Raw genomic sequence first — 56,036 nt, 5'->3', positions numbered from 1 at the left:
GGTCTCGCCGGTGATCTGGATCGGCATGCGCAACTCGACGGCGGCGCCGAGATCGGCCATCGCCCGCGCCAGGCCCGCATCCTCGCAGACGAAATCGCGCGGCGCCGCGACGGCCGGGGGGCGGGCGTGGCTCGCCCGGCGGCCGCCCGGCATGGTCCCGCGCTGGCCGATCTGCCGGCAGATCATGAACACCCCGCTGCCGGCCCGGTCGCGGATGGTGATCAGGCCGCCGCTCAGCAGTTCGTCCAGCGCCATGCCGAAGCCGGTCTCGAACAGCTGGCCGAAATGGCTGCCGGCGGCGGCGGGCAGGCCGGCCAGAAGCGCGGAGCCGGGCCGATTGAGCGACAGCACCTCGCCCTCGCGCGACACGGCGACCAGACCCGCCGACAGCGTGTCGAGGTACTCCGCGCGCGGATGGAAGGCGAGGATGAAGCACTCCGGGCGCTCCTGGAAGATCAGGCTGTTCTCGATCTGGGCGGCAGCCATGCGGACCAGGGCGTGGGTGTGCTGCTGGCGCGCCTCGTTGGAGCACGAGGCGTCCAGCAGGCCGAGGATGCGGCCGTGCGAATCGAGAATCGGCGCCGTCATGCAGCTCAGGTGGCCGTGGCAGGTGAAGTAATGCTCGCGCCCGTAGATGGCGACCGCCTCTCCGGCGGCCGCCGCCAGCCCCAGGGCGTTGGTGCCGTGCGCGCTCTCGCTCCAGGCGCTGCCCGGAATGATCGACCGGCCGACGGCGCTCTCGGCGAAATGATGGTCGCTGATGGTGTCGAGCACGATGCCCTGGGCGTCGCCGAGCGCGATCATGAAGTTCGAGCCGGCGATCTGCGAATGCAGCAGCTTCATCTCGGCCAGCGCCAGCCGGCGCAGCACGGCGATCTCCTCGCGCCGGCGGCCGACCTCCGGGAACGGCACCACGTCGCCGCGCGGCGTCGCGCGCGGGTCGAGGCCGAGGGCGCGGCATCGCTGCCAGCTTTCCGCCACGGTCGGCGGCAGGGCGCCGGCCGGCAGCCGCTCGCCGCGCTCCAGCGCCTGGCGGGCGCGGTCAATGCCGGACAGGTGCAGCATGGAGCCTCCATGGCTGACGTGTGACACGGGCGACGGGCGCGCACCCCTCTCCCCGCTTCAACGCAAGTCGGGTCCACCCGACTTGCGCACTCAAGGGCCTGAAGAATGCGGCGAGCCGCATTCTTCTTGGAGAGGGCAGGGTGAGGGGGCGTGCCGCGTGATTCAATTCGGTCGAGCCCCTCCTGAGGGCCCCCTCGCCCGGCTCGCGCTGCGCGCGATCCGACCTCTCCCCGCAAGCGGCGCGAGGTGCGCGGCTGCGCCGGCTCAGCCTCTCCGGTGCGCTTGTACGGAAACTGGACAGGTGTCGACCCGGCCTGTTCAGCCCCTGAACGCCGCGGCATTGCCCCGCCACGGCCAAGCCTTTGCACCTCCCCGGTTTCCGGCCCTGGCACGGCGGTTGCGCTGATGCGTCCCGAACACTGGCGCAACGCCCAGGCCGACGGAGGAAACGATGAAAGCTCAGGTCCTCACCACGTACGACGACAGCCTGACCGGCAAAGAGTGGGTCGTGCAGCAGGAATTGCCCGATCCGACCATCACCAAGTCGACGGACGTGATCGTGCGTATCGGCGGCGCCGGCGTGTGTCGGACCGATCTCCACATCATCGAAGGCGTCTGGCGGCCGTTCATGGATCCGAACGGCAACGCGCTGCTGCCGCTGGTCATGGGCCACGAGAATGCCGGCTGGGTGGAGGAGGTGGGCAAGGAGGTCGAGGGCATCAAGGTCGGCGACCCCGTCATCGTCCACCCCAAGATCTCCGGCGGCACCTGCCTCGCCTGCCGGCGCGGCTTCGACATGCACGGACCGGGTTCGTTTCCCGGTCTCGACTGCAACGGCGGCTACGCGGAGTTCCTGTGCACGGCGGAGCGCAACATCGTGCCGCTGCCTAAGACGCTGGCGCCGAAGGACGTGGCGCCCTACGCCGACGCGGGCCTCACCGCCTACCGCGCCGTCAAGAAGGCCACCCGCCACCTGCTGCCCGGCGAGAGCTGCGTCGTCATCGGCGCCGGCGGCCTCGGCCATATCGGCATCCAGTGCCTCAAGGCCATGTGCGCCGCCGACGTGATCGTCGTCGATAAGTCCGACGCGTCGCTGGAGCTCGCCGGGCGCATCGGCGCCGACAAGCTGGTGAAGGCGGACGGCAACGAGGTGGAGGCGGTGCTGGAGCTGACGGATGGGCAGGGCGCCGAGGCGGTGATCGACTTCGTCGGCGAAAAGGGCACCACAGCCAAGGGGCTCGCCATGACGCGGCCGATGGGCAGCTACTACGTCGTCGGCTACGGCGAGGACATCCGGGTGCCCACCGTCGAGATGGTCATTACCGAGAAGAACATCATCGGCAATCTGGTCGGCACCTGGGCGGAGCTGGTCGAGCTCATGGCGCTTGCCGACCGCGGCCTGGTGGAGCTGGCGACGGCGGAGTACCGCCTCGCCGATGCCAACAAGGCGTTGCACGACCTGCACACGGGCAAGATCCACGGCCGGGCCGTGCTCATCCCCTGACGGCTGCCGCCGCGCCGGGCCCGCGTTGACGGCCCGGCTGCCGGCCGGGCAGACTGCATGCGTGGCGCGGCCCGACGCTCGAGCATGATCCCAAGGCTCGGCATCCGAAGGCTTGGCATCCGAAGGCTTGGCATCCGAAGGCTTGGCATCCGAAGACTTGGCATCCGAAGACTTGGCATCCGAAGACTTGGCACCGCAAGGCTCGGCACCGCAAGGCTTGGCCGCCGGCTTTTGGAGACGATCAGGCTCAAAAGAAGGACTTGGAGCGGGATGAGGATTCGGTGAAGAATCAGTCCGCTCTGGCGCGCCTCGCGATCGGGCGGACTCGCCCGATCGCCAAAAAAGCGTGCCAGATTCAAGAGATTGTGAGCACCTAATGCCGACCGGGTCGCGCCATCTGATCGGCAAGAGCTTCAGCGTGGGCGAGCTGCATCCCGCTGCCGCCCCGCGCAACGCCAGGAGGCGGTCATGCCATCTGTCGGCAGCCACGTAAGCTCGGCCGACGCGGGGCGCTTCTGGCCGGCCCGTATCGGGCGCGACGGAGCCCGCCGCAAGATACCGGGAGGTGACATGTGCAAGCTCCTGGCCGGGCAGGACCCGGAACGCTTCAGGCAGACCAGCCGATCGCTGCGGATCTCGGGCCAGTCGACGAGCATCCGGCTGGAGGCCGCATTCTGGGACATTCTGGCCGTCATCGCCGCACGCGAGGGCATGTCCGTGTCGAGGCTCGTGGCGTCGCTCCACGACGAGGCTGTCGAATCGCATGGCGACGTGACGAACTTTGCCTCGCTGCTGCGCACCACATGCCTGATCTATCAGATCGACCAGGCTGAACGGGCGGCGCCAAGCCGCACGCCGGCCTGAGCGTAGCACCACGGGCGCGCGGCAGCAGGGCGCGATCGGCTCTTGTTCTGAAACCGCAATGAAGCAGTCCAGCTTCTCGATGCTTTCAGACGGAGAGCTTGCGGCGCAAGACGAACCTTTGCTGGATGTGAGCCGCTTCACCTGTCTGGTTCCGTGCTCCGCGACTTGCCGTTCGGGCTTCCGGTGAGCTTGCTTTCGGCGATCCAGCGGGCGGCCAGCACCAGCGCGCCCATGCTGAAATCCTTGCCGTGCTTGTCGGCCATCTCCTCCGACAGTTTCGCCAGCTGGCGAAAGAAGGCGTCCTTGCTCAATTCGTCCTTGCTCAACTCGTTCTGGGTCGGCTGCGCCTGCATGATGTCCTCCAGGTCGTTGCGGTGTCTCACCGGAACAGTTGCGGCGGGAAGGTGATGAGGCTGGCCTCGCCGCTGCGGGTGCCCGCCGCCAGATGCCGGCCGTCGGCGGACCAGGCGAGCGCCGTCACCGATCCGCCGGGCGGCTTGACGAGCAATTCGTCCTGCGCGCCGATCTGGGCGACCACGATCTCGCCGTTCGCGTAGGCTGCCGCGACGAGCGGCTTCACCGGATGTGCCGCCACCGTCTCGACGATGATGAGGCCGCTTCGCCCGGTGATCAGCGCGCCGGCGGCGCGTCCGTCGAGCGGGGGAGCGCGCATCGACCAGCCGGCGATGCGGAAGGCGCCGGACGCCATCAGCGCCTCGGCCGGCCCGCTCCACGACACGGCCTGCACGGCCGCGGGAAAATCTCCGATGACGCCGCTGCGCCGGCCGGCCATGTCGATCAGGCCGAAGCCGCCGCTGACGAGCGGGGCGGCGAGCCACGCGCCATCGGCGCTCCAGCACAAGGACGTGGGCCGGGCGCCGAGGTCGAACGTGTCGAGCAGGGCGGCGTCGGTACCGATCGTCCAGACCGTCGCTCCATCCGCGTGAGCGAGCGCCAGGTGCCGCCCGGAGGGCGAGAATGCGACCGCCGCGATCTCCACGTCGGGCGCCAGCGGCAGCGTCGCAAGCGCGCCGCTCGGGCGCGACAGCAGGACAGAGGTTCCGTCGGTGACGGCCGTCGTGCCGGTGGCCTGGGCATGGTCCAGCGCGGTGACCGCGCCCGCCGCCGCGAGCGTGGTCGGCTGGACGTCGCCGGCCGCGCTCACCTGCACCACCTCGCCGCCGGCGCCGCCGGCGACGAACGCCGATGGCCCGAGGGCGGCGACGGGCGGTGCGCGCCCGCCTAGCGCGGCGGTCACGATGAGCGGCTCGGGCGGTGCCTTGCGCGGCCGGATGACGGTCTGTCCCAGATCGCCGCTGATGCGGATCCGCGCCTCCGGCGCCTCCGCGTCGGCGGTCCGGCCGATGGCCACGGTGCCGTCGGCGTAGACGAACGCCGCGGCCGATCCGTCGGCGCTGAAGCGGATCGCCTCGACGGCGGCCGGCCGGGCCCAGTGGCGGCCGAGCAGATCGTACAGGGTCAGGCTGCGGGCATTCTGGTGGTTCACGGTGAAGCATCCTTCCTCGTTCCGTCACCGGTGGCGGCGAGCAGGCGATCGATTGTCTCCAGCTCGCTCTCGGCCGCTGCGGCGCGCGTCTCGCAGTCCGCCTGCGCCGCGCGGATCGCGTCGGCCTCGGCCTCGACCTCCCGCAGATCATCCGCCGGCGGCTCTGGCCGTCCGTCCCTGGCGGCCCCGAGCTCGAGGCGCTGCCTCTCCATGTCGGCGGCGGCGGAGCGCTGGGTGAGCTTCAGCGCTTCGGCGTTGAGGAGCGAAATGCGTGCCACGAGCGCCAGCCGCCTGTTGAGCAATTCGACCGCCGGCAACGGATGATCCTCCATGGGCTGCTCCTTCGACGACGCGCAGGCTTGCGCCTATCGATCGTCTCCCCGCGCCGGCGCCGCGGGGGCCTCCCAGCCCGAGAGCTGCCCCGGCAGGCCCGGCAGCTGCGACCTGAACTGCGTTTCGGCCATGTCGATGTGGCTCTTGAGCTGATCCCAGATATCGACGCGCAGGAGCGAGGTCTTGTCGCCCATCAGACGTTCGATCTCTTCGATGCGGAGCTGGCGCGACAAGGAGACGCCGGAAAAGACGAAGTCCCGCATCAGCAGCGCATGCCGCTCGATGAACGCGTGGAGCATCGGATATGTCTCCTGCGTCAGTCCGGCGGCCTGCATTTCCCGTTCCATAAAGACCTGGAAATGGCGCTGCAGCAGATGCCGGCTCTCCCCGAGGAAGCGCATGGTGAAGACGAGATCACGCGGCATCAGGCGAACCAGGTCGGCTGCCACATCGGTCTCCCCGCGCATCGGCAATGGCGGCACCGACCGCTCGTTCTCGTCGGACATGGGCGCTTCCGGCCGGATCGTGGCCTCTTGCAAGCTGCAATGGTCGAAAAATAGAATAGCGGGCTGAATCTGTCGACAAATGTTTATGCTGCAAAAGCACATAGTAATGCTGCACTGCGAATACATTTTAATCATTACAATGTGTAAATTGACAATTGTAACGTTACGTTACATCGGCCATGGCGCCGCCGCGTTTGCTTCTCCGCAGATGGCCACATGGACCGGAATCCATCGATGATCGGCGGGAGACGGTTGTTGGCACACCCCTTGCGATGGCGTTTGCTACGAGCGCGTTTTGCTTGAGCGCGTCTTGAGCGCATTGCCTTTCACATAAGAAGCCCATCGCGCTTCGGCGCGATGCCGCAAGAACGAAGGAGCGGAGGAGAACACCCCGGAGCCCATGCGGCACCTTCGACACCAGAGCGTTTCGCGGTCGGGCGCCATAGCCCGGCCGGGCAGAACCGCTCCGGTTTGAAGAGCCGCGAGCATGTCCATGCCATCGACGATCACAGCCGGTGGCGGCATGCTCAGGTGTCGAATACCGTAAAGCTCTGGACCGTACTCTTCGAAATACCTTTGCCGCGATCCATTTGATCGGCCGGCCCGCGAGCCCGCATGGCCAGCGGCAGACCGTGCCGTTCGACCCGCAACTGACGGCGGTGTGCGCCGCTCCCCGCCCGGGTCATGGGACCCGCGGCAAATCCGGTGGAGGCTTATGGCTATGACGTCATTGACACTCAACAAGATCACCTCGCAGCGCGGCATTTCCGTGGGCGAAGCGACCAAGAAGATCTCCGACCTCGGCTGGAATCCGAGCTATGTCCAGGAGGCGATGACCTTCCCGACCGACTACAAGATCACCAAGGCGCCGCGCGATCCGATGAAGCAGGTGCTGCGCTCCTACTTCCCGATGCAGGAGGAGAAGGACAATCGCGTCTACGGCGCGCTCGACGCCGCGCTGCGCGGCGACATGTTCCGCAACGTCGAGCCGCGCTGGGTCGAGTGGATGAAGCTCTTCCTCGCCATCATCCCGTTCCCGGAAATCTCCGCGGCGCGGTCGATGGCGATGGTCGCCCGCCTCGCCCCCGGCGAGGACCTGCGCACCGGCTTCACCATGCAGATGGTCGACGAGTTCCGCCATTCCACCATCCAGATGAATCTGAAGAAGTGGTACATGGAGAACTACATCGATCCCGCCGGCTTCGATATTACCGAAGAGGCCTTCGGCAAGTGCTATGCGACGACGATCGGCCGCCAGTTCGGTGAAGGCTTCATCACCGGCGACACCATGACCGCCGCCTGCATGTACCTGACCGTCGTGGCCGAGACGGCGTTCACCAACACGCTGTTCGTGGCCATGCCGTCGGAAGCCGCCCGCAACGGCGACTATGCGCTGCCCACAGTGTTCCTGTCGGTGCAGTCGGACGAGAGCCGTCACATCGGCAACGGCCACTCGCTGCTGATGGCCGCGCTCAAGGAGCCGGAGAACCACGTGCTGCTGGAGCGCGACCTGCGCTATGCCTTCTGGCAGAACCACGCCATCGTCGATGCGGCGATCGGCACCTTCATCGAGTACGGCACCACCAACCGCGACAAGAACAAGGAATCCTACGCGGAGATGTGGCACCGCTGGATCTTCGAGGATTACTACCGCACCTACATGCTCCCGTTGGAGAAGTACGGCGTCAAGATCCACCACGACGACGTGCAGACGGCGTGGAAGCGGCTCACCGAGAAGTTCTACGTGCACACGGTGGCGCAGTTCTTCGCCGTCGGCTGGCCGGTCAACTTCTGGCGGATCGAGGCCCAGCGCGATAAGGACTTCGAGTGGTTCGAGCAGAAGTATCCGGGCTGGTACGCCAAGTTCGGAGAGTTCTGGAAGTGGTACGACAAGCTGAGCAAGCCCGGCGAGACGGTCATTACCTTCAACTCGGACGTCGGCTACGTCTATCCGCACCGCTGCTGGAGCTGCCTGGTGCCGTGCCTCATCCGCGAGGACATGGTCACGGGTGAGATCGACGGCAAGCTCTACACCTTCGCCCATGAGCTCGACCGCTGGACGGTGCAGCAGGCGTTCGCCGACGAGTACGAGGGGCGCCCGACCCCGGCGATGGGCCGTTTCAGCGGCAAGCGCGAGTGGGAGACGCTCTACCACGGCTGGGATCTCGCCGACGCCATCAAGGACCTGAACTTCGTCCGCTCCGACGGCAAGACGCTGATCCCGCAGCCGCACCTGCGCTTCGACAACAAGGAGATGTGGACGCTGGACGACGTGCGCGGCCATACGCTGCTCTCGCCGCTGACGCTGCTGCGCGAGATGAGCCCGGCAGACCGGGAGAAGCACCTGGCCGAGTATCGCGCCGGCTTCACCATCAACCCCTGCCACTGACAGGCGTTGCGGGCGGAGGCCTCCGGGCCTCCGCCATTGCACCTGGCGTCATGGCCGGGCTTGACCCGGCCATCCATCCACTCAGGACGCGCCGTTTGGGTCAGCCCTGTCGGGCTGGAGTTTCTTCAAGTCGATGGATGGCCGGGTCAAGCCCGGCCATGACGCAGGGTACGATCTGGGAGACGAAACCACATGAGCGACGTGCACAAGGTGCGTCTGGAGCCGGTCGGCGTGGAGTTCGAGGTCGAGCACGGCGAGACCGTGCTGAACGCGGCCTTCCGCCAGGGCATCGCGCTGCCGCATGGCTGCAAGGAAGGGCAATGCTCGGCCTGCAAGTGCGTGCTGCTCGACGGCGAGGTCGACATGCTGCGCTATTCGACCTTCGCGCTCAACGACATGGAGAAGGACAGCGGCCACATCCTGCTGTGTCGCACCCTGGCCTACTCCGATATGGAGGTCGAGCTCCTCAACTACGACGAGGAGGTGCTGTCGAAATCGATCGCGGTGAAGACCTACCAGGGTCGCATCAGTCATATCGAGCGTCTGACGCACGACATCCGCGGCATCGAGATCGACCTGACCTCGCCGATCAAGTTCTGGGCCGGCCAATATGTCGACATCACGGTCACCACGGAAAAAGGGGAGACGATTACGCGCTCGTTCTCCATGGCAAATACGCCGGACCAAACCCAGAAACTCTCCTTCATCATCAAGAAGTATCCCGAAGGAAAGTTCTCCGGCGAGCTCGACGCCGGCGGCATCCGGGTCGGAGCCGACGTCACCGTCGTCGGACCCTACGGAACCTGCTTCCGCCGGGAGGAGCGCGAGGGACCCCTGGTCCTCGTAGGCGCCGGCTCCGGCCTGTCGCCGATCTGGTCGATCCTCAACGATCACCTGATGAGCGGCGAGCAGCGGCCGGTCTACTTCTTCTACGGCGCGCGCACGCGCGACGACCTGTTCCACCTCGACCGCATCGCCAGCCTGGTCGAGCGCCATCCCGAGGTGAGTTTCATCCCGGTGCTGTCGCACGCTAACGGTGACGCCTCGTGGGAGGGCGAGCGCGGCTTCGTCCACGAACTGGTCGACGTCAGGCTCAAGCAGATGGCGGTCGACGGCCAGGGCGACGTCTATGCCTGCGGCCCGCCGCCGATGATCGACGCGCTCCAGCCGGTCCTGTTCATGAACGGCTTCGAAAGCGAGCGGGTCTTCTTCGACAAGTTCACCACCTCGTCCGGCGGCGGATCGCCGGGCCACTGAAGATCGCCAAAGCGCTCCAGGTTCAAGGAGCTGGAGCAAGTCGATCCGGGCAGACGACGTCGTCTGATCCGGACATGCTTCGGCGGGGACGCCAAACAACTGCAACGAAGGGAGTGACAACAATGCCAGCAACGTCGAGTTCAGTCGGGTCGGGCGCCGCGGGCGCCGCCGTCTTCGCCGATTCCGACAGCCGCCGGTACCGCTACTTCGACCCGCGTGGCCAGCGCGCCACGCATTACGAGGACGTCACCGTCGACGTCCAGCCCGATCCCGAGCGCTACCTGATCCAGGACTGGATCATCTCCTTCGCCAACGGCAAGGGCGCCTACGTCAAGGACGCCACGGCGGCGCAGAGCTCGAACTGGCACGCCTTCCGCGCCCCCGACCAGGAGTGGGAGCGCACGCACTATCAGCGCCAGTCGAAGATCGAGACGATGGTGCAGAGCGTCATCGCCAACGGCCGCAGGTCCGGCGCGCCCAAGGGCTTCGACAAGGTCTGGACGAAGATCCTGCAGACGCATCTCGGCGCCTGGAAGCACGCCGAGTTCGGGCTGGGCACGTCGCTGATGCAGGCGCAGCGCTACGGCTATACGCAGATGATCAACAACGCCACGTTGACCAACTCGTCCTACAAGCTGCGGCTGGCGCAGGACATCACGCTCTACCTGGCCGAGATCGGCCTCGACATTCCCGGCTGGAACGACGAGCTCGGCAAGAAGGCCTGGCTCGAGGACGCGACCTGGCAGGGCACGCGCGAGGCGGTGGAGACCATCATGGGCACCGCCGACTATCTCGAGCAGTACTTCGCCGTCAACATCGTCTTCGAGCCGCTCGTCGGCGAGCTCTTCCGCTCGGGCTTCCTGATGCAGGTCGCGGCCGCCAACCACGACTTCATCACGCCGGCGGTGATCTCGGCGGCGGAAGCCGACTACGAGCGCAACTTGGCGAATACCATCGACCTCATGTACCTCCTGGTGAACGACAAGACCTACGCAGCGGCGAACCAGCAACTCTTCCAGTCCTGGCTGACCAAGCATCGCGCGCTGGCGGACAAGGCGGCGCTGGGGCTGCGGCCGATCTGGTCGGCGCCGCATTCCAAGCCGATCTCGTTCGACGACGTGCGGGCCCAGTCCCAGGAGCGCATCGGCCAGATCCTCGGCGAGCTTGGCCTCAAGAGCTGATCTCGAAAGCTGAGCCCAAAGCTGAATCTAAGAGCAGGAGACGAGAACCATGTCAGTAGCAGCGCGCGACGCCACGCAGGCCAATATCTTCAAGTCGATGAAGGATATCACCTTCGAGCAGACGATATCGCACCAGTGCGGCGTCACCATGAACGATTCCGTCGAGGCGCGGGCCATCGCCGAGTTCATGGGCAAGAAGCCCGACGTCGTCGTCACCTATCAGCCGGCGCTGATCCGCATCGACGGCCAGGGCAAGCTGGTGTTCAAGATGGACGAGATCAGCGAGTACCTGGGCCGTGAGATGACCGCGTCCATATTCGAGGTCAATACGTCGACGCACTACGGGCGAATGGTGCGCGTCGACGACAATACCGTCATCCTGTTCGGAAATATGGAAGACGTCTTCGAATACATCTGAGTGAACGGAGCGGGGTCGGCTCCGTCCGGGCCCCGCTTCCATGCCGAGGACAGGGAAACGGGCAATGAGCACCACAGTATTGGCCGGCAAAGCGGCCGGTCGCAAGACAGCCGGCAAGACTGCCAAGATGAAGGCGGCCATCTTCGCCGAGAAAGGCCGCATCGTTCTCGACGACAAGCCGATCCCGGATATCGGGGCTCAGGACGCCCTCGTCCGCGTGACCACCACGACGATCTGCGGCACCGACGTGCATATCCTGAAGGGCGAGTACCCGGTGGCGAAGGGCCTGACGATCGGCCACGAGCCCGTCGGCATCATCGAGAAGCTCGGGTCCGGCGTGACGGGCTTCACCGAGGGACAGCGGGTGATCGCCGGCGCGATCACGCCGTCGGGCTGGTCGAACGCCTGCCTGTGCGGCTTCTGCAGCCAGGATGGCGCCGGCACCAGGCACGGCTGGCAGGCGATCGGCGGCTGGAAGTTCGGCAATACAATCGACGGCTGCCAGGCCGAGTACGTCCGCGTGCCCGACGCGATGGCGAACCTGGCGCCTGTCGACGATCATCTGAGCGACGAGCAGGTGCTGATGTGCCCGGACATCATGTCGACCGGTTTCGCCGGCGCCGAGAATGGCGGGATCAAGATCGGCGACACCGTCGCGGTCTTCGCCCAGGGGCCGATCGGCCTGTGCGCGACCGCGGGGGCGAAGCTGCTGGGGGCGACGCGGATCATCGCGGTCGACACCGTGGCGGCGCGTCTGGCGATGGCGCGCAAGATGGGGGCCGACGACGTGATCGACTTCAAGGCCGTCAACCCGGTCGACGCGATCATGGCGTTGACCGACGGCCGCGGCGTCGACGTGGCGATCGAGGCGCTCGGCATCCAATCGACCTTCGAGGCCGCGCTGCGCGTGCTGCGCCCCGGCGGCACGCTGTCGAGCCTCGGGGTCTATTCGGGCGACCTGACGATCCCGCTCGACGCCTTCTCTGCCGGCCTCGGCGAGAAATCCATCAAGACGGCGCTCTGCCCCGGCGGCAAGGAGCGGATGCGCCGGATGATCTCGGTGATCGCCTCGGGGCGGGTGGATCTCAAGGGCCTCGTCACCCACCGCTACAGCCTCGATCGCATCGAGGACGCCTACGACCTCTTCGCCAACCAGCGGGACGGCGTCCTCAAGGTCGCGATTTCGGTCTGACTTCAACTGGCTCACGATAAGGGGACATGACATGTTCATCACGCCACAAGGGAAGGAAATCTTCGTCGTCGACGGCCACACCCATTTCTGGGACGGCAGCCCGGAGAACCAGCGCAACATTCACGGCAAGCAGTTCATCGAGTGCTTCTATGCCTACCACACGGCGCTGAGCCCGCCCGATCAGCTCTGGCCCAAGGAGAAGTTCGAGAAGTATACCGAGGACGATCTTTATCGCGACCTGTTCATCGACGGTCCCGACGACATCGCCATCGTGCAGTCGACGTACCTCAAGGATTTCTACAAGAACGGCTTCAACACCATCGAGCGCAACCACGAAGTGGCCAAGCGCTATCCGGAGCGCTTCATCGTCAACGGCTCGTTCGATCCGCGCGACGGCGAGAAGGCGCTCGAATACATCCACTTCATGAAGGAGACCTATGACATCAAGGGCGTGAAGATGTACACGGCCGAGTGGAACGGGGCCTCCAAGGGATGGAAGCTCAACGACCCCGAAGCCTACAGATGCTTCGAGCTCTGCGAGAAGCTTGGCATCAAGAACATCCACGTCCACAAAGGCCCGACGATCATCCCGCTGAGCAAGGACGCCTTCGACGTCCATGACGTGGACTATGCGGCGACCGACTTCCAGAACCTCAACTGGATCATCGAGCACTGCGGGCTGCCGCGCCTCGACGACTTCTGCTGGATCGCGGTGCAGGAGACCAACGTCTACGGCGGCCTCGCGGTGGCGCTGCCCTTCATCCACTCGCGCCCGCGCTATTTCGCCGAGATGATCGCCGAGCTTTTGTTCTGGGTCGGGCCGGACAAGATCCTGTTCGGGTCGGACTACGGCATCTGGACGCCGCACTGGCTGGTCGAGCGCTTGTGGAACTTCGAGCTGCCGGACGACGTCAAGAAGGAGCGCGGCGTCGACCTCACCCCCGAGGTCAAGGAGAAGATCCTCGGCCTCAATGCCGCGCGCCTCTACGACATCGACATCGCCGCCAAGAAGGCGGCCTTCGCCAAGGCGCCGCTCAGGCTCGCGGCGGAGTGACGATGATGGCGCAGGGGGCCAGCCTGGCCGACGGCCGGCGGAGCGAGCTCTGGCGGCGCCTCGGCGCCGTCAACGATCCCGAGCTCGACGAGTCCGTCGTGGAGATGGGCTTCGTCGAGCGCGCGGAGGTGCGGCAGGACGGCAGCGTCGAGGTGGACTTCCGGCTGCCGACCTACTGGTGCTCGCCGAACTTCGCCTTCCTGATGCTCGACGGGCTCAGGCAGGCGCTCGAGGCGCTGTCGTGGTCGCCGACCTACCAGGTCCGCCTGCACGACCACATGTTCGCCGACGAGGTCAATCGCGGTGTCGCCGTGGGCAAATCGTTCGGCCAGATCTTCGACGAGCTGGCCGGCGATCAGGACCTCGAGGGCGTGCGTGAGACGTTCGCCAGGAAGGCGTTCCTGCGCCGCCAGGAGGCCATGCTGCTGGCGCTGCGGCAGGCCGGCCTGACCGACGGCGAGATCCTCGCCATGGACCTCGCCGCCTACGATGCCGCCGGGCTCGGGGACGAGGCGGCGAAGGCGCGCTACCGCGAGGCGCTGCTGCGGCGCTGGCCCGGGCGGGCGGTGACGGAGCCCGTCTTCGTCGCCTGGGATGGAACGCCGATCGCTGCCGACGCGCTCGGCACCTATCTCGCCGTGCTGCGCAGCGTCCGCATCAACATGGAGTTCAACGGCGCCCTCTGCCGGGGGCTGAAGAGCACGCGCTACAAGGCGCTGGAGGTGACGGACGGCACGCCGACACTGGTCGACTTCGTCCTCGACCGTGCTGGACGGGCGCCAAGCGAGGCCCCGCGCGCCCCCTCGCCGCATGCGGCTATCGAATGCACACATCGTGAGGAGGCAGGTTCTGCAGGTGTCGAGGCAACACCCCCACCAGTCCCTTCCGCTTCGCACGGGACAGCCTCCCCACAAGGGGGAGGCCGTTCGTCAAGCCGCCTCGCCTACTCTCCACGCTAACAAGCAAGCGCTCCTCCCTCCCCCTTGTGGGGAGGGGTAGGGGTGGGGGTGAACCGCGACGCTTTCAGAACGAGAGCTTAGACCGAGTCCTCAGATGTGCGCATTCGATAGCAGCAGGCGGGGCGAGGTCAGCGGCGGCGCCGTTGCAACGAGACCTGAACGAACGACACCACGGGAAACGCAGCGCCGCCGCGGGCGGAAGGAGCAGTCATGCCCAAACACCTGATCCACAATGCGGACGCCCGGCGTGCCCTGGCCCGGGGGGTGCTCCAGCTGGCGGCGGCGGTGGAGCCGACGCTCGGGCCGAAAGGCATGAACGCCATGATCGACCGGCCGATCGGCACACCGATCGTCACCCGTGACGGCGTCAGCATCGCGCTGGAGATCGAGCTGCGCGACCGCTTCGAGAACATGGGCGCGCAGGTGGTGCGCGAGGTGTCCATGCAGACCAACGAGGTGGTCGGCGACGGCACCACCACGGCGATCGTGCTCGCCAATGCCCTCGTCCAGGATGGGGTGAAGGCGAACGAGCGCGGGGCCAAGTCGGTCGACCTGTGCCGGGGCATCGACCTGGCGGTGGCGAAGGTGGTGGAGGCGCTGAAGGCCTCGGCGAAGCCGGCCAGGTCGAGCCGCCAGCTGGCGGCCGTCGCCACCATCGCTGCGACCGATCCGCAACTGGGTGCGCTCGTGGCCGAAGCCTACGAGCGGGTGGGCCCCGAGGGCGTCATCACCACCGCCTTCAGCGTCACCACCGAGACCATGCTCGAGGTCGTCGAGGGCATGTCGTTCGAGCGCGGCTATCTCTCCCACCACATGGTCACCGATGCGGAGAAGATGGAGGTGGTGCTCGACCGGCCCCTCATCCTCATGACCGACCTGAAGATCCGGGAGCCGCACGTCCTGGACCGCGCCCGCGCCATTGCCGAGAACGCCGGCCGGCCGCTGCTGATCATCGCCGAGGAGATGGCGCCGGAGGTGGTGGTGACGCTGCTCGGCAAGCAGGGGCCCGGCCGGTACCTGGTGGTGCATCCGCCGGAGTACGGCCACTGGCGCAAGGCCATGATGGAGGACCTGGCGATCCTGACGGGCGGCCGCGTCATCGCGCGCGACCTGGGTGGGCGATTGGAGGATATCTCGCCTGAGGATCTCGGCACTGCCGAGCGCGTCCGGACCAGCGCGTCCCATACCGCCGTCATCCGCGGCGGCGGCGATGCGGCGCTCATCGCCGCGCGGCGCGCCCAGGTACAGCGTCAGTACGAGGTGGCACCGCCCAACGTCGAGCAGGACAAGCTGCGCGAGCGGCTGGCGAAGCTCTCGGGCGGTACGGCCGTGCTGTACGCGGGCGGCGTGACGCCGGTGGAGCAGAAGCGCACGATCCAGCTGATCGAGGATGCGCTCGCGGCAGTGCGGGCGGCCTCGGAGGAGGGCGTGGTGGCCGGCGGCGGAGCGGCGCTCGCCCAGATCGCCTCGGTCCTCGATGGACTCCTCGCCGAGACGACGGGCGACGTCGCCGAAGGCGTGCGGCTGGTGAAGGCGGCGCTGGCGCGGCCGCTGTGGCGGATCGTGGCCAACGCCGGCGCCGATGCCGATGTCGTGGTGGCCGAGGTGGCCCGCGTCAACAGCGGCTACGGCTACAACGCGGCCGTGGGAGAATTCCAGAACATGTACGAGGCCGGGATCATCGACCCAGTGCTGGTGACCAGCACGGCGCTGAAGAATGCCGTATCGGTCGCCAAGCTCATACTCACCACGGAGACGCTGATCGGCGATGTCGCCGAGGACGAGGATCCGACCGCAGGCCCGGCGCTCGGCGGCGGGGCCGAGAAGCTCGGGCGGCCGTGAGGGCAGAAGCGGCACATCATGACCGGGCTCGACCCGGCCATGAGGGGGCGCCGGCCGTTCAGACGAAGCCGCGGCGGATGCCGAAATGGTCGAGCTTGCGGTAGAGCGTCGGCCGGGAGATGCCCAGCCGCTGCGCCGCCCGGCTCAGGTTGCCGCCCTCGGCCGCGAGCGCGTCCCTGATCACCTGGCGTTCGGCGTCCTCGATGCTGCGCGCCGGGGTCGGGAGCGGCGGGGCGGTCGGGCTTGCGGCCGCCGCGTTGCCCGCATCGACGGCCGTGATCTCGCCCGGCAGGTCGCCGAGGCCGACCCGGCTGCCGCGATTGAGCAGGTTCAGCCGCTCGACCAGGTTCCTCAGCTCGCGCACGTTGCCGGGCCAGCGATAGGCGGCGAGGGCGTCCAGCGCCTCGGGCGCGAACGCCAGCGTCGCCTGCCCCGTCCGGGCGGCGATCTTGTGATTGAAATGGTCGAGCAGCAGCAGCACGTCGCTGCCCCGTTCGCGCAGGGGCGGCACATGGATCGAGACCGCGCTGATGCGGTAGTAGAGGTCGCGCCGGAAGCGGCCGGCTTCGACTTCGCGCTTCAGGTCACGGTTGGTCGACGCGACGAGGCGCACGTCCACCGGGCGGGCACGGCCGTCGCCGATGCGGTAGACCACGCGCTCCTCCAGCACCCGCAGCAGGAAGGGCTGGATCTCCAGCGGCATCTCGCCGATCTCGTCGAGGCTGAGCACGCCGCCGTTGGCCAGCTCGAACACCCCGGGCTTGCCGTCGCGGGTGGCGCCGGTGAACGCCCCGGCCACGTGGCCGAACAGCTCGCTGCCGAAGAGCTCCTTGGTGATGGCGCCGCAGTTCACCGCGACGAACGGGCTGTTGGGCGTGCTGCGGCTGCCGAGATGGATCAGCCGGGCGAACAGCTCCTTGCCGACGCCGGTCTCGCCCTCGATCAGGACGGATGTGACCTCCTTCGTCTCGGCGACCCGGCAGGTGATGTCGACCGCGGCCAGGAGCGGCTCGCTTTCGCCGACGATGAGCGACGCGGCGGACTCGCACGGGGCCGACCTCGGCCGTCGGCCGTCGGCCGCCGATGTGCGCGCCGATGATGGGAAGACCAGGGCCGCGCCGCGCAGGCCGTCGTCGAACTGGAGCGGCGTGACCCGGCAGGATTGCAGCGCGGCCGGCAACGCCGCGGCGAAATCGGTGCTGGAGCCCAGGTTCGGCAGGCGGATGCGGATGAGCTGGCCGCGGCCCGGCGCGGCTTGCTCGACGGGCAACTGGCGCACCGCGTCCGCGGGCAGGTTGTGGCAGTAGATCGAGCGGCCGCAATGATCGACGATCACCAGCCCGTCGTGGCGATTGTAGTTGGGCGCCGAGGCGATGAAGGCCTCCAGCAGCCGCATGCGGTCCTCGTTCTGCTTGTCGGCCAGCGCCTTCTCGATCTCGCGCGCGGCGGCCGCGACGAACGCCGTGTTGTGCGGACGGAAGATGTCCGGATGGCCGGACAGGTCGACGACGCCGATGATGCGGCCGTCGAGCGGGTCGCGGATCGGCGCACCGGCGCAGGTCCACGACTTGATGCCGGCGCAAAAGTGCTCGGCCGCATGCACGAACACCGGCTCGCCCGCCCACAGGGCGGTGCCGATGCCGTTGGTGCCGACGACGTCCTCGGTCCAGCGGCCGCCGATGGTGAGGTGGATGTCGACGCCGGCGTGGATCGTCCGCCGGTCGCCGATGGCATCGATCAGCATGCCGTCGCCGTCGGCCAGCACCAGCATCGCCCCGGTGCCGTCGAGCAGCCGGCCGATGGTTGCGAACGAGCGCCGCGCCGCAGCCAGGAGCTCGATGTTCTTGCGCTCGAGGTACTCGATCTCGTCCTTGCCGTTCTCCAGCGGCGCCTTGCGCTGCTGCGCGTCGATCCCGTCGGAGGCGCAGCGGCTCCAGGAGTCATGGATGAGCGAGCGGACCGGGTAGCGGCTGCGCGCGACCTCGGCTTCGCCCGACAGCACCGCCTCCCACGCGCGCATGGTCCGGCGCTCATCATAGTCCTGAACGAGCAGCTGTCGGGCCGCCCCCGGCCGCCGGACCGGGGGAATGGTGACCTGGGTGTTGTCTGGGCCGGTATGGTGCTTCATTCAGCTATCGCATCTTCGCCCCGTGAACGCCCGCCACGCGCTTCGTGGCTTCAACCAAGGCCGAGCTTCGTGCCAATGTCGGCGGCGAGCTCATCCTCGCCGTAGCCCTGTCCGAGCGGCTTGCCGTCGAGCTCCAGCAGGGCGGCACCGATGCCGTCGTCGACCGGCGAGAAGAAGCCGTTGGCCGCCGTCGCCACGACGAAGACGTCGGTCCCGTCCCTGCGGCGCAATTCGCCGAGATGATGCAGCTGGCGGCCGCTGTTGTCGTCGACCATGACGACACGGCGGTTCAGGCTGATGCGGACCCTGGCTTCGACCTCGCCGATAGGCCGGGCGCCGCCGTAGGCGTGGATGATGCGGCCTTCCGCCTGCTGCTGCGGCGGCTTGGGCGACTTGGGCGCGCGGCTCGCCGAATAGCTGCCGCCGCTGAGGTGGTCGGCGATGCGCGTGATGGTGGCGCGGTTCTGCTCGACCAGATGCCTGACATAAGCATCCTCGCGCCGCGGACCGTCCCGCTTCGAGATGATATCGACCATTGCTCCTCCCAGAGCCGCTTGGTCTCAAGCCTCGGCTTATGTTCTTCTGTCGCGACGGTAGCGTAGAACCGCCGTCTCTTCCACCACCTCAACATATGATGTCTTTCCCGTATGCTGGTGGTAGTGGAATGCCGCATCCGACAAGACCAGCCCGCCCGTCTCGAGAGCGAGCCATGCAGCTGCTGCGTCCTGTCCTGGCCGAAGCGCTGCTCGGTCTGCGTGCCATGAAGACGGTCGCGGCCGTCGACGGCCCGGCCCGGCGTAGATGGCGCGGCCGGAGCTGCTCAGTTGGTGGTCAGCACGTGGATGGGCCCGCTGCGGTCGAGCACGTCGACGATCACCTGCGAGCCGGAGCGGCGCAGTTCCACATCGGCGGTGCCCGCGTCGATCGACAGCCGGCGCAGCACGACCCGGTCGAGGAAGTTGGGCAGGACCGGTCGATCGAAGGCGATCTGCGCCGCCTCGGGCGAGAAGCCGAGCCCGAGGCAGGATTGGAGGACGTACAGCGGCGCGGCCGCCGCCCAGGCCTGCGGATTGCAGGCGACGGGATAGAAGGTCGGGCCCTGGGCGCGCTGGCGGGCAAAGCCGCACAGCAGCTCCGGCAGCCGCCTCAGGTCGATATAGGTGGAGGCCTCGAACAGCCCTTCGAGGATGCGTGCCGCTTCGCGGCGGTAGCCGTAGCGGGCGAAGCCGGCGGCGATCATGGCGTTGTCGTGCGGCCAGACCGAGCCGTTGTGGTAGCTCATCGGATTGTAGCGGGCTTCGGTGGCGGCTACCGTGCGCACGCCCCAGCCGCAGAAGGACGGGCGCGCCATCAGCGTGTCGACCACGGCCTGGGCGCGCTCGGGCAGCGCCAGGCCGGTGGTGAGCACATGCCCGGCATTGGAGGTGCGCACCCGGCAGGGCCGCTTGTCGCCGTCGAGCGCCAGCACGTAGGTGCCGAGCGCCTCGTCGAAGAACAGGGTGTCGAAGCGGCGCCGCAGCTTTTCAGCCCGCTCGGCCAGGGTGGCCGCGTAGGCGACGTTCCCCAGGCGCACGGCGATGTCGGCGGCGGCGAGCCAGGCCCCGTAGACGTAGGCCTGCACCTCGGCCAGGGCGATCGGGCCGTGCGCCAGCGTGCCGTCCGCATGGAACACGGAATCGTGGCTGTCCTTCCAGCCCTGGTTGACCAGGCCTTCCGCGCTGCGCCGGCCGTACTCGACGAAGCCGTCGCCGTCCCGGTCGCCGGACTGGTCGATCCAGGCGAGCGCCGCCTCGATGTTCGGCCACAGCTCGCGCATGGCGTCGACGTCGCCGGTGCGCTGCACATAGGCGCCGGCCAGCACGACGAACAGCGGCGTGGAATCGATGCTGCCGTAGTAGCGGCGGAACGGCACCTCGCCGAGCTCCGCCATCTCGCCGCGCCGCACCTCGTGCAGGATCTTGCCGGGCTCGGCGTCCGCCGCGTCGTCGAAGGTTGTCGCCTGGTTGGCCGCAAGGTGGCGCAGCACGCCCAGCGCGATCGACGGGTCGAGCCAGAGCATCGACAGCGCCGTGATCAGCGCGTCGCGCCCGAACACCGTGCTGAACCATGGAATGCCGGCGTAGGGGTAGGGGCCCTCCGGCGTGTCGGTGATCAGCATGTTGAGGTCGGACACGCTGCGGCGGAGCGCCTCGTTGAAGATGTCGTTGGAGCTGGAGACGGTGGCGCCGCGCGCCGTCGCTGCGCGCAAGGTGCGCCGCGCATCGCGCAACGCGCTGAAGAAGGCGCGCCGCGGCGGCTGGTTGACGCCTTCCAGGGCGCAGTTGGCTTCGACGAACAGCGAGATCGGCTCGCCCGGCCTCACGTCCAGGATGAACGTCGCCTCGCGGCCGCTCAGCCGCGTGGGCGCCGGCTCGAAGGACAGCGTGGTCGTCCGCCGCTTGCGGTCCAGCCCCGTGTAGCCGAGCACCACCTGCTGGCTGCCCACCTCGGGCCGGTGCAGCTCGCCGCGCCGCTCGCGGTGCGCGCCGCGCACCTCGAACAGGTCGGCGAAGTCGGCGGCGAAGGCGATGGTGATCGTCACCTGCCGCGGCTGCGTATCGAAGTTGCGGATCACCAGCCGCTCGAAGCACGTCCCCTGCCACAGGAAGCGCGACCGGCGCAGGTGGATGAGGTCGTGCTCGAGCGTGAGCTTGCCGTCGCCGTCACCCAGATCGGGATTGGTGAGATCGCAGGTGAGCGCCGCATTGTCGTCGCGCACCGTGGAGCTCAGCAGCATCGGCCGCGTGCCGTCGAGCGTCAGGTAGAGGTGCGAGAGGTGGCGCGTATCGCAGTGGAAGATGCCCTCGGGGCTCCCTGGGCCGGACAGGGCATCGCCGTTGTGGTCGAACAGGGCGAAGGTGTCGCCGTGCTTCAGCGTCAGCGGCTGCCGCTCCTGCAGCGAGACGGACGCGGGGATGAAGAACGGCGCAACGGGTGCCGCGTCGGACATCGCGTCGGTGTCGGCAGATTGCATCGGTCGACTCCGGATTGCCTCGGGACGAGTGTTTTAGCCCCGAAGCGTGATTCGCGGTAACCCCCGCCCGGTGATCGTCGTCCGGCGGCCGAGGTCAGGCGACGACCTGCAGCTCTTCGCCTGCCCGGCGGCGCCCCCGCGTCGATAGCGGGCTCGCCGGCCGCGCCGCGGCCAGCTCCCGGTAGATGGCGAGATAGTCGTTCGCCATGCGCTCGGCCGTGAACCGCTGCTCGAAGGCTGTGCGAACGGCGGCCCGGTCGAGCCCGTCGAGCCGCGCGATGGCGGCGACCGCCGCATCGACGTCGTCGACGATGAAGCCCGAGCGGCCGTGCTCGATCACTTCCGGCACCGAACCGTCGCGGAAGGCGATGACCGGCGTGCCGCAGGCCATGGCTTCGATCATGACGAGGCCGAACGGCTCCGGCCAGTCGATCGGGAACAGCAGCGCGCGGGCGTTGCCGAGGAATTCCGCCTTGCGGTCCTCGCCGACCTCGCCGAGGTACTCCACGTTGGCATGCGCCTCCACCATGGGGGCGATCACCTCGTCCCAATAGGCCTGGTCGGCCCGGTCGACCTTGGCGGCGATCTTCAGGGGCAGGCCGGCGCGGACGGCGATCTCGATCGCCCGGTCCGGGCGCTTTTCCGGTGAGATCCGGCCGAGGAAGGCAAGATAGCCCTCGTTCGCCCGGGACGAGAACGGCAGCAGCTCCCGAGGCAGGCCGTGGTGGACGGTGCCGGCCCATTGCACCGGCGGCATGGGCCGGCGCTGGTCCGTGGAGATCGACACCAGCGGCAGCTCGGGAAAGGCCGGGTAGAGGGGCTGGAGGTCCGGCAGGTCGAGCCGCCCGTGCAGGGTCGTCACCGTGCGCGCGGCCATGTCGCGAAACAGCGGGAAGTGCAGCAGGTCGATGTGGAAGTGCAGCACGTCGAAGGCGTCGGCCCGCCGCCGCACCTCGTCGAGCATCAGCACTTGGTAGGGGATCGAGTCCTTCACTGCCGGATTGAGCCGCAGCGCCGTCTCGCAGCAGGCCACCAGCTCGGCCGCGGTGACGGAGTCGCCGCTGGCGAACAGCGTCACCTCGTGGCCCTGGCGCACAAGCTCCTCGGTCAGATAGGAGACGATGCGCTCGGTGCCGCCGTAGAGGCGCGGCGGGCAACTCTCGAAAAGCGGGGCAATCTGGGCGATCTTCATGGGGGCGAAGGCTCCGGCCTCGGGCGGCGATCGTCAGCGCAGCTTTGCTGCGCCGCGTCATCGCATTTAACGCCACGGTGGCCGGTGAGTTTCGCCCGTATTTCGCGCACGCAGCGGCGAAATTGTCGGCATAGCCCAAGACTAGAACGATGGTCGCCCGGCCATACCGCGGCCGCCGCCGGTCTTAGCCGTGTCCCTGACCGCCGGCGTGGCGGGCGATGAAGGCGGCGGCCGTCTCCAGCGCCCGATCGCCCTTGCGCAGGATCGGCCAGTACAGCTGCCAGACGTGGAACACGCCCTCCCAGACCTCGAGCTCGGTGCTGGCGCCCGTCTGCCGCAGGCGCGCGGCGAAGTCCTCGACGTCGCCGCGGAAGACTTCGTCGGCGCCGACCTGGATCAGCATGGGCGGCAGGCCGGAGAGCTCGCCGTGCAACGGCGAGACGTAGGGGTCGTCGCGGTGCTCGGCCGGGGCGTAATGGTCGGCAAAGAAATCCGCCGTCGCCTTCGACAGCAGGGGGTCGACGTGCGCCAGGCTGTCGAAGGTGCGCCCGTCGGAGCGGAGCGTGACCCAGGGGCTGAAGGCGACGACGCAGCTCGGCAGCGGCAGCCCCCGGTCGCGCGCCGCCAGGGCGAGGGCGAGCGCCAGGCCGCCGCCGGCGGAATCGCCAGCCACGGCGATCGGGCCGGCGGACTGCGCCGCCAGCGCCGTGTAGGCGGCCAGAGCGTCGTCGAGGGCCGCCGGGTAGGGCGCCTCCGGCGCCAGCCGGTAGCCCAGGTTCCAGACCGTGCCGGACAGCAGCACCGCCAGCCGCTCGGCCAGGTGTCGGTGCGACTTGGGCGAGCCGATGGCATAGCCGCCGCCGTGCAGGTAGAGCACGGCGGGCGCCTCGCCGGCCGTCACCCGCTCCGCGGCGACGCCGCCGAGCGAGGCCTCGGTGATCGCTGTGTCGAAGCCGCTGGGAAAAAGCTCCGGGAAGCGGTCCATGCGGCTGCGGAGCTCGGCGAGCTCGGTGGCCTCAGCCGGCGGCCGGTTCGCGAACATGGCGAGCACGCGCGCCAGCTCGGGATCTGTCGTCGTGTCGGTCATGGCGTCCCCCCATCGTTGTCCCACGCCGTTTCACACCGGCTCGGCCAAGCCGTAAGGTTAGACCGCCGCCCGGCAAAAAGCGCCCCTCGAGATACGCAGGGTGCGGCGGCGTCAACGCATGGTAGCGGGACGGGGCGGCGGCATCGGCCCGCCGCCACGGCGGCCAGGGGAGGGAACCGATGAGCCAGGCCAAGGCAGCCCGCTATGCGTCCGGAGCGGCCATCGTCGCCGGCGGCTCGGGCGGCATCGGCCGCGCCATCTGCCGGACGCTGGCGGCCCGCGGCGCCGACATCGTGCTGACCTACAACCGGAACCGCGACAGCGGCGAGGCGGCGGCCGACGAGGTGCGCGCGCTCGGGCGCCGCGCCCTGGCGCTCCAGCTCGATCTGCGCGACGCGGACGCGGTCGCGGCGGCGACGGCGCGGGCCGCCGCCGATATGAGCGGAATCCACACGGCCGTCTATGCCGCCGGCCCCTACATCGACATGCGCCACGTCAGCCGGCTGGAGCCGGCGCTGTTCGAGCGGACCGTGGCGACCGACGTGTTCGGCGCCTACAACTTCATCCACGCCTCCCTCGCCGAGCTGCGCCGCAGCCGGGGCGTGGCGATCGCGCTCGGCACGCCGGCGGTCCGCCGCTACGCCGTGAAGGATGTGCTCTCGGCCGCGCCCAAGGCGGCGATCGAGGCCGTTGTCCGCGCCGTGGCGGCCGAGGAAGGACGCTTCGGCGTGCGCGCCAATTTCGTCGGCGTCGGCGTCATCACCGACGGCATGTACCACCAGCTGGTGGCCACCGGGGATTTCACCGAGGCGTTCTTCGAGGCGACGCGCAAGGCGGTGGCGCTGGGGCGGCTCGGCGCCGCCCAGGACATCGCCAACGCGGTCGATTTCCTGGCCTCCGACGCCGCCGGCTACATCACCGGCCAGAGCCTGATGGTGGACGGCGGCTACGCCCTGTGACGGGGCGCCGGCGGTAGGGCTGCCGGCCGGCCCGGGACACGCTCCGATCGTGCGGGCGTAGCGCCGGGCGGCCGGCAATCCAGGTCAGCGGCAGACCCGAACGCTGCGGCCGGCCCGGCGGACGTATCGGCACACCACCGCCACCTGGGTTGGGCCTGCCGTCACCTGCGGCGAGGCGTAGGCGTCCGGGCTCGCCGCAAGGCGGCCATGGTCGATGCTGATGGCGGCCGAAGCCGTTCCGGCCATCGCAACAATGAACGCGGCGGCCAGCGCGGCGGCGCATGCTCTGATCGTCGTCATCGGAAGCTCCAGGATGTCAGGCGTGGCGGGCGTGGGCCGTCCGGCATCGCATCCGTACTTTAGGCCAAGGCCGAGCCGGCGTTTGACACCGCAGGGCTGAAACTTGACATCCTGAGCCGATCGCCGGTCGCCGGGCGCGGCAGGGTTCAGGCACGGGCAGCTTCGCTGGCGGCAGAAGCTGCCGCCTCCGCCTGGACGCGGCTCAGCATGCTCTGAGCCGCGGCCCCGGCCTGGGCGCCGTCCGGGCCGCCGATCGTCTGTACCGCCACGGTTGCGTTGGCGAACTCGATGCCGCCGGCCGCGAACGCGGCGACCATGCGCCGGATCGCCTGGCGCTGCACGAAGCTCGGCTTGCTCGGCCGCACCGTGAACTTGAAGCGCACGATCATGGCGTTGTCCGCGATATCGGCCAAGCCCTGCATCTTCAGCGGCTCGAGGAACTCGTCCTTCAGCTCCGGATCCTCCAGCATCTCCTGGCCGATCTTCTTGACGATCTTGCGCAGTTTCTCGAGGTCCGTGTCCCGGGCGAAGCGCAGATTGAACTTCACGGTCGTCCAATCACGGCTGAAGTTGGTGATCTGGCCGAGCTGGCCGAACGGGATGGTGTGCACCTGGCCGTTCTGGTGGCGCAGGCGGATGGAGCGCAGGGTGAAGCCCTCCACCGTTCCCTTGGCCTTGCCGCAGTCGATGTACTCGCCCACGCGGAAGGCGTCGTCGGCCAGATAGAAGATGCCCGACACCACGTCGCGCACCAGCGTCTGGCTGCCGAACGACAGGGCGAGGCCGAAGACGGAGGCGCCGGCCAGGAGCGGCGTGATGTTCACGCCGAGCTCGGACAGGGCGACGAGCAATGCGATGGCGCCGATGACGATGGCGCACGCGATGCGCAGCAGCGGCATCATCGTGGCGAGGCGCGACGCGCTCTTGCCGTCGGCGTCCTCGTCGGCGGGCAGACCGCCGGCGCGCGCCACGTGCTTGTCGGAGAAGAACTTGACGACCTCCCAGGCGATGACGGCGGCGACCAGGATCAGCGCAGTCCGCGACCAGGCGCGGCTTGCCGTCGGCCAATGGTCCGCCGTGATCAGGCCGGACACGTCGACCAGCCATACGCGCAGCAGAATGCCGAGGGCGACGAGCAGCATCGCGATGCGGGCGAGCCGGCTCGCCGGCTGCAGCAGGCGTGCGGGCAGGCTGGTGCTGTCGGTTGCGGCGCCCGGATGGCGCATGATGTAACGGATCAGCGTCTCGCCGAGGAGCACGGCCAGCAGCGTGATGACCGTCGTGATGGTGCCGAAGGGGATCTCGGCGCGGCCCGACACCGCCGCATAGATGCGCGTGACGGCAATGATGGCGATGACCGGTAGCGCGATCATCAGCCAGAGCCGGGCATAGGACGGAGCGGCAACGTCTTGGGCTGCGCCCGTCTTTCCAGCGAGACCGGCGAGCCAGGCGCCGAATGCCTGCCGGCAGTGCAACGCCACGGCGAGGTAGCATCCGGGCACGACGAAGGCATTCACCAGCAAGGCGGCCTGGACGACGGTGGACGGCGCCATGATGGCGACCCACGCGCGGCTTGCCGTCACGAGCGCGACGGCGAGCACGATGTCGCGGCGCAGGCGCGCGGCGTCCGCGTCCGCGACCGGGGCGATCCGCGCCGCCGGATCGTTGGGCCGGAGCCAGATGGCGGCGATGCAGGCGGCCGAGGCGACGGCGAGGATCCCGTCGAGTGCCAGGGCGGCGACCATGCTTTGCACGCCCGCCGCCGCAAAGAGCGCGCCGAGCAGGATGCGTGCGATCAGCCACAGCAACGCCAGAGCCAGCAGATCCAGCGCCGCGAGCAGCGCCACGCGCGGCAGCGGCGTCGGAACGCGGTCGGGCGCCAGGATGCGACGCCGGACCAGCCTATCGGCGCTTCGCAGGGCGAGGCCGACAGCCACGAGGCCGGCGCCGGCAAGGCCTAGCCACACGAGGAACGTCGCCGTCGAGCGACCGCCGGCCGCCGTGCGTTCCAGCCGATCCAAGATCCGCAGCGTCTGGGCGGGCAGCGCCGGCAGGGCGCTCACCACCGCCGGCAAGCGGTCGGCCAGCTCAGCCACACGCTCGACCACAATGTCCTTTTCGTCCTCGGCGGCCACCGGCGCCCCGGCGCCGGGTGAGGCCTTGGGGGTCACGCCGCGCGCGGCCAGGGTGCGCGCGACGGCCTCGCTCACCTCGGCCACCAGCTGATCGAACTGCTGCTTCGACAGTCCCGCCGGCGGCTCCGCCGCAGCGGCGGGCAGGATCGGCAGGGCCAGGAGCAGAAGCACGAGGGCCGACCACCGGCCCAGGGCTTGCCGGAAGCGACCCGGTGATGCCGTGCGATATCGGCGCATCGCTGAACCGCTCATCGGTGCTTGATCCCCGGCGTGCCACGCGCTCGCCCCGCGGCGCTCGACAGCGCCACGGCCTCGCTCGTGTTTAGATCAAGCCGCTCGCCGAGGTAAATAGCGTGGACGCGCGGCCGTCAGGCGGTCGTGGTGGCGATCCACCAGGTGTTGCCGGCCGGGTCCTTTACGCCGCCGCGGCGATCGGGATCATCCTTCCTGACCGGCTCCTGCACGGATTCGGCGCCGGCCGCGAGCGCCGCCCGGTAGGTGGCGTCGACGTCGGGCACGTAGACGTGCAGCCAGACCGGGAAGGCTTTGTAGGTATCGTTGCCCTGCGCCACCATCACGACGCTGTCGCCGATGCGGAACTCCGCGTGCATGATCGCCCCGTCGGGGCGTTTGAGCTTCATGAGCTCGGTTGCGCCGAAGACCCGGGCGGCGAAGGCCATCACCGCCTCGGCGTCACTGGCGACCATGTAGATCGAGATGTCGGAATGGCCTTCCGGCTTGTAGCTCGCACTGGTCGTCATCGATGGTCTCCCTGTGGGTCATGTAGGGCCGCGGCTCGCGTCGGCCACGGGCGGCCGCGACGTGCCTGCGGCATACGACACGACAGATGGCCTCAAACGCCTCCCGGCTCGGCCTGCCCGGACGTTGTCATTGCCTGATCCACGGCCGTGGCCAACGCCAAATTGGTTGGACATAGACGTAGCGCGCCCGCTGGCATGGTATATGATGCACCACGGATCGGCCTTCGACGGCCGTCTTTTTCTCTTCGACTGAGCGTGGGCGAGGATGCCGTGGCCAAGGTAACGATCAACTGCGACATGGGCGAAGCGTTCGGCATCTACCGCTTCGGCGACGACGAGACCTGCATGCCGTTCGTCACCCACGCCAACATCGCCTGCGGCTTCCACGCCTCCGATCCCACGGTCATGTGGCGCACCGTGCGCAGCGCCAAGGCGCACGGGCTGAAGATCGGCTCGCACCCCGGCCTGCCGGATCGCGAGGGGTTCGGGCGCCGCGAGATGAAGCTCGCGCGCGAGGAGGTCGCCGCGCTGGTGCTCTATCAGACCGGGGCGCTGGACGCCTTTACCCGCGCCGAAGGGGTGGCGCTGTCCTACATCAAGCCGCACGGCGCGCTGTTCGGCATGGCGCAGCGGGACGAGGCGGTGGCCGAGGGCATCGCCGATGCGGCCGCACTGCTCGCCCTGCCGGTCATCGCCTTCTCCGATTGCGCCATGTCCGAGGTGTTCACCCGCCGCGGCATCCCCTTCACCTGCGAGTTCTACGCCGACCTCGACTACGACGATCACGGCCGGCAGCTCATCACCCGGGAGCATCGGCCGGTGGCGCCGGAGGCGGCCGCGGCCAAGGTGCTGCGCGCCGTCACCGACGGCCTGACCACCTCGGTCAACGGCAAGGACGTGCGGGTGGTGGCCCAGTCCATCTGCGTTCACTCGGATACGCCGGGCGCCATGGCGGTGGCGAAGGCGGTCCATGACGCCTTGCGGCCCATGCTCTGAGCCGCGCCCGGATGCACATCGAAACCGGCCCTGCCGTCGGCCCCTCGCTCGTCCGCTCGCTGGCGCCCGTGCTGCGGGCGGTGGCCGCCTGCGCCGGCCCGCAGGGGCGGGCCTGCCTCTACCAGGAGGGCGGCGGCGTCGCCCAGGCGTTCACGGCTCTGGACGTCGTGCGCCAGGTGGCCGGCACGGCGCCCGCGGCGGGGCCGGCCGCGCTCATCCTGCGCGAGACGCTGTTCGAGGCGGACCGCGATCTGGGCGACGGCGGCGCGCGCCTCGCGCTGCTGCTCGGCGGCGTGTTCGGCGAGGGCGTCCGCCTCGTCGGAGCCGGCGTGCCGGCGCCGGCGCTCGCCGATGCGCTCCTGGCGCTCGGCAGCGCCTTCGATGCGGCGCTGGCCGCGGCGGGCACTGCCGCTGCGGACGCAGGCATGCTCGCGGCGGTGGCGGCCTCGGCGGGCGTGCCTGCGGCCGTGGCCGCCGATGTCGCGCGCCTGCTGACGGCCGTCGGCGCCGACGGCCATGGCGAGATCGTCGCGGCCCGTGCCGGCGCTCCGCCACTGGAGACCGGCAGCGGCTTCATCTTCGATGCGCAGGCGGCAGCGGACGTCTTCGCCGAGGCGGCGTTCGATCCTGTCTACCTGCTCGTCGCCGACGAGATCGTCGCCGATCTGGGCTCGCTGGTGCCGCTGCTGGAGGGCTTCGCCACGCGCGGCAAGGCCCTGCTCGTGGTGGCGCGCGACGTCACCGGACCGGCACTGCAGACCCTGGTTCGCAACGCCCGCGAGAGCGGCCTCAGGACCGCGGCGCTCAAGCCCGCGGCGGTGGCCCAGCACGCGGCCGACAGCCTCGAGGACCTGGCCGTCGCCACCGGCGCCACGCTGGTCGCGGAGCGCCACGGCACCAGCCTCGCCGCGCTGCGCCCGGCCATGCTGGGGCGGGCGCAGCGCTTCAGCTTCAGCCGCGGCCGCGCGCTCCTGGAAGCCCCCGCGGGCGAGGCCGCGGCCGTCGGCGACCGGCAGCGGCTGCTGTGGCTGGAGGCGGGGCGGCAGCGCTATCTGTCGCTCGACCGGGAGCGGCTGGAGAGCCGCGCGGCGCGCCTGAGCGGACGGTGGGGGAGGCTGCAGCTGGCGGAGGCTGATGGCCGCGCTGCGGATGCGGCTCTCGCCGGCGCCCGCCGCGCGCTCGCCTCGGCCCGCCAGGCGCTCGCGGGCGGCGCGGTCGCGGGTGGTGGCGTCGGCCTGGTCGAGGCCTTCGACCGTCTGCCCCGGCTCCCCGACGCGGGCCCCTTGGCGCCCGCGCCGGCAGCGCGGCGCTGTCTGGCCGTGGGGCTTGCGGAGCTCGTGCGCTCCCTGGCCGCCCAGGATGTCTCGGCCGCGGCGCTGCGGCTCGACGGCTCGCTCGGGCAGGCGCTTGGCCTTGCCCGCGAGATGGGCGGCGACTGCCTCCGTCCGGCGCTCGATCCGCTGCCGCTGATGCGGGCGATCAGCCGCCGGGCGCTCTCCGCGGCCGCGACCATGCTGCGTGCTGATGCGCTTTTGAGCAGCTGACTGCCAGGCTTCTGTGCACGGGATTGCTTGGCACGCAACCGCGGACGATGGTATATCATATAGCATGGAAGGAGCCTCCAAGATGCGTGCGAACGGCCGGGTTCCGATGCTCGAGATCGTCAATCTGCGCCACCAGTACGGCGCCTTCGTCGCCGTCGACGACGTGTCGCTGGCGGTCGAGCCGGGCGAGTTCCTGACCATTCTGGGCGAGAGCGGCTCGGGCAAGACGACGATCCTGCGCGTCATCGCCGGGCTGGAGCGGCCGACGTCGGTCGCCCGCCTCGCCATCGCCGGCGAGGACGTGCGCGACCTGCCAGCGCCCAAGCGCAATTGCACCACCGTGTTCCAGAACTACGCGCTGTTCCCGCACATGTCGGTGGGCGAGAACGTCGCCTACGGCTTGAGCGTGCGCGGCGTGCAGGCGGAGGAGGCGCGGCGCGAGGCGCTGAAGGCCCTCGACATCGTCCGCCTCTCCGGCATGGCGGATCGGCGCATCGCGCAGCTGTCGGGCGGCCAGCGGCAGCGGGCGGCGCTGGCCCGCTCGCTGGTGACGCGGCCCGCCATCATGCTGCTCGACGAGCCGCTCGGTGCGCTGGACGAGAAGCTCAGGCTCGACATGCAGACCGAGCTGGTCGAGCTGCGCCGGCGCCTCGGCATGACCTTCATCTACATCACCCACAGCCAGGAGGAGGCGCTCACCATGAGCGACCGCATCGTGCTGATGCGCCATGGGCGCATCGCGCAGAGCGGCGCGCCGGTCGAGCTGTTCGACCGGCCGGTGAGCCGTTTCGCTGCCGAGTTCATGGGCTTCGAGAACATCCTGCCGGGCACGGTGGTCGGCGTCAGCGGCGCCACAGCCGCGGTCGACCTCAGCGGCGGCGGGCGCGTGGCCGGCGTGTGGACCTCGGAGCAGCCGCCGTCGGTCGGCCAGCCGGTCAGCATCGCGCTGCGGGCCGAGCGCGCTGCGCTGGCGCCGAGCGTTGAGGCGGCCGGCCCCGGCCTCAACGCGCTCGCGGGCCACCAGACCGAGCAGCTCTATCGCGGCAAATACGTCGATCAGACGCTGACGTCCGGCGCCGGGCCGCTGAAGGTGCGCACCTTCAACCGCACCACCCTGGCGGACCCCGGCGCCATCGTCTGGAAACCGGAGGATTGCGTCGTCCTGGCCGCATGACGCCGCACGGAGGAGGGGAGCATGACCGACAAATTCTCGACCACATCGCAGCTCGAGCTGTCCAGGCGCGACCTGATGAAGAGCCTGGCGCTGGCGGGGGCCGCCGCCGCCGTCCTGCCGGCGGGGTCCGGACCGGCCCTGGCGGCCGATCCGGTCGTACGCGGCTACGGCGTCACCACCGCCCAGCTCAAGGACTGGTCGATCATGACCAAGTCCATCGGCGTGCAGATGGACTTCACCGGCACCAACAATTCGGTCGGCGTGTTCCTGCGCGACGTCGTCGCCTCCCAGCTCGGCGACAAGGTCGACATCTTCATCTTCGAGTCCGGCACCGAGGACATCCTCGGGCCGCAAGGGCTCTACCTGAAGATCGACGAGGACAACCCGGAGCTCACGCTCTGGAAGCGCACGCCCGACGAATGGAAGCGCTCCGAGGTGGTGCGCGGCAAGGACGGCGGCCAGTACGGCGTGCCCGTCATCGGCAACGCCGACAGCTTCGGCTATTTTCCCGACAAGGTCGGCGCCAATCCGGACGGCATGGACGAGCTGTCCTGGTCGCTGATGTTCGACAGGGACAAGACCCGCGGCCGCGTCGGCTACGACCAGACCTGGACCTATTCGATCGGCGTCGCCGGCCTCTACCTGATGAGCCTCGGCAAGGCCAAGATCGCCGACGTGGCCGACATGACCGGGCCGGAGGCGAAGACGGTCGTCGACTTCCTGATCGCGCGCAAGAAAGCTGGGCAGTTCCGCACCCTGCACTCGGCCTTCGAGGAGCAGGTGCAGTTGCTGACCAACCGCGAGGTGGTCGTCATCAACTGCTGGGAGCCGGCGGTGCGTGAGGCCAACAAGACGCTGGGCGACGGCGCCACGCGCTACGCCTACACCAAGGAAGGCTACTTCAAGTGGGGGCACGGCGCCTACATCGCCAAGCAGGCCAAGGACCGCGGCAACCTCGGCCCGATCTACAAGGTGCTGAACTACTTCCTCGGCGGCGAATACCGCGCGCTGCAGGCGCGCGACCGCGGCTATGCCGGCCCGAACATGGACCTGGGTGTCGAATATGCCACCAAGCAGGGCTGGCCGGAGGCGGAGATCGCCGCGCTCAAGGCGACCGAGCAGAAGGTCGCCCGCAAGTTCGCCAAGCCCTACGTCAGCACCACGACGCCCACCAATTCGAGCGCCATCGAGGAGGAATGGCAGCGCTTCCTCAACGCTTGAGGCGGCGGGCTTTGCCTCGACAGGGCAGCTGCGCACCCTCGCCCCGCCTGCGGGGAGAGGGAGGGGTGAGGTGGCTTCACCGCGTGGCGCGACCGGTGTCGAGCCTCGTTCGGAACGCCCACTCACCCGCCTTGCGCTAGCGCGCAAGGCGACCTCTCCCCGCAAGCGGGGCGAGGTACGCTGCTCGGCCGTCGGCGCTTACACCTCGCGGTGCAGAGTAGATTTCGGCGATGCAGGGTAGATTTCGAATGAGACGATCATGACGGACAGCACAGCTTCAGCGGCACCGGCCAGACGCTCTCTGCGCACGCACCTCACCGATGGCGGGTGGGTCATCCCGGCCTTCATGGTGGTGTGGTTCGTGCTGGTGATCGCGCCGCTGGTGGTGCTGTTCGCCTACAGCTTCTTCGAGACGAAGAACTACATGACCGTCTACCAGCCGTCGCTCAACACCTGGGCGTCGCTGCTGGAATCGGGCCGGCTCGGCGTCACGCTGCGCACCCTGCGCATCGCGCTGACGGTCACGCTGATCGACCTCGTCATCGCCTTCCCGTTTGCCCTCTGGCTCGCCAAGGGGCGGGCGTCGAAGCACACCAAGGCGATCGTCATCGCCCTGCTGACCATCCCCTTCTTCCTCGACATCTCGTCACGCACCATCATCTGGCGCGCCATCCTCGGCGAGAACGGCGCCCTGAACAGCCTGCTGCTGCAAATGGGTGCGATCGCGGCGCCGATGAGCTGGATGCTCTACACCGAATGGTCGGTGCACTTCGGGCTCATCGTCAGCACCTTCCCGATCATGGTGCTGCCGATCTACCTGGCGCTCAGCGTCATCGACGACTCGCTCATCCAGGCGAGCGGCGATCTCGGCGCATCGCCGGCGCAGACCCTGACCCGCATCATCGTGCCGCTTGCCCTGCCGGGCGTCACCGCCGGCATCCTGCTGACGCTCGGCACGGCGCTCGCCGCCTGGATCGAGCCGGGCATGCTCGGGGGCGGCTTCGTCAACCTGCTCAGCAACTCGGTGGAAAGCGCCTACACCGCGCTCCGCTATCCGGTGGTCGCGGCGCTGTCGACGTTCGTCGTCGTGCTGCTGGTCGCGCTGCTCGCGGTGCTGCTGCTGGTGGCCCGAAGGTTCGGCGACGTGCTGTCGACGTTCCGCGTGCTCAAGACATGACCATGCAATCCCAGACCATCGCCCAACAGCCATCGTCGGCCACCGCGAGCGCGGGCGGCGGCGCCTACCGCTGGAGCTACTGGCAGGGCTGGCCACGCATCGCCAAATGGGCGGGCCTCGTGCTGCTGTTCCTGATCTACTTTCCCCTGTTCTGGCTGGCGCTGATGTCGTTCAGCGAGCGGCCGCTCTCCGGCATTCCCCTGCCGCTGACGCTCCGCCACTACGCCGCCCTGTTCGACGATACGCGCTGGCTCGGGCCGTTCGGCGCCAGCCTTGCCATCGCGTTCATCGTCGGCCTCATCTGCGCCGTGGTGGCGACGGCGGTGGGCCGGGCGCTGCCGCGGGCGAACAGCCCGGGCCGGCTGCTGCTGTTCTGCCTGCTGCCGCTGTTCGTGCCGGGCATGTCGATGGGGGCGGCGCTATTCATCTTCCTGCGCTCGGTGCTCGGGCTGAAGCTCGGCTTCGGCTCGATCTTTGCAGGCCAGTTCGTATGGGCGTTTCCCTTCGCGCTGCTGATCGTCCTGGTGCTGACGACGCGCTTCGACCACCGGCTGGTGGAGGCGTCGGCCGATCTCGGCGCCTCGCCGTGGCAGACATTCTGGCGCGTCGAGTTCCCGCTGCTGCGGCCGGCGATCATCGGCGCCGGCCTGTTCGGCTTCCTGCTGTCGTTCAACGAGGTGCTGCGCACCATCTTCCTGCGCGGCACCGAGACCACCATGCCGGTCTACAACTGGACCATGGCGGCCTCCCAGCAGTCGCAGGTGCCGATCATCTTCGCGCTCGCCACCATCGTGCTGGCGGTCACCCTGCCGCTGCTCGCCGGCGCCTTCTGGCTGCTCTACGCCCGCATGGACAAGGGCTGATGATGGCCGCAGCGCCGCACGCCGTCATGGCCGGCCATGACGCTGGCGATGGTCTACGCCGGCACGGCCACTCGCTCGATCTTCTTGAGGCGCGGGATCAGGTGGTCGCCGGCCACCGTGATGTCGGCGGCCAGGTGGCGGCGCACGGCGGCGGCGTCCTTGGCGCGCAGGGCCTCGATGATGTGGCGGTGCTGCTCGTTGGCGATGGCGACGAAGCCCTCGTCCTCGGTCAGCTCGTTGAAGAACGGGCCGACCTGGCTCCACATGTTCTGGATGAGCTGGAACAGCATGGGCGCGCCGGCCCGCTCGTAGATGGTGAAATGGAACTTGTTGTTGAGCGCCTGGTAGTCGGCGCCGTTGTCGTCGCGGATCGTCCGGTCCATGGCATCGATCAGCGTCTGCAGCCGGGTGATGTGGCTGGCGCGCATGTGCGGGGTGGCGAGCTCGGCGGCCAGTCCCTCGAGCTCGCGGCGGATGCGCACCAGCTCGATGAAGCGGTCGGCGGACAGGAACGGCACGACGATGGACCGGTTGGGCAGCAGCTCCAGGTTGCGCTCCGCGACAAGGCGCTGGAGCGCCTCGCGCACCGGCGTCGTCGAGATGCCGTAGGCGTCGGCGAGGCTGCGGATGACGAGCGTCTGCCCGGACCGGAACGCGCCGGAGATCAGGCCCTTCTTGATCTCGTCGTAGGCTCGGTCGTTGAGCGTGCGGTACTCGATCTTGGCCATCGTCCGTCCCTGTCCCCGTTCGCTCGTATACCAAAGCGGGGCTGTCAGAACCATCGCCGAGGCTTGCCCCGTTGCGGCGCCCGGCGGTATATCGTATATCATCAAAAGCCCGTTTCAGCGATCCGCGGACGTCCCCTTCCATGATCTATGATGCCCCGCGCTTCCGTCCCGGCGGCGACCGCTACATCGAGGTCGAGCTCGGCGACGAGATGGGCTTCGAGCTGAATTTTCGCGTGCACAGCCTGTCGGCGGCGATCCGCCAGGCGGCCGTGCCGGGGGTGATCGAGCTGATCCCCGAGATGGCGTCGCTGCAGGTCTCCTACGACCCCGACCGCATCGGCTACGACGACGTGACGCGCGAGGTTGCCGCGCTCGCGGCGGCGGCCGGGACGGGCGCCGACGTCGAGCTGGAGAGCCGGCTGTACTACGTGCCGGTGCTCTACTTCGATCCGTGGACGACCGCCTGCGTCGACGACTACCGGGCTCGCATCACCGACAAGACGCCGGACCCGGAGCTCTTGTGCGAGCTCAACCAGCTCGCCTCGCGCCGCGAATTGGTGCGCCGCCATGCCGGCACCGAATACTGGGTGGCGGCGCTCGGCTTCTGGCCGGGGCTGTGCTCGCTGATGCCGCTCGACCCGGCGCACAACCTCATCGCGCCCAAGTATAACCCGCCGCGCACCTGGACGCCGAAGGGCACCATCGGTATCGGCGGCGCCATTACCTGCATCTACCCGGACCAGACGCCAGGCGGCTATCAGATCTTCGCGCGCACGCCGATGCCGATCTGGGACCGCGAGCAGCGGCTGCCGGCCTTCCGCGACGACCTCGCGCTGTTCCGCCCCGGCGACCGGGTGCGCTTCATCCCGATCGACCGCGAGGAGTGGGATTTTATCGAGGCCGAGGTGAACGCCGGCACCTACCGGCATCCTTGCGTCGGCTACCAAAAGTTCTCGCTGCGCGGCTACCGCGACTGGCTGGCGGATCGCGCCGCCGGAGGTCCCGATGTTTGAGGTCGTCAAGCCGGGGCTCGAAACCTCCGTCCAGGAGCTGCCGGGCCGCATCGGCTATTGGGAGCAGGGCTTCCCGCCGTCCGGTCCGGCGGACATGTGGTCGTTCCGGCTCGCCAACCTGCTGGTCGGCAACGACCGCGATGCGGCGGCGCTGGAGTGCCAGCTGCTCGGGCCGACGCTTCGCCTGGAACGAGATGGCGCGATCGCGCTCGCCGGCGCCGACATGGCCGCGACGCTCGACGGCGCCCCGGTGCCGGGCTGGCGCACGGTGCCGGTGCGCGCCGGCCAGGTGCTGGCGCTCGGGCTGGCCAAAGCGGGCTTGCGCGCCTACGTCGCCTTCGATGGCGGCATCGACACGCCGGTCGTGCTCGGCTCCCGCGCGACCTTCCACATGGCGGGCGTCGGCGGTGTCGAGGGCTACGCCCTGAAGGCCGGCCAGCGCGTGCCGCTCGGCCCGCCGCAGCCGGCCGGCGAGCATCGCGAGGTCAGGCCGGAGCAACGGCCGGCCGTCGCCGTGGCCGGGCCCCGGACGGTCGAATGCATGCTCGGGCCCAACGACGACTGGCTCGACGGACCGGCGATCGAGCGCTTCTTCAGCGCCGACTGGTCCGTGCAGGCGAAGAGCAACCGCACCGGCATGCGGCTCTCCGGGCCGGAGTTCACCTTCGCGCCCAAGGCGCTGGACAAGCGGCCGGAGCACGGGCGCGATCCCTCCAACATCCTGGACCACGGCTATCCGCTCGGCGCCATTAACCTCGCCGGCCAGACGCCGATCGTCCTGATCCACGACGCGCCCAGCACCGGCGGCTTCATCAACCCGTTCACCGTGCCGAGCGCTGCATTGTGGAAGCTCGGCCAGGCGCGGCCGGGCGACACTCTTCGCTTCCGGCGTGTCGGCATGGACGAGGCCCACGCCATGCGCCGGGCGCTCGATGCCGCCTGTACGCCCGACAGCCTTCGGCACCTGTAGGACCCTCCCGGATGGATCACCGCTCCCCTTCGAGCCCAGAGGTCGACATGCCCGCCCACGCCGCTGCCGGCGCCCAGACGCTGCTGATGACGACGGCGCCCGATGCCACCGCGGAGGATGCGGCGCGGATCGCCCGGACGGTCTTCGGCCTCGATGCCGCGGTGCGCCCGCTGACCAGCGAGCGCGACCGCAACTTCCACCTCACGGCCGCCGACGGCTGTGAATACGTGCTCAAGGTCACCAACTCGGCCGAGGAGCCGGCCGTCACCAACTTGCAGACGGCGGCGCTGCTGCACATCGAGCAGAGCGACGGGGCGCTGCCGGTGCCGCGCGTGTGCCGGGCGCTGGACGGCCGGGCCGAGCTGCCACTCGAGATCGGGGGCCAGACCCATGTGGTGCGGCTCTTGTCCTACCTGCCGGGCGAGCCGCTCTATCGCACCGAGGCTTCGCCCGGCCAACGGGCGGAACTGGGGCGCAGCCTGGCGCGCGTCGGCCGGGCGCTGGCCGACTTCCGTCATCCGGCGGCGCGTCACGAGCTGCTGTGGGACATCGGCCTCGCCGTCAAGCTCCGCGACCGGCAGGTCCATATTCGGGATGCGGAGCTGCGCCGACTGGCCACGGGCTGGCTCGACATGGTCGAGGCCGAGGTGATGCCCGTGCAGCGCCGGCAGCGGCGCCAGGTGGTGCACAACGACTTCAATCCGCACAACGTGCTGGTCGATCCCGCCACCCCCGAACGGGTCACCGGCGTGCTCGACTTCGGCGACATCGTCGAGACGGCGCTGATCAACGACGTGGCGATCGCGGCGTCGTATCACGCCACCGGCGAGCGAGCCCTGGCGCAGGTGGCCGAGTTCGCCGCCGCCTACCACGCGTTGTCGCCGCTCGCGCCGGACGAGATCGACATCCTGTTCGAGCTCATCGCGCTCCGCCATGTGGTGACCATCACCATCACCGAGTGGCGGGCTCAGCTCTATCCCGAGAACCGCGCCTACATCTTGCGCAACCACGCCCGGGCGGCCGAGGGCCTGACACGCTTCGCCGCCATCGATCGCAGCGGCGCCCGGCAGGCCCTGCGCCGGGCCTGCGGACTGGAGTGAGCCCCATGAACAAGACAGCCTTCACCGCCGGCATGGTCAATGCCTACGTGCCCGGCGCCTCCGACGCCCTGTCGGCCGAGGAGCAGGCGTTGATCGCGCGGCGCGAGCGCCTGCTCGGCCCGGCCTACCGCCTGTTCTACGAGGAGCCGGTGCACATCGTCCGCGGCGACGGGGTGTGGCTCTACGATCCCGACGGCAACGCCTATCTCGACGTCTACAACAACGTCGCTTCCGTCGGCCACTGCCAGCCGGACGTGGTCGCCGCCATCACCAAGCAGGTCGCCACCCTCAACACCCACACGCGCTACCTGCACGACACCATCCTCGACTATGCCGAGACTTTGCTGGCGACGTTCCCGGCGGCGCTCGGGCACGTGATGTTCACCTGCACCGGCAGCGAGGCCAACGATCTCGCCTACCGGGTCGCCAAGGCCCACACCGGCGGCACCGGCCTCATCGTCACCTCGCTCGCCTACCACGGCATCACCGATGCAGTGTCGCAGTTCTCCCCTTCCCTCGGCCAGCACGTGCCGCTCGGCGCCCATGTGCGCGCCGTGCCGGCACCGGACGCGTACCGGCGCGGCGCCGAGGGCCTGGGGGCGGCCTTCGCGGCCGACGTGCGCGCGGCCATCGCCGACATGAAGGCCAACGGCATCAAGCCGGCCGCCATGATCTGCGACACCATCTTCTCCAGCGACGGGGTGCTGTCCGACCCGGCCGGCTTCCTGAAGGAGGCGGTCGAGGTGGTGCGCGCAGAGGGGGCCCTGTTCATCGCCGACGAGGTGCAGCCGGGCTTCGGCCGCACGGGTGCTGCCATGTGGGGCTTCATGCGCCACGGGCTCGAGCCCGACGTGGTGACCATCGGCAAGCCCATGGGCAACGGCCAGCCCATCGCCGGCATGGTGGCCAAGCCCGAGATCGTCGGCGAGTTCGGGCGCAAGGCGCGCTATTTCAACACCTTCGGCGGCAACCCGGTGTCGTGCGCCGCCGGCCTCGCGGTGCTCCAGGTGATCGCCCGCGACCGGCTGGTGGACAATGCCGCCCGCGTCGGCGCCCACATGATGGCGGGCCTGCGCGACCTCGCCCAACGCTACCCGGCGATCGGCGACGTGCGCGGCGCAGGCCTGTTCGTGGGGCTGGAGCTGGTGCGCGACCGGGCGACCAAGGAACCCGACGGCGATCTTACCGCCCGGATCGTCAATGGCCTGCGCCGCCGCCGGGTGCTGATCAGCGCCGCCGGCCCCCACGCCAACGTGCTGAAGATCCGGCCGCCGCTGGTCTTCTCCGCGGCGAACGCCGACACGTTCCTGGAGGCGCTCGACGACGTGTTGCGCACGGACATTTAGCTGGCAAATCGGCGCCGCCGCCCGCGCGCGCCGCGGGTGGCGGTCAGGACGACGCCTGCGGGCGCACGACGAACGACGCGCGACAAGGCACTGGCCGAGCTCATTCTCGATCCGGACGAGCACGCCGCCCCGCAAGGGGCGGCGATCGCGCGCCTGCATTCTCTGCGTGAAGCCCTTTAACCCTTGCGATCTGTTCGCTTCATATTATAGTGTTTTGACTATAGGTATGAGGTGTGGGCCGTGGCTGCCAAACCGAAGAGGCTGGTGCCCGTCGAGTTCATCGCCTCGTCCAAGGCGGACCTTTCAGCCTTCCCGGTCGACGTGCGCGAAGTGATGGGCTACGCGATCTATGTCGCCCAGCGCGGCGGCAAGCACGAGGCGGCCAAGGTGCTTCACGGCTTCGGCGGTGCCAGCGTGCAGGAGATCCGCGCCGACGACGCTGCCGGCACCTATCGCACCGTCTACACGGTCAAGTTCGCGGGCGTGCTCTACGTGCTGGACGCCTTCCAGAAGAAATCGACGAGCGGCATCAAGACCGCCCAAGTGGACGTCGATCGCATCAAGGCGCGCCTGAAGGTCGCTGAGCAGCACTATGCGACGCATCACAAGCGGAAGGGGTGAGGATATGAGCGACGACGATACCATCGTCACGACGAGCAGCGGCAACGTCTTTGCTGATATCGGCCTGCCCAACGCCGACGAGCTCCTGCTCAAGGCGGAGCTGGCTCATGCCATCGACGGGAGCATCAAGGCGCTCGGGATCTCCCAGAGCGCTGCCGCTCAGCGCATGGGCATCAAGCAGCCGGATTTGTCGAAGCTGCTGCGCGGCCAGCATCGGGGCTTCTCGATCGAGCGGCTGCTCTACGGGCTCAACGCGCTCGGCCGCGACGTGGAGATCAGCGTCAAGAAGGCGCCGATCCGCCGACGAAAGCCGGCGACCGTGACGCTGAAGGTGGCATAAAGGAAGCAGGCCAAGCGGCGATCTCGCCGTTGGCTTGGCCATGCCTCCGGCCGTTTGCGTCCCAATCGCGAGAAAGCGCTCCAGATTCAAAAGGCGACGAGCATTTCTCTGCCATTGGATGGGTCTATCCAATGGCGAAATGCTCTAGAGGGAGATGACTTTTCTTCGAATTATCATCCCGCTCAGGCCTTTGTCTCAAGCATGATCTTATCCAAAAAGCGGTGTCCACTTCTTGGGATCATGTTCTAATGTCCCGGCATGGTGAGGATCAGCGGTCCGTTGCGGGTGGCGACGACGGTGTGCTCGTATTGGACCGTGAGGGCTTTTGGCCGGCTGTAGAGGGTCCAGGGGTCGTCGCCATCCTCGGCGAGCTCGGCACCGAGGGACAGGAAGGGCTCGACGGTAAACACCAGCCCGTCGCCCATGATCCGCCGCTCGGAGGCATCCGGCCAGGTGGCGATCTCGCTCGGCTCCTCGTGCAGCGACAGGCCCACGCCGTGGCTGGCGAGGTTGCGCACCAGCGTGTAGCCGTTCTTTCGCGCGAAGGCGCCCACGGCCTGGCCAATGCCCGCCAGCGGCTTGCCGGCGCCGACCTGGCGCAATCCCGTCCACATCGCCCGGCGGCCGTCCTTGCAAAGCCGCTCGACCGCGCGCGTCACGGGCGGCACGGCGAACGAGGCCCCGGTGTCGGCGAAGTAGCCGTCCTTCTCCGCAGAGACGTCGATGTTGACCAGGTCACCCGGCTCGATCCTGCGGGCACCCGGGATGCCGTGCGCGATCTCTTCATTGACGCTGATGCAGGTCGCGCCGGGAAAGGCGTAGAGCATCTCCGGAGCCGAACGAGCCCCGGCCGCCTCCATGAAGTCCCGCCCGAGCTGATCGAGCTCGCGCGTGGTCATGCCGGGCTCGATGGCCTTGCCCATCACCTCCAGCGTGTCGGCAACGATGCGCCCGATCTGCTTCAGCCCCTTCAAGTCGTCGTCGTTCGACACCGTCACGTCGTTTCCTTTCGCAAAGCCGGAGGCGGCTCTAACCGGGCCTTTCTGCCATTTTTAGGGAGCCCGGCGAAGCCATTGACGCGGCGCGGGCCATCGCCCGAGCGAAAGCTGCCCCGATCAGGCGAAGCTGAAACGTCCGCTCCGCCTCAGCGGTCCGCCACCTCGATGACGCAGGCGAGCGAGCTGTCGCCCGCTGCGCAGCCCTGGAACAGGCCGATGCCGCCGCCGGCCAGCGTCAGCTCCTCGATGAGCTCGATGATCGCGCGGGCGCCGGTGGGCCCCTGCGGGTGCCCCCAGATCAGCGAGCAGCCGAAGTTGTTCATGCGCGCGAGCGGAAAGCCGGTGGCGCGCGCAAAGGCGATGTCGTTGACGGCGAAGGGATTGTGCGACTTCACGGAGGCGATCTGGCCGATCGCCACGCCGGCATGCTCGAGCGCCCGGCGGCTCGCCACGACCGGCGCCTCCGGCATGTAGCCGAGATCGGCGCGGCCCTGCCCGAAGCCGAGGATGCGCACCCGGATCGACGGGTCCCGCGACAGCCGGCGGGCCTTGTCCGGCGTGGCGAGCACGATGGCCGCGTTGCCGTCGGCCGGATGCGTCTGGCCGCCGAAGGTCACGGTGCCGCCGGGCAGCACGGGCTTCAGCTTCGCCAGGCCCTCGGCGGTCGACAGCGTGACGCCCTCGTCGCCTTCGATGACGGCCGCCGTCTTCCTGAAGTTGGGCGCCGGTACCTCGAACGGCAGCGTCATGTAGCGCTGCTGGAAGGCGCGCCCGTCGGCGAGCGCGGCCCGATACTGCTCCGTCCGCATCAGCACGACCTCGTGCTGCTCCTCCGGGCTGATGCCGAGCTTGGCCGCCACGTTCTCGGCCGTCTGCAGCATGGAATGGCCGCCCATGGGGTCGTGGGAGAAGTTGAAGAGCACCTGGTCCTCGGATTGGCCGGTTCCGCCCGGTCCCGCCGGCGCGGGATAATAGATGTGCGGACCGTTCGAGATCCGGTCCGCCGTCAGCGCCAGCGCGGCCGTGGCCATGCCGAGCTGGATCTCGGCCGCCGCCGTCAGCAGCACGCGCGCGCCGGTGGCGCAGACCTGGCTGAGCATCGGCCCGGCGACATGGGAGAGGCCGATCTCGGCCAGAGGCCACGGCGCGCCGTTGAAGGACTGGTACTGGACGATCGTCTGCCCGAGCAGGCCGAAGTCGAACGATGCCGCGTCGATGCTCCGCTTCGCCAGCTCGCGCTTGGCGACATGCGCCGCGAACTGGCCGGCGTGGAGATGCTGGAGGCTGCCCTGCCACTTGGCGAAGGGGGTCGACCAATAGGCTCCATAGGGGATCTCGACGTTGTCGAAACGGTTCATGCGGCGCGTCCTCGACTCTTCGGCAGAATGATGCATCATAATTCATATTCAATCTTGATGATCAAGAATTATAATGCACTATTGGGATGAGGAATCGCCAACGAGGAGTCCACGAGATGGCCGCCAACGACCGCGCAGCACTCTCATCCGGGCGCGAACCGCCGGCGCGCCCGCGCCTCGCTCCGGCCGGCCGGCCGACCGGGTGCCCGTATCGCGCGGTGACGGAGCGGCTGCGGCGCTGCGGCATGCGGCCGACCAACCAGCGCGTGATGCTCGGCTGGCTGCTCTTCGGCGCGGGCGACCGGCACGTTTCCGCCGAGCAGCTCTACGAGGAAGCGGGCCGGGCGCGCATCCCGGTGTCGCTCGCCACCGTCTACAACACGCTCCACGCCTTCGCGCGTGAAGGATTGGTCCGCGAGGTCTGCGGCTCCGGACAGCGCTCCTGGTTCGACACCAACACCAGCGACCATGCGCACTTCTTCGACGAGGAGAGCGGCGAGCTGACGGACATCGGCGGCGATGTCGGCCTCTCCGCGCTGCCCGTGCCGCCGCCGGGCTTCGAGGTGGCGTCCTGCGAGGTCATCGTTCGCGTCAGACGCCGGACGTGAGCTGTCCGGCCGCGGGCCGCCGCCGGCGTCCCGGCGAAGACGCCGCGAGGCGAGCGGGGCGAGCACCCCACCACAAGACGAAGCCGAACAGGCTCGGCAGACATGCAAGACCACGGGGAGGGCGGTCGATGTTACTCAGGGCAATCGTCATGTGCGGCCTCGTCGCCGCTGTCGCGCCGGCCGCCGCCGCTGCCGACCGCAAGCCGGTTCGGATCGGCGTGCTGAACGATCTTTCGGGGGTCTACGCCGACTATCAGGGGCAAGGCTCCGTCATCGCCGCGCAGCTCGCCGTCGAGGACTTCGGGTCGCGGCTCGGCGTGCCCGTCGAGGTCGTCTCGGCCGATCACCAGAACAAGACGGACGTGGGCACTGCGATTGCGCGCCGCTGGTTCGACGCGGAGGGCGTCGATGTCGTGGTCGACGTGCCCAATTCCTCGATCGCCCTCGCCGTGAGCGCGCTCGCGCGCCAGACGAACAAGGTGTTCATCGGCTCCGGGGCGGGCACGGCGGAGCTCACCGGCAAGAGCTGCTCGCCCAACACGGTCCATTGGACCTACGACACGTGGGCGCTCGGCAACAGCCTGGCCAAGGCGCTCGTCGCGCAGGGAGCCAAGACCTGGTTCTTCATCTCGGCCGACTACGCCTTCGGCAAGGACCTGGAGAAGAACGCGGCGGACGCGGCCGTCGCCGGCGGCGGCCAGGTGCTCGGCGTCGTCCGCCATTCCGTCGGGCTGAGCGATTTTTCGTCCTTCGTGCTGCAGGCGCAGACGTCCGGCGCGGATGTCGTCGCGCTCGCCAATGCGGGCGACGACCTGTCGAACGCCATCAAGCAGGCGGCCGACTTCGCGGTCGCCCCCAGGCAACGCCTCGCCGGCTTGATCGTCAGCGTCAACAACATTCACGGATTGGGGCTGGCCGCCGCGCAGCGGCTGGATTCCGTGACCGGCTTCTACTGGGACCTGAACGACGGCACGCGGTCGTTTGCCCGGCGCTTCGCCGCCCGCCACCCGCGCGGCAACATGCCCAACGACATGCAGGCCGGCGTCTACGCCGCGGTGCTGCATTACCTCAAGGCCGTGGAGACGCTGAACGGCGCCGCCGACGGCCGCGCCGTGGTCGACGCCATGAAGGCGCTGCCGACCGACGATCCGCTGTTCGGCAAAGGCAGCATCCGGGCCGATGGGCGCAAGCTGCACCCCATGTATCTCTTCACCACCAAGTCGCCCGACGAGTCGCGGGAGGCGTGGGACTACCTCAAGCTGGTCCGGACGATCCCGCCCGACGAAGCCTTCCGCCCGCTGGCGCAGGGCGGCTGCCCGCTGGTCGCCCAGTAGCAGCCGGTGACGCCTCACGGGCGTCGCATGGGCGGGGCGCTGCCGCCAGCCTCAGCGCCTTGCGGCGTTGCGCCGGGGCGCGGCGCCGCGCTCGAGCTGGGCGTTGATGAGCTCCGTCAGCTTCTCGGCGGATGCGTCGAGGGTGCTGCCGGAGGTGTCGAGCACCGCCCGCGCGCGGGCATAGAGCGGCTCGCGGCTGGCCAGGATCGCCCGCAGCTCGTCCATGGCGAAGCGGTCGTTGCCCATGGGGCGGAGGTCGCCCTGCTGGCGCACCCGGCCCATGTGCTCGTCGGGCTTGGCCTTGAGCCAGATGGTGAAGAACGACGACAGCACGAGGTCGAAGGTGAGCGGCTCGGCGACGATGCCGCCGCCGGTGGCCAGCACCATGGGGCCGGTGCGCAGGGTGAGCTTGCGCAGGGCGTCCTGCTCCATGCGCCGGTAGCCCTCCTGCCCGTAGAGGGCGAAGATCTCGGGGACCGACAGCCCGTTCTCCCGCTCGATCTCCCGGTTGAGCTCGACGAACGGCCAGCCGAGCCGTTCCGCCACCAGCCGGCCGAGCGTCGACTTGCCGGCGCCGCGCAGGCCGATCAGCGCGACCCGCAGCGGGGCGGGAGCGACGCGCTGCGCGCCCTCGTCCGACAGGATGCTCTTGATGCGCTCGACCTGATCCGGCGTCGCGCCCCTGAGGCGATCGCGGATGAGCGGCCAGTCGGGCGAGACGTCCGCGCTGGGCAGCAGGTCCTGCAGCTTGGTGCCGATGGCCGTGGCGACGCGGCGCAGGAGGATGATCGAGACATTGCCCTGGCCGCTCTCGAGCTGGGCGATGTAGCGTTCCGACAGCCCGGACACCTTCGACAGGGTCTTGCGGGACATGCCGTGCACGGCCCGCATGTTGCGCACACGCTGTCCGAGCTCGGCGAGAAATCGCTCCTCCGAGTCCTCCGTCTCCGCCATGCCGACCTCGTCTCCGGATCCTGTCCGCGGCACTCCGTCGGCAAAATCGCGAGTCTTGTCCAGCATCGTCTCAAATCCACCCGCTAGGCTGAAACATAATGCAAAATCGGATTGACACAACACAGTCACCCATCGTTTATATGCATTATAATTCAAATGAAGCGGGAGGATGGGATGAGCCAGCCAAGGTCATGGTCGAGGCGGGCGGTCCGGAGCCTGTCGTGAGCGCCCCGGCCCGCTACAACGCAGTCACCGAGCTGCTCGATCGCAACATCACGCAGGGCCGGGGCGACAAGATCGCCTTCACCGATCCCACCCGCGGGCTGAGCTACGGAGCCCTGCAGGCCGACACCCGGCGGCTCGCCAACCTGCTCGCCCAGCTCGGCGTGCGCCGCGAGGAGCGGATCGCGCTGGTGATGCTGGATACGGTCGAGTTTCCGATCGTGTTCCTGGGCGCGCTGCGCGCCGGCGTCGTCCCGGTGCCGCTCAACACGCTGCTCACGCCCGACCAGTACGCCTACGTCCTCGCCGACTCGCGAGCCAAGGTGCTGTTCGTGTCGGAGGCGCTGCTGCCGGGGCTGGAAGCCATCCTGCCCGGCCTTACCGAGCTGCGCGACGTGGTCGTGGTGGGCGCCCGCGGCGAGACGCGCCACCACGATCTCGCGGCGGCGCTGGCCGCCGCGCCCGACGCCTGCGCCACGGCCGACACCCACCCCGACGAGCCCGCCTTCTGGCTCTATTCATCGGGCTCCACGGGCATGCCCAAGGGCACCCGTCACGTCCACTCCAGCCTGATGGCGACCGCCGACACCTATGCGCGGCAGGTCCTGGGCATCCGCGAGGACGACGTCTGCCTGTCGGCCGCCAAGCTGTTCTTCGCCTACGGCCTCGGCAACTCGCTGACCTTTCCCATGGCGGTCGGCGCCACGACGATCCTCAATCCCGACCGGCCGACGCCAGCCGCCGTCTTCGCGCTGATGCAGCGCTTCGAGCCGTCGATCTTCTACGGCGTGCCGACGCTGTTCGCCGCGATGCTGGCCGACCCGGGCCTCAAGGCGGAGCGCCGCCTGCCCAACGTCCGCATCTGCACCTCGGCGGGGGAGGCGCTGCCCGAGCCCGTGGGCCTGGCGTGGCGGGAGCGCTTCGGCGTCGACATCCTCGACGGCGTCGGCTCCACGGAGATGCTGCACATCTTCCTGTCGAACGCGCCCGGCGACATCAAGTACGGCGCCGCCGGCCGGCCCGTGCCGGGATACGAGGTGCGCCTGGTCGGCGACAGCGGTGCCGCGGTCGCCGACGGGGAGGTCGGCGAGCTGCTGGTGCACGGCCCCTCGTCCGCCGAGGGCTACTGGAACCAGCGCGAGAAGAGCCGCAATACGTTCGAAGGCTGCTGGACCAGGACCGGCGACAAGTACATCCGCGACGCGGAGGGCCGCTTCACCTACTGCGGCCGCGCCGACGACATGTTCAAGGTGTCCGGCATCTGGGTGTCGCCCTTCGAGGTCGAGAGCGCCCTCATCAGCCATCCGGAGATCCTCGAGGCGGCAGTGGTGCCGGCCCAGGATGCCGACGGGCTGACCAAGCCCAAGGCCTACATCGTCCTCAAGGATCAGCCGCACTGCGCCGATCTGAATGGGGCGCTCAAGGAGCACGTCAAGCAGGCGATCGGGCCGTGGAAGTATCCGCGCTGGATCGAGGTGGTCGACAGCCTGCCCAAGACCGCGACCGGCAAGATCCAGCGCTTCAAGCTGCGCGAGCGTGACGGCATGAGCAACTGAGGAGACCATGGTGGCCAAGCTTGAATCATCGGGCATCCTGGAGATCGGCCCGGCGCGGCTCGAGTACCGCATGGTCGGCCCCGGACCGGACGAGGCGCCGACGCTGGTGCTGCTGCACGAGGGGCTCGGCTGCGTCGGGCTGTGGAACAGCTTTCCCGACCGGCTGGCGCAAGCCACGGGGGCGGGCGTGTTCGTCTACTCGCGCGCCGGCTACGGGGCCTCGAGCTCGGCCGAGCTGCCCCGGCCGCTCACCTACATGCACGACGAGGCCTTGCAGGTGCTGCCGCGCGTCCTCGACGCGATCGGGTTCCGGCGCGGGCTGCTCGTCGGCCACTCGGACGGCGCCTCCATCGCTGCCATCTATGCCGGCAGCGTGCAGGACCATCGCATCAGGGGCCTCACGCTGATCGCGCCCCATTTCTTCGTGGAGGGCCTGACCGCCGCCTCGATCCAGGCGGCCCGGGAGGCCTATGAGAGCGGCAACCTGCGCAGCAAGCTCGCCCGCTGGCACCAGGACGTGGACGTCGCCTTCCGCGGCTGGAACGACGCCTGGCTGCATCCGGGCTTTCGTGCCTGGGACATCTCGGAGGCGCTCGCCTACATCCGCGTGCCCATCCAGATCATCCAGGGCAGCGACGACCCTTACGGCAGCCGGCGGCAGATCGAGGTGGCCGAGGCGGAATGCTACTGCCCGGTGGAGGTCTGCATGCTGCCCGACGTCGGCCACACGCCCCACCGCGAAGCATCGGACGAGACCGTCGCCGCCGTGGTCGCCTTCGCCGATCGCCTCCTCAAGACCCACGGCGAAGGTGAATTTCCCCAGGCTGCGTGAGCGCGGCGTGCCGCGGGACGACCGTCCGCTGCCGCAATGGGCCCACGTTCCCGGCCGTACGGCCGGGCCCGACCGGGCGCCGCTGCATCTCGCCAAGCAGGCCCTGCCGGTCCGCTTCCAGGCCTTCGTGCCCGGCCACGACCCGGGGGTCCGCTACGGCCTGAGGCTGCACGACGCCGGCTTCTTCTGGGAGGCGCACGAGGTGTGGGAGGCGGTGTGGCAGGCCGCGCCCATGAACGGCTGCGACCGCCTGGCCCTGAGGGCGTGCATCCAGATCGCCAACGCCGGCCTGAAGCGGCGCATGGGCCGGCCCCAGGCCGCCCGGCGCCTCGTCGCCGAGGCCATCGCGATCCTCGACGAGCTCGCCCCGAGACGGCCGGGCGCCGAGCCGCTGAGCCTCGCCGGGGAGCTCGACGCGGCGGGGCTGCGCGCCACGCTGCTGGGCTGTGGCGAGGCCTGCGAGCGACTGGTCGCCGCCCCGCTCGTGCGCCTCCTGTCATTCTGCTAACATGCATAAAAATGCATGTTAGTCGCATTCGAGTTGTGGACGGCGATCGCGAAACATGCATTATGTTGCATGAAGCCAATGGAGGACGCCGGCTATGGCAGGAGACGAACCCAAGCTCGCCGACGGCAAGCAGCGGGTTGATTTTCAGACCGATCCGACCCGCTACAGGCACTGGAAGCTGGCGGTCGACGGCGACGTCGCCACGCTGCTCATGGACGTGGACGAGAACGGCGGGCTGTTCGAGGGCTACCAGCTCAAGCTCAACTCCTACGACCTGGGCGTCGACATCGAGCTCGCCGACGCGGTGCAGCGGCTTCGCTTCGAATACCCGGAGGTCAAGACGGTGGTGATCCGCTCGGCCAAGAACCGGGTGTTCTGCGCCGGCGCCAACATCCGCATGCTTGGCGGCTCCTCCCACGCCCACAAGGTGAACTTCTGCAAGTTCACCAACGAGACGCGCAACGGCATCGAGGACTCGAGCGCCGCGTCGGGCCAGCGTTACATCAGCGTCATCAACGGCACCGCCGCCGGCGGCGGCTACGAGCTGGCGCTCGCCACCGACCACATCATCCTGGCGGACGACGGCTCGTCGGCGGTGTCCCTGCCGGAGGTGCCGCTGCTCGCCGTGCTGCCCGGCACGGGCGGGCTCACCCGGGTGGTCGACAAGCGCAAGGTGCGCCGCGACCATGCCGACTACTTCTGCACCACCGAGGAGGGCATCAAGGGGCGCCGCGCCGTGCAATGGCGCCTCGTCGACGAGACGGTGCCGAACTCCAGGCTGGAGGCCCGGGTGGCGCAGCGCGCCCGCGAGTTCGCGGCCGCATCCCGGCGCGCGGGCTCCGGCGAGGGCGTGCAGCTCACGCCGCTGCAGCGCCGCTTCGAGGCCGACCGGGTCGGCTACGGCTTCGTTACGGTCGATATCAACCGCGGGGCACGGCTCGCCACGGTTACCCTGCGCGCCCCGGAGGCCGGGCCGCCGGCGGACGCCGCGGGCATGGTGGCGCAGGGCGCCGGCTTCTGGCCGCTGCAGGCGGCGCGCGAGCTCGACGACGCCATCCTGCATCTGCGCCTCAACGAGACCGGCATCGCCGTCGTGCTGTTCAAGAGTCAGGGCGATATCGCCACGGTCCTGGCCTATGACGACCTCCTCGATGCCAACAAGGACCATTGGCTGGCCAACGAGATCCGTCACTACTGGAAGCGGGTGCTGAAGCGCCTCGACGTCACCTCGCGCACCCTCGTCGCCCTGATCGAGCCGGACTCCTGCTTCGCCGGAACCCTGGCCGAGATCGTGTTCGCGTCGGACCGTGCGTACATGCTGATCGGCCAGAAGCGGGGCGACAACCGCGCGCCGGCGGCGCTGGCCCTGAACGCAGTCAACTTCGGCGCCTATCCCATGAGCCAGGGGCTGACCCGGCTCGAAGCGCGGTTCCTCGCCGATCCCGGCGACGTGGACCGGGCCCGCGAGCGGATCGGCGAGAGCCTGGACGCGGCGACGGCCGAGGACCTGGGGCTGGTGACGTTCGCGCTCGACGACGTCGACTGGGACGACGAGGTGCGCGTGTTCCTGGAGGAACGCGCCAGCTTCTCTCCGGACAGCCTGACGGGCATGGAGGCGAACCTGCGCTTCGTCGGCCCCGAGACCATGGAATCGAAGATCTTCGCGCGGCTGACAGCCTGGCAGAACTGGATCTTCCAGCGCCCGAACGCGGTCGGCGACGAGGGCGCCCTCAAGCGCTACGGCACCGGCCAGAAGGCCGCCTTCGACATGCAGAGGGTGTGAGAGAGCGGCATCGCATCGCGCCAATGCCTGTTTCTCGCCTCGCCATTCGCTGAGAACGGAGTTCGACCATGTCCGACGTCATCAATGTCGACTACACCACCAAGATTCCCAACAACGTCGATCTCGCCTCCGACCGGCAGGTGCTGAAAGCCCTGGAGGGGTGGCATCCCGGCTACCTCGACTGGTGGAACGACATGGGGCCGGAGGGCTTTCAGGAATCCCTCGTCTATCTGCGTACCGCCGTGTCGGTCGATCCCAAGGGCTGGGCCAAGTTCGACTATGTGCGCATGCCCGAATACCGCTGGGGCGTGCTGCTGGCGCCCCAGGAGGAGGGCCGCAAGGTCAATTTCGGCGAGCACCTGGGCGAGCCCGCCTGGCAGGAGGTGCCCGGCGAGTACCGCGCCATGCTGCGCCGGCTCATCGTCATCCAGGGCGACACCGAGCCGGCGTCCGTGGAGCAGCAACGCCACCTCGGCAAGACGGCGCCGTCGCTCTACGACATGCGCAACCTGTTCCAGGTCAACGTGGAGGAGGGCCGGCACCTCTGGGCCATGGTCTATCTCCTGCAAAAATACTTCGGCCGTGACGGCCGCGAGGAGGCCGACGACCTGCTGCGCCGCCGCTCCGGCGACGAGGACGCGCCGCGCATGCTGGGCGCCTTCAACGAGGCGACGCCCGACTGGCTGTCCTTCTTCATGTTCACCTTCTTCACCGACCGCGACGGCAAGATGCAGCTGGAGAGCCTGGCCCAGTCGGGCTTCGATCCGCTGTCGCGCACCTGCCGCTTCATGCTGACGGAGGAAGCGCACCACATGTTCGTCGGCGAGACCGGCGTCGGTCGTACCATCCAGCGCACCTGCGAGGCCATGGTGGCGGCCGGCATCGACGATCCCTTCGCGGTCGACAAGATCCGCGCGCTCGGCGTCATCGACCTGCCGACCATCCAGAAGAAGATGAACCTGCACTTCTCGCTGTCGCTCGACCTCTTCGGCTCGGAAGTCTCGACCAATGCGGCGAACTTCTACAATGCCGGGATGAAGGGCCGCTTCCAGGAGACCAAGATCGACGACGATCACCGGCTGACGCGCGACACCTATCCGGTGATGAAGATGATCGATGGGAAGATCGAGCTGGTGCAGGAGCCGGCGCTGACGGCGCTCAACATGCGCCTGCGCGACGACTACGTGATCGACTGCGCCAAGGGCGTCGAGCGCTGGAACAAGATCATCGAGAAGACCGGTGTGCGCTTCCGCCTGGAGCTGCCGCACGTGGCCTTCCACCGCCAGATCGGCGAGTTCAAGGACATCAACGCCACGCCCAAGGGGGTGCTGGTCGACGACGCCACCTGGCGCAAGACCCACGACCAGTACCTGCCTTCGACGGCGGACGGCGATTTCATCGCCGCCCTGATGCAGCCGGTGGCGGAGCCCGGCCGGTTCGCCAGCTGGATCGCCGCCCCCAAGGTCGGCATCGACAACAAGTCCGGCGACTTCGAGTACGTGAAGATCGCTGCGTAAGCCGGCGAGCGGCGTTTCGGACATGGCCGCTCGCAGTATTTCGGAATACGGTCCATGAGCACCGCGACACTGATCAAGCAGCATGTCATCGATCCGGAGATCTGCATCCGGTGCAATACGTGTGAAGAAACGTGCCCGATCGATGCGGTGACGCACGACGACAACAACTATGTCGTCAATGCCGATATCTGCAACTATTGCATGGACTGCATCGCCCCCTGTCCCACCGGCGCCATCGACAACTGGCGCGTGGTGGCGCGGGCCTACACGTTGGATGAGCAGTTCTCCTGGGGCGAACTGCCGGCCCAGGAGGAGTTCGGCGAGCGCGCCGACGGGGCCATCGAGGCGCTGGAGGACGAGGTCAGCGCCCTCCTGGAGGAGGCGCGCCGCGGCCTCGGCGGCAAGCCGGTGGCGCCGGTGTCGGCCAGCAAGCCGACGGTCAACCTCTACAACAGGGGCAAGCCGGCGCACGCCACCGTCGTCGGCAACTACCGCCTCACCGCGCCGGACGGCGAGGCGGACGTCCGCCACATCATCCTCGACCTCGGCCAACTGCCGTTCGCGGTGCTGGAAGGGCAGAGCATCGGCATCGTGCCGCCGGGCACGACGGCCGCGGGCGAGCCGCACGCCATTCGTCTCTACTCGATCGCCAGCCCCCGCGACGGCGAGAAGCCCAACGCCAACAATCTGGCGCTGACGGTGAAGCGCGAGCCCGGCGGCGTGTGCTCCAACTATCTCTGCGACCTGTCGAAGGGCGCCAGCGTCGAGGTGACGGGGCCGTTCGGCGCCACCTTCCTGATGCCGAACGATCCGTCGGCGAACATCATCATGATCTGCACCGGCACCGGCTCGGCCCCGTTCCGCGGCTTCACGGAGCGCCGCCGCCGCGCCATGCCCGGCGCCGCCGGCGAGCTGCTGCTGTTCTTCGGTGCCCGCCGCCCGCAGGAACTCCCGTACTTCGGCCCGCTGCAGAAGGTGCCGGAGAGCCTGCTCGCCCGCCACCTCTGCTATTCCCGCATCCCGGGCGAGCCGCGCACCTACGTGCAGGACCGGATCCGCACCGACGCCGAGCGCGTCGCCCGGCTGCTGCGCGATCCGCACACGCACGTCTATCTCTGCGGCCTCAAGGCCATGGAGACGGGCGTCGACGAGGCCTTCGCCGACGTTTGCCGGGGTGCTGCCCTCGACTGGGCCGCGCTCAAGGCCGACCTGCGCGGCAGCGGCCGCTACCACGTGGAGACGTATTAGAGAATTTTCGCGTTTCTTCGAATCGCGGAAACTCGCCATCTATTTGTTGTGTCGTATTTTCTGCAAGCGAACCGGCGTCCACTCACGCTCATAATTGCTCAAGCACACGTTTCAGGTTGTTGCAGTGCCGCCGGTCCTCAGGGACCGACGAGTTCGGCCGAATGCCTCCAGAGCCGTTCGGCTTCGTCGGGATCGCTTGCATAGGCGCGGACGCCGACGAAAGGTTGGTCGAGTGTTTCGGCGCGCACGGCCACGTCGCAATCTTCGCAATACAGGCCACCAAGGTCGTCGAGCTTGGGTGAGATCGCGGCCCATACCGCCGTCGCCGCGCCCTGTTCGGGGGTCTTGAAGGTCGGGTCGGCCGGGGCACCGTTTGCGTCGAGCCAGCCGGCGGCGATCATCTCGGCCTGCGACAGATGTCGTTGCAGCGGCGTGAAGATTTTGCCTGGATGCAGCGAGAAGGCACGGATGCCGGCCGCGCGGCCCAGGCGGTCGAGATGGAGCGCAAAGAGTGCGTTGGCCGTCTTGGACTGGCCATAGGCGAGCCATTTATCATAGCCATGCTCGAACTGGATGTCGTCCCAGCGGATCGGCGAGGCGTGATGGCCGGCCGACGATACCGATACGACGCGGGCGCCGCCTTCGAGAGCGGGCCAGAGCCGGTTGGCCAGCGCGAAATGCCCGAGATGGTTGATGGCGAACTGCGCCTCCCAACCCGATCCGACGCGCGTCTGCGGGCAGGCCATGACGCCCGCATTGTTGATGAGCATGTCGATGCGGGTGCCGAGACCGAGAATCCGATCGGCGCAGGACCGCACGCTGTCGAGATCCGAGAGGTCCAACCGCTCGACGCTCACGCCGCGCATGTCGGCGGTGGCCTTGGCGGCCGAAGCCGGATCGCGCGACGCCACGATCACCGACGCGCCGGCTCCGGCGAGCGCCTTCGTCGTTTCCAGGCCGAGGCCGGAATGGCCTCCGGTGACGACGGCGCGCTTGCCGGACAGGTCGAGGCCGCCGAGCACCTCGCGGGCCGAGCTTCTCGCTCCGAAGCCGGAGACGAGCGGCTTCTGGTGATCGATCATGCGGTATGTCCTGTCATCGCTGATGCGCAGGAGACGATCGGCGCTGGAAGCTGGACGATCCATGCTGTAAAATCCGAATTTCATTCTTGATCGTTCGGATTGCTGCGTTTGGATCCCTTGTCCGATATTCTTGCTTTGCTGAGGCCCAAAAGCGCGATCAGCGCCGGCCTCGACGCGGGCGGCCCTTGGGCGATCCGCTTTCCGCCGCATGAGGGCATCAAGTTCAACGCAGTCATGCGCGGATCCTGCTGGGTGCGGGTGGAAGGCGAGGCAGAGGCGCAGCGCGTCGAGGCGGGTGACTGCTTTCTCCTGACGCGCGGTCGTCCCTTCCGGTTCGCCACCGATCTTGCTCTGCCGACGATCGATTCCGCGACGATCTACGACCGGGCGGTGGATGGCATCGCGACGTGCAACGGCGGCGGCGACTTCTTCCTGATCGGCGGCCGGTTCTCCTTCGAGGGCGATCATGCGGCCTTGTTGTTCGGCGCCCTGCCGGCGGTCGTCCATGTCCGCGATGCGTCCGCCCAGGCGGCCGTGCTGCGCTGGGCGCTGGAGCAACTCGCCGACGAACTCAAGGCACGGCCGCCGGGCGGCACGCTGATGGCGGAGCATCTGTCCCAGATCATGCTGCTACAGGTGCTTCGCCTCTGGCTCGCGGACGAAGCCACGAAATCCCCCGGTTGGCTGGGAGCCTTGTCGGACCCGCGTCTGGCGCGAGCTGTCGGAGCGATGCACGCCGATCCGGGCCGGAAATGGACGCTGGCGGAATTCGCGGGCCTTGCGGGCATGTCGAGAACCAGCTTCGCCGAGCACTTTCGCACCGTGGTCGGGCGGACGCCGCTCGACTACCTCATCGACTGGCGGATGCGATTGGCGGCAGACCGATTGCGACGATCGGACGAGCGCATCTCCGCCATTGCCTCGTCGGTGGGCTACGAGTCTGAAGCTGCGTTCAGCACGACCTTCCGCCGCATCATGGGCGCCTCGCCCGGCCGCTACAGATCGTTGTCCGCTGGCGGTTCCGCCGTTCGTGCCAGCTGAACCACGTCCGCGCCCCGCTTCAGATGCCCACGTAGCGCTCCAGCAGCCCGGGCGTCGCCTGCAGCGCCGCGGGGCGGTCGCAGAGCACGATCTCGCCCTTGGCGAGCACGACCATGCGGTCGGCGAGGCGTGCGAGGGCGCGCATGTCCTTGTCGACGACGACCACTGCGGCGCCCTCGCCGCGGATCACGGCGAGCGTGCGCCAGATCTCCTGGGCCACCAGCGGCGCCAGCCCCTCGGTCGCCTCGTCGACGAG

Annotated in this window: 52 protein-coding genes (2 of these 52 running past the window's edge); 33 read left to right on the top strand and 19 right to left on the bottom strand. The window is 68.8% G+C overall.

Annotated elements, in window-relative coordinates; genetic code table 11:
• Positions 1-1,065 carry the 5' portion of a sigma-54-dependent Fis family transcriptional regulator gene (locus ACZ5PO_RS06200; protein ID WP_464191356.1) on the bottom strand. 792 nt of this gene lie to the left of the window's left edge, so the window shows 1,065 of its 1,857 coding nt (coding positions 1-1,065); its start codon is at positions 1,063-1,065; its stop codon lies beyond the left edge, outside the window.
• Between the two features lie 451 nt (positions 1,066-1,516).
• On the opposite strand from ACZ5PO_RS06200, the gene ACZ5PO_RS06195 reads away from it, so the two are divergent.
• Both ACZ5PO_RS06195 and ACZ5PO_RS06190 read left to right on the top strand, forming a co-directional pair.
• Positions 1,517-2,569 (top strand): NAD(P)-dependent alcohol dehydrogenase, encoded by a 1,053-nt coding sequence (locus tag ACZ5PO_RS06195; protein ID WP_464191354.1) that lies wholly within the window; start codon positions 1,517-1,519, stop codon positions 2,567-2,569.
• Positions 2,570-3,037: 468 nt separating this feature from the next.
• Positions 3,038-3,433 (top strand): ribbon-helix-helix domain-containing protein, encoded by a 396-nt coding sequence (locus ACZ5PO_RS06190; RefSeq protein ID WP_464191352.1) that lies wholly within the window; start codon positions 3,038-3,040, stop codon positions 3,431-3,433.
• 137 nt (positions 3,434-3,570) lie between these two features.
• Here ACZ5PO_RS06190 and ACZ5PO_RS06185 read toward each other — a convergent pair whose 3' ends face one another.
• The 4 genes from ACZ5PO_RS06185 to ACZ5PO_RS06170 are packed head-to-tail and all read right to left on the bottom strand — an operon-like array spanning position 3,571 to position 5,905.
• Positions 3,571-3,786 carry a hypothetical protein gene (locus ACZ5PO_RS06185; protein WP_464191350.1) on the bottom strand — a complete coding sequence of 72 codons (216 nt, stop codon included), beginning with the start codon at positions 3,784-3,786 and terminating at the stop codon, positions 3,571-3,573.
• A 26-nt stretch (positions 3,787-3,812) separates the two neighbouring features.
• Entirely contained in the window at positions 3,813-4,940 is a 1,128-nt protein-coding gene (locus ACZ5PO_RS06180) for a WD40 repeat domain-containing protein (RefSeq protein ID WP_464191348.1), read from the bottom strand.
• On the bottom strand, positions 4,937-5,272 hold the full coding sequence (locus ACZ5PO_RS06175) for a hypothetical protein (protein ID WP_464191346.1): 336 nt from the start codon (positions 5,270-5,272) through the stop codon (positions 4,937-4,939). The genes ACZ5PO_RS06180 and ACZ5PO_RS06175 overlap by 4 nt, the downstream gene beginning before the upstream one ends.
• A 33-nt stretch (positions 5,273-5,305) precedes the next feature.
• A complete protein-coding gene (locus ACZ5PO_RS06170; RefSeq protein ID WP_464191344.1) occupies positions 5,306-5,905 on the bottom strand; it encodes a hypothetical protein in 600 nt (199 codons plus the stop codon).
• A gap of 589 nt (positions 5,906-6,494) precedes the next feature.
• Here ACZ5PO_RS06170 and ACZ5PO_RS06165 point away from each other — a divergent pair.
• From ACZ5PO_RS06165 to groEL, 8 genes are all read left to right on the top strand, one after another.
• The gene (locus ACZ5PO_RS06165) at positions 6,495-8,168 is read left to right on the top strand and encodes an aromatic/alkene/methane monooxygenase hydroxylase/oxygenase subunit alpha (RefSeq protein WP_464191342.1); all 1,674 of its coding nucleotides are present in this window, start codon (positions 6,495-6,497) and stop codon (positions 8,166-8,168) included.
• Positions 8,169-8,360: 192 nt separating this feature from the next.
• Entirely contained in the window at positions 8,361-9,425 is a 1,065-nt protein-coding gene (locus tag ACZ5PO_RS06160) for a 2Fe-2S iron-sulfur cluster-binding protein (RefSeq protein WP_464191340.1), read from the top strand.
• A gap of 122 nt (positions 9,426-9,547) precedes the next feature.
• Positions 9,548-10,606 (top strand): aromatic/alkene monooxygenase hydroxylase subunit beta, encoded by a 1,059-nt coding sequence (locus ACZ5PO_RS06155; protein ID WP_464191338.1) that lies wholly within the window; start codon positions 9,548-9,550, stop codon positions 10,604-10,606.
• 49 nt (positions 10,607-10,655) lie between these two features.
• Positions 10,656-11,024 carry an MmoB/DmpM family protein gene (locus tag ACZ5PO_RS06150; protein WP_464191336.1) on the top strand — a complete coding sequence of 123 codons (369 nt, stop codon included), beginning with the start codon at positions 10,656-10,658 and terminating at the stop codon, positions 11,022-11,024.
• Between the two features lie 127 nt (positions 11,025-11,151).
• On the top strand, positions 11,152-12,216 hold the full coding sequence (locus ACZ5PO_RS06145; protein ID WP_464196702.1) for an NAD(P)-dependent alcohol dehydrogenase: 1,065 nt from the start codon (positions 11,152-11,154) through the stop codon (positions 12,214-12,216).
• Between the two features lie 31 nt (positions 12,217-12,247).
• Positions 12,248-13,270 carry an amidohydrolase family protein gene (locus tag ACZ5PO_RS06140; protein WP_464191334.1) on the top strand — a complete coding sequence of 341 codons (1,023 nt, stop codon included), beginning with the start codon at positions 12,248-12,250 and terminating at the stop codon, positions 13,268-13,270.
• Positions 13,271-13,272: 2 nt separating this feature from the next.
• Positions 13,273-14,229, top strand: coding sequence for an iron-sulfur cluster assembly protein (locus ACZ5PO_RS06135; protein ID WP_464191332.1), 957 nt, complete (start codon positions 13,273-13,275; stop codon positions 14,227-14,229).
• Between the two features lie 210 nt (positions 14,230-14,439).
• Positions 14,440-16,071, top strand: a complete 1,632-nt coding sequence (gene groEL / locus ACZ5PO_RS06130; RefSeq protein WP_464191330.1) for a chaperonin GroEL — start codon at positions 14,440-14,442, stop codon at positions 16,069-16,071.
• A 58-nt stretch (positions 16,072-16,129) separates the two neighbouring features.
• Here groEL and ACZ5PO_RS06125 read toward each other — a convergent pair whose 3' ends face one another.
• The 5 genes from ACZ5PO_RS06125 to ACZ5PO_RS06105 all read right to left on the bottom strand — a co-directional run bounded on the left by ACZ5PO_RS06125 (position 16,130) and on the right by ACZ5PO_RS06105 (position 23,491).
• Positions 16,130-18,199, bottom strand: a complete 2,070-nt coding sequence (locus ACZ5PO_RS06125) for a sigma-54-dependent Fis family transcriptional regulator (RefSeq protein WP_464191328.1) — start codon at positions 18,197-18,199, stop codon at positions 16,130-16,132.
• A gap of 50 nt (positions 18,200-18,249) precedes the next feature.
• A complete protein-coding gene (locus ACZ5PO_RS06120) occupies positions 18,250-18,735 on the bottom strand; it encodes a hypothetical protein (protein WP_464191326.1) in 486 nt (161 codons plus the stop codon).
• A 284-nt stretch (positions 18,736-19,019) separates the two neighbouring features.
• Positions 19,020-21,212 (bottom strand): amylo-alpha-1,6-glucosidase, encoded by a 2,193-nt coding sequence (locus ACZ5PO_RS06115; protein ID WP_464191324.1) that lies wholly within the window; start codon positions 21,210-21,212, stop codon positions 19,020-19,022.
• Between the two features lie 94 nt (positions 21,213-21,306).
• The gene (locus ACZ5PO_RS06110; protein ID WP_464191322.1) at positions 21,307-22,404 is read right to left on the bottom strand and encodes a glycosyltransferase family 4 protein; all 1,098 of its coding nucleotides are present in this window, start codon (positions 22,402-22,404) and stop codon (positions 21,307-21,309) included.
• A gap of 184 nt (positions 22,405-22,588) precedes the next feature.
• Positions 22,589-23,491, bottom strand: coding sequence for an alpha/beta hydrolase fold domain-containing protein (locus ACZ5PO_RS06105; protein WP_464191320.1), 903 nt, complete (start codon positions 23,489-23,491; stop codon positions 22,589-22,591).
• 179 nt (positions 23,492-23,670) lie between these two features.
• Between ACZ5PO_RS06105 and ACZ5PO_RS06100 the strand changes: the two genes are divergently transcribed.
• The gene (locus tag ACZ5PO_RS06100; RefSeq protein ID WP_464191318.1) at positions 23,671-24,450 is read left to right on the top strand and encodes an SDR family NAD(P)-dependent oxidoreductase; all 780 of its coding nucleotides are present in this window, start codon (positions 23,671-23,673) and stop codon (positions 24,448-24,450) included.
• An 84-nt stretch (positions 24,451-24,534) separates the two neighbouring features.
• Here ACZ5PO_RS06100 and ACZ5PO_RS06095 read toward each other — a convergent pair whose 3' ends face one another.
• From ACZ5PO_RS06095 to ACZ5PO_RS06085, 3 genes are all read right to left on the bottom strand, one after another.
• Positions 24,535-24,750 carry a hypothetical protein gene (locus ACZ5PO_RS06095; RefSeq protein ID WP_464191316.1) on the bottom strand — a complete coding sequence of 72 codons (216 nt, stop codon included), beginning with the start codon at positions 24,748-24,750 and terminating at the stop codon, positions 24,535-24,537.
• A gap of 146 nt (positions 24,751-24,896) precedes the next feature.
• On the bottom strand, positions 24,897-27,056 hold the full coding sequence (locus ACZ5PO_RS06090; protein ID WP_464191314.1) for a mechanosensitive ion channel family protein: 2,160 nt from the start codon (positions 27,054-27,056) through the stop codon (positions 24,897-24,899).
• Positions 27,057-27,253: 197 nt separating this feature from the next.
• Entirely contained in the window at positions 27,254-27,646 is a 393-nt protein-coding gene (locus ACZ5PO_RS06085) for a VOC family protein (RefSeq protein WP_464191312.1), read from the bottom strand.
• 270 nt (positions 27,647-27,916) lie between these two features.
• On the opposite strand from ACZ5PO_RS06085, the gene pxpA reads away from it, so the two are divergent.
• The 6 genes from pxpA to ACZ5PO_RS06055 all read left to right on the top strand — a co-directional run bounded on the left by pxpA (position 27,917) and on the right by ACZ5PO_RS06055 (position 34,621).
• Positions 27,917-28,642 (top strand): 5-oxoprolinase subunit PxpA, encoded by a 726-nt coding sequence (pxpA, locus tag ACZ5PO_RS06080; protein WP_464191310.1) that lies wholly within the window; start codon positions 27,917-27,919, stop codon positions 28,640-28,642.
• Positions 28,643-28,653: 11 nt separating this feature from the next.
• Complete coding sequence (locus tag ACZ5PO_RS06075; protein ID WP_464191307.1) at positions 28,654-30,186, top strand: hypothetical protein; 1,533 nt, start codon at positions 28,654-28,656, stop codon at positions 30,184-30,186.
• A gap of 82 nt (positions 30,187-30,268) precedes the next feature.
• On the top strand, positions 30,269-31,360 hold the full coding sequence (locus tag ACZ5PO_RS06070) for an ABC transporter ATP-binding protein (protein ID WP_464191305.1): 1,092 nt from the start codon (positions 30,269-30,271) through the stop codon (positions 31,358-31,360).
• Between the two features lie 21 nt (positions 31,361-31,381).
• A complete protein-coding gene (locus tag ACZ5PO_RS06065; RefSeq protein ID WP_464191303.1) occupies positions 31,382-32,581 on the top strand; it encodes a twin-arginine translocation signal domain-containing protein in 1,200 nt (399 codons plus the stop codon).
• 259 nt (positions 32,582-32,840) lie between these two features.
• Positions 32,841-33,758: an ABC transporter permease gene (locus ACZ5PO_RS06060; protein ID WP_464191300.1), complete on the top strand. Its 918-nt coding sequence runs from the start codon at positions 32,841-32,843 to the stop codon at positions 33,756-33,758.
• On the top strand, positions 33,755-34,621 hold the full coding sequence (locus tag ACZ5PO_RS06055) for an ABC transporter permease (RefSeq protein ID WP_464191298.1): 867 nt from the start codon (positions 33,755-33,757) through the stop codon (positions 34,619-34,621). Before ACZ5PO_RS06060 ends, ACZ5PO_RS06055 begins: the two co-directional genes overlap by 4 nt.
• A gap of 53 nt (positions 34,622-34,674) precedes the next feature.
• On the opposite strand, the gene ACZ5PO_RS06050 is transcribed toward ACZ5PO_RS06055, so the two are convergent.
• Positions 34,675-35,349: a GntR family transcriptional regulator gene (locus ACZ5PO_RS06050; RefSeq protein WP_464191296.1), complete on the bottom strand. Its 675-nt coding sequence runs from the start codon at positions 35,347-35,349 to the stop codon at positions 34,675-34,677.
• Between the two features lie 140 nt (positions 35,350-35,489).
• Here ACZ5PO_RS06050 and ACZ5PO_RS06045 point away from each other — a divergent pair, with 140 nt between their 5' ends.
• The 6 genes from ACZ5PO_RS06045 to ACZ5PO_RS06020 all read left to right on the top strand — a co-directional run bounded on the left by ACZ5PO_RS06045 (position 35,490) and on the right by ACZ5PO_RS06020 (position 40,739).
• The gene (locus ACZ5PO_RS06045) at positions 35,490-36,362 is read left to right on the top strand and encodes a 5-oxoprolinase subunit B family protein (protein WP_464191294.1); all 873 of its coding nucleotides are present in this window, start codon (positions 35,490-35,492) and stop codon (positions 36,360-36,362) included.
• Positions 36,355-37,332: a 5-oxoprolinase subunit C family protein gene (locus tag ACZ5PO_RS06040; RefSeq protein WP_464191291.1), complete on the top strand. Its 978-nt coding sequence runs from the start codon at positions 36,355-36,357 to the stop codon at positions 37,330-37,332. The genes ACZ5PO_RS06045 and ACZ5PO_RS06040 overlap by 8 nt, the downstream gene beginning before the upstream one ends.
• Before the next feature lie 47 nt (positions 37,333-37,379).
• Positions 37,380-38,432: a phosphotransferase gene (locus tag ACZ5PO_RS06035; protein ID WP_464191289.1), complete on the top strand. Its 1,053-nt coding sequence runs from the start codon at positions 37,380-37,382 to the stop codon at positions 38,430-38,432.
• A gap of 5 nt (positions 38,433-38,437) precedes the next feature.
• Positions 38,438-39,778 carry an aspartate aminotransferase family protein gene (locus tag ACZ5PO_RS06030; RefSeq protein WP_464191287.1) on the top strand — a complete coding sequence of 447 codons (1,341 nt, stop codon included), beginning with the start codon at positions 38,438-38,440 and terminating at the stop codon, positions 39,776-39,778.
• 240 nt (positions 39,779-40,018) lie between these two features.
• Positions 40,019-40,399, top strand: a complete 381-nt coding sequence (locus ACZ5PO_RS06025) for a type II toxin-antitoxin system RelE/ParE family toxin (RefSeq protein WP_464191285.1) — start codon at positions 40,019-40,021, stop codon at positions 40,397-40,399.
• A gap of 4 nt (positions 40,400-40,403) precedes the next feature.
• On the top strand, positions 40,404-40,739 hold the full coding sequence (locus tag ACZ5PO_RS06020) for a helix-turn-helix domain-containing protein (RefSeq protein ID WP_464191283.1): 336 nt from the start codon (positions 40,404-40,406) through the stop codon (positions 40,737-40,739).
• Positions 40,740-40,984: 245 nt separating this feature from the next.
• Here the strand turns inward: ACZ5PO_RS06020 and map are convergent, their stop codons facing one another.
• Positions 40,985-41,737 (bottom strand): type I methionyl aminopeptidase, encoded by a 753-nt coding sequence (gene map, locus ACZ5PO_RS06015; RefSeq protein ID WP_464191281.1) that lies wholly within the window; start codon positions 41,735-41,737, stop codon positions 40,985-40,987.
• A gap of 146 nt (positions 41,738-41,883) precedes the next feature.
• Positions 41,884-43,095 (bottom strand): thiolase family protein, encoded by a 1,212-nt coding sequence (locus ACZ5PO_RS06010; protein ID WP_464191279.1) that lies wholly within the window; start codon positions 43,093-43,095, stop codon positions 41,884-41,886.
• 116 nt (positions 43,096-43,211) lie between these two features.
• Here ACZ5PO_RS06010 and irrA point away from each other — a divergent pair, with 116 nt between their 5' ends.
• Together irrA and ACZ5PO_RS06000 are read left to right on the top strand one after the other, a co-directional pair.
• On the top strand, positions 43,212-43,703 hold the full coding sequence (gene irrA / locus ACZ5PO_RS06005) for an iron response transcriptional regulator IrrA (protein WP_464191277.1): 492 nt from the start codon (positions 43,212-43,214) through the stop codon (positions 43,701-43,703).
• A 128-nt stretch (positions 43,704-43,831) separates the two neighbouring features.
• Positions 43,832-45,037: an ABC transporter substrate-binding protein gene (locus tag ACZ5PO_RS06000; RefSeq protein WP_464191275.1), complete on the top strand. Its 1,206-nt coding sequence runs from the start codon at positions 43,832-43,834 to the stop codon at positions 45,035-45,037.
• Between the two features lie 51 nt (positions 45,038-45,088).
• On the opposite strand, the gene ACZ5PO_RS05995 is transcribed toward ACZ5PO_RS06000, so the two are convergent.
• Positions 45,089-45,991, bottom strand: a complete 903-nt coding sequence (locus ACZ5PO_RS05995) for a helix-turn-helix transcriptional regulator (RefSeq protein WP_464191273.1) — start codon at positions 45,989-45,991, stop codon at positions 45,089-45,091.
• Between the two features lie 221 nt (positions 45,992-46,212).
• On the opposite strand from ACZ5PO_RS05995, the gene ACZ5PO_RS05990 reads away from it, so the two are divergent.
• The 6 genes from ACZ5PO_RS05990 (at position 46,213) to boxA (ending at position 53,657) form a co-directional block, all read left to right on the top strand.
• Positions 46,213-47,769 carry a benzoate-CoA ligase family protein gene (locus ACZ5PO_RS05990; RefSeq protein WP_464191271.1) on the top strand — a complete coding sequence of 519 codons (1,557 nt, stop codon included), beginning with the start codon at positions 46,213-46,215 and terminating at the stop codon, positions 47,767-47,769.
• 7 nt (positions 47,770-47,776) lie between these two features.
• Positions 47,777-48,601, top strand: a complete 825-nt coding sequence (locus tag ACZ5PO_RS05985; protein WP_464191269.1) for an alpha/beta fold hydrolase — start codon at positions 47,777-47,779, stop codon at positions 48,599-48,601.
• A gap of 7 nt (positions 48,602-48,608) precedes the next feature.
• On the top strand, positions 48,609-49,109 hold the full coding sequence (locus ACZ5PO_RS05980; RefSeq protein ID WP_464191267.1) for a DUF309 domain-containing protein: 501 nt from the start codon (positions 48,609-48,611) through the stop codon (positions 49,107-49,109).
• A 94-nt stretch (positions 49,110-49,203) separates the two neighbouring features.
• Positions 49,204-50,892, top strand: a complete 1,689-nt coding sequence (gene boxC / locus ACZ5PO_RS05975; RefSeq protein ID WP_464191265.1) for a 2,3-epoxybenzoyl-CoA dihydrolase — start codon at positions 49,204-49,206, stop codon at positions 50,890-50,892.
• Positions 50,893-50,960: 68 nt separating this feature from the next.
• Complete coding sequence (boxB, locus tag ACZ5PO_RS05970) at positions 50,961-52,409, top strand: benzoyl-CoA 2,3-epoxidase subunit BoxB (RefSeq protein ID WP_464191263.1); 1,449 nt, start codon at positions 50,961-50,963, stop codon at positions 52,407-52,409.
• Between the two features lie 54 nt (positions 52,410-52,463).
• The gene (boxA, locus tag ACZ5PO_RS05965; RefSeq protein ID WP_464191261.1) at positions 52,464-53,657 is read left to right on the top strand and encodes a benzoyl-CoA 2,3-epoxidase subunit BoxA; all 1,194 of its coding nucleotides are present in this window, start codon (positions 52,464-52,466) and stop codon (positions 53,655-53,657) included.
• A gap of 137 nt (positions 53,658-53,794) precedes the next feature.
• Here the strand turns inward: boxA and ACZ5PO_RS05960 are convergent, their stop codons facing one another.
• Positions 53,795-54,679, bottom strand: a complete 885-nt coding sequence (locus ACZ5PO_RS05960; protein WP_464196700.1) for an SDR family NAD(P)-dependent oxidoreductase — start codon at positions 54,677-54,679, stop codon at positions 53,795-53,797.
• Here ACZ5PO_RS05960 and ACZ5PO_RS05955 point away from each other — a divergent pair.
• A complete protein-coding gene (locus ACZ5PO_RS05955) occupies positions 54,626-54,829 on the top strand; it encodes a hypothetical protein (protein ID WP_464197256.1) in 204 nt (67 codons plus the stop codon). The two genes, ACZ5PO_RS05960 and ACZ5PO_RS05955, sit on opposite strands and share 54 nt — an antisense overlap.
• A gap of 18 nt (positions 54,830-54,847) precedes the next feature.
• Positions 54,848-55,780: an AraC family transcriptional regulator gene (locus tag ACZ5PO_RS05950; RefSeq protein ID WP_464191259.1), complete on the top strand. Its 933-nt coding sequence runs from the start codon at positions 54,848-54,850 to the stop codon at positions 55,778-55,780.
• Between the two features lie 19 nt (positions 55,781-55,799).
• On the opposite strand, the gene ACZ5PO_RS05945 is transcribed toward ACZ5PO_RS05950, so the two are convergent.
• On the bottom strand, positions 55,800-56,036 hold the final stretch of the coding sequence (locus ACZ5PO_RS05945; protein ID WP_464191257.1) for an ABC transporter ATP-binding protein. 474 nt of this gene lie beyond the right edge of the window; 237 of the gene's 711 nt are visible here — the last part of the coding sequence; its start codon lies off the right edge, out of view; it ends in the stop codon at positions 55,800-55,802.

This window comes from Chelatococcus sp. KU-N122 (assembly GCF_055391085.1).
The sequence above is the reverse complement of the archived record's forward strand: the minus strand, read 5'-3'. Positions and strand labels throughout refer to the sequence as shown.

Excerpts from the sequence above, each read along its gene's own strand:
- boxA (WP_464191261.1), top strand. The coding sequence starts at position 52,464 with ATGAGCACCGCGACACTGATCAAGCAGCATGTCATCGATCCGGAGATC.
- ACZ5PO_RS06190 (WP_464191352.1), top strand. The coding sequence starts at position 3,038 with ATGCCATCTGTCGGCAGCCACGTAAGCTCGGCCGACGCGGGGCGCTTC.
- ACZ5PO_RS06010 (WP_464191279.1), bottom strand. The coding sequence starts at position 43,095 with ATGAACCGTTTCGACAACGTCGAGATCCCCTATGGAGCCTATTGGTCG.
- irrA (WP_464191277.1), top strand. The coding sequence starts at position 43,212 with ATGGCCGCCAACGACCGCGCAGCACTCTCATCCGGGCGCGAACCGCCG.
- groEL (WP_464191330.1), top strand. The coding sequence starts at position 14,440 with ATGCCCAAACACCTGATCCACAATGCGGACGCCCGGCGTGCCCTGGCC.
- ACZ5PO_RS06085 (WP_464191312.1), bottom strand. The coding sequence starts at position 27,646 with ATGACGACCAGTGCGAGCTACAAGCCGGAAGGCCATTCCGACATCTCG.
- ACZ5PO_RS06135 (WP_464191332.1), top strand. The coding sequence starts at position 13,273 with ATGATGGCGCAGGGGGCCAGCCTGGCCGACGGCCGGCGGAGCGAGCTC.
- boxB (WP_464191263.1), top strand. The coding sequence starts at position 50,961 with ATGTCCGACGTCATCAATGTCGACTACACCACCAAGATTCCCAACAAC.
- ACZ5PO_RS06095 (WP_464191316.1), bottom strand. The coding sequence starts at position 24,750 with ATGACGACGATCAGAGCATGCGCCGCCGCGCTGGCCGCCGCGTTCATT.
- ACZ5PO_RS06045 (WP_464191294.1), top strand. The coding sequence starts at position 35,490 with ATGATCTATGATGCCCCGCGCTTCCGTCCCGGCGGCGACCGCTACATC.
- ACZ5PO_RS06055 (WP_464191298.1), top strand. The coding sequence starts at position 33,755 with ATGACCATGCAATCCCAGACCATCGCCCAACAGCCATCGTCGGCCACC.
- ACZ5PO_RS06125 (WP_464191328.1), bottom strand. The coding sequence starts at position 18,199 with ATGAAGCACCATACCGGCCCAGACAACACCCAGGTCACCATTCCCCCG.
- ACZ5PO_RS06020 (WP_464191283.1), top strand. The coding sequence starts at position 40,404 with ATGAGCGACGACGATACCATCGTCACGACGAGCAGCGGCAACGTCTTT.
- ACZ5PO_RS05995 (WP_464191273.1), bottom strand. The coding sequence starts at position 45,991 with ATGGCGGAGACGGAGGACTCGGAGGAGCGATTTCTCGCCGAGCTCGGA.
- ACZ5PO_RS06060 (WP_464191300.1), top strand. The coding sequence starts at position 32,841 with ATGACGGACAGCACAGCTTCAGCGGCACCGGCCAGACGCTCTCTGCGC.
- ACZ5PO_RS06050 (WP_464191296.1), bottom strand. The coding sequence starts at position 35,349 with ATGGCCAAGATCGAGTACCGCACGCTCAACGACCGAGCCTACGACGAG.
- ACZ5PO_RS06160 (WP_464191340.1), top strand. The coding sequence starts at position 8,361 with ATGAGCGACGTGCACAAGGTGCGTCTGGAGCCGGTCGGCGTGGAGTTC.
- ACZ5PO_RS06100 (WP_464191318.1), top strand. The coding sequence starts at position 23,671 with ATGAGCCAGGCCAAGGCAGCCCGCTATGCGTCCGGAGCGGCCATCGTC.
- ACZ5PO_RS06195 (WP_464191354.1), top strand. The coding sequence starts at position 1,517 with ATGAAAGCTCAGGTCCTCACCACGTACGACGACAGCCTGACCGGCAAA.
- ACZ5PO_RS06175 (WP_464191346.1), bottom strand. The coding sequence starts at position 5,272 with ATGGAGGATCATCCGTTGCCGGCGGTCGAATTGCTCAACAGGCGGCTG.
- ACZ5PO_RS06115 (WP_464191324.1), bottom strand. The coding sequence starts at position 21,212 with ATGCAATCTGCCGACACCGACGCGATGTCCGACGCGGCACCCGTTGCG.
- ACZ5PO_RS06000 (WP_464191275.1), top strand. The coding sequence starts at position 43,832 with ATGTTACTCAGGGCAATCGTCATGTGCGGCCTCGTCGCCGCTGTCGCG.
- ACZ5PO_RS06145 (WP_464196702.1), top strand. The coding sequence starts at position 11,152 with ATGAAGGCGGCCATCTTCGCCGAGAAAGGCCGCATCGTTCTCGACGAC.
- ACZ5PO_RS06040 (WP_464191291.1), top strand. The coding sequence starts at position 36,355 with ATGTTTGAGGTCGTCAAGCCGGGGCTCGAAACCTCCGTCCAGGAGCTG.
- ACZ5PO_RS05985 (WP_464191269.1), top strand. The coding sequence starts at position 47,777 with ATGGTGGCCAAGCTTGAATCATCGGGCATCCTGGAGATCGGCCCGGCG.
- ACZ5PO_RS06070 (WP_464191305.1), top strand. The coding sequence starts at position 30,269 with ATGCGTGCGAACGGCCGGGTTCCGATGCTCGAGATCGTCAATCTGCGC.
- boxC (WP_464191265.1), top strand. The coding sequence starts at position 49,204 with ATGGCAGGAGACGAACCCAAGCTCGCCGACGGCAAGCAGCGGGTTGAT.
- ACZ5PO_RS06185 (WP_464191350.1), bottom strand. The coding sequence starts at position 3,786 with ATGCAGGCGCAGCCGACCCAGAACGAGTTGAGCAAGGACGAATTGAGC.
- ACZ5PO_RS06030 (WP_464191287.1), top strand. The coding sequence starts at position 38,438 with ATGAACAAGACAGCCTTCACCGCCGGCATGGTCAATGCCTACGTGCCC.
- ACZ5PO_RS05955 (WP_464197256.1), top strand. The coding sequence starts at position 54,626 with ATGGCCTCCGGTGACGACGGCGCGCTTGCCGGACAGGTCGAGGCCGCC.
- ACZ5PO_RS06165 (WP_464191342.1), top strand. The coding sequence starts at position 6,495 with ATGGCTATGACGTCATTGACACTCAACAAGATCACCTCGCAGCGCGGC.
- ACZ5PO_RS06075 (WP_464191307.1), top strand. The coding sequence starts at position 28,654 with ATGCACATCGAAACCGGCCCTGCCGTCGGCCCCTCGCTCGTCCGCTCG.
- ACZ5PO_RS06110 (WP_464191322.1), bottom strand. The coding sequence starts at position 22,404 with ATGAAGATCGCCCAGATTGCCCCGCTTTTCGAGAGTTGCCCGCCGCGC.
- ACZ5PO_RS06120 (WP_464191326.1), bottom strand. The coding sequence starts at position 18,735 with ATGGTCGATATCATCTCGAAGCGGGACGGTCCGCGGCGCGAGGATGCT.
- ACZ5PO_RS06105 (WP_464191320.1), bottom strand. The coding sequence starts at position 23,491 with ATGACCGACACGACGACAGATCCCGAGCTGGCGCGCGTGCTCGCCATG.
- ACZ5PO_RS06170 (WP_464191344.1), bottom strand. The coding sequence starts at position 5,905 with ATGTATTCGCAGTGCAGCATTACTATGTGCTTTTGCAGCATAAACATT.
- ACZ5PO_RS06065 (WP_464191303.1), top strand. The coding sequence starts at position 31,382 with ATGACCGACAAATTCTCGACCACATCGCAGCTCGAGCTGTCCAGGCGC.
- ACZ5PO_RS06155 (WP_464191338.1), top strand. The coding sequence starts at position 9,548 with ATGCCAGCAACGTCGAGTTCAGTCGGGTCGGGCGCCGCGGGCGCCGCC.
- ACZ5PO_RS06150 (WP_464191336.1), top strand. The coding sequence starts at position 10,656 with ATGTCAGTAGCAGCGCGCGACGCCACGCAGGCCAATATCTTCAAGTCG.
- ACZ5PO_RS06035 (WP_464191289.1), top strand. The coding sequence starts at position 37,380 with ATGCCCGCCCACGCCGCTGCCGGCGCCCAGACGCTGCTGATGACGACG.
- ACZ5PO_RS06140 (WP_464191334.1), top strand. The coding sequence starts at position 12,248 with ATGTTCATCACGCCACAAGGGAAGGAAATCTTCGTCGTCGACGGCCAC.